Raw genomic sequence first — 56,592 nt, 5'->3', positions numbered from 1 at the left:
GTCGCGTTCGACGTGGCTCTGCGCCAACCCGGCCGCCCACTTGGGCAGGTTGTCGGGATTCGCCGCGAAGTCGTACACCTGCTCCGGCGGACATTCGATGACCTGGCTGACGTGACGGCTGCGGATGGCCGGATCGTTGCTCATGAACGAAAGGTTATTGCGCAGGCCGGCGGTTGTCTTCCAAGAATCGGGTTCGTCGTCGTCGCGACAGTTCCCAGATTCACCGTTGTGGGGAAGGATCGGTGCACCACCGTGCTCGAGAGAGGGGAACTCGTGACCGAAACTGCTGCTCCCGCGACCACCGGCCCCGGCCGTGAGCGTCAGGGTGTCGTCTACCGCGACGGCGCGCTGGGTCGTCGGCCCGCAGTTCCGACTGCGTTCGGCGACCTCGAGCGCGCAGCACGCCGCGCCAGTTCGAAGCGGGCCTGGGCGTACGTCGCCGGTGGTGCGGGCGAGGGCCGCACGATGCAGAACAACCGGCGTGCGTTCGACCGGTGGGCGATCGTGCCCCGTATGGCGCATGGCGTCGTCGAACGCGACCTGAGCACCACTGTCGTGAACACGGCGCTGTCGTCGCCGATGCTGCTTGCGCCCGTGGGCGCCGGCGCGTTGATGGCGCCGGACAGCGACCTGGCGATCGCGCGTGCCGCCGCCGCAACGGATACTCCGTACATCTTCTCGAACCAGGGCTGCACCCCGATGGAAGAATGCGCCGCTGCGATGGGTTCGGCTTCCCGTTGGTTCCAGCTGTATTGGAGTTCCGACGAAGAACTTGTCGACAGCCTGTTGCATCGCGCCGAGACGATCGGTGCCGAAGCTGTCGTCGTCACCCTCGACACGACGATGCTGGGGTGGCGTCCGCAGGACCTGAACCTGGGATCCTTGCCGTTCGCGCGCGGTGAGGGCATCGCCCAGTACACGTCGGATCCGCGTTTCCGCGACATCGTGCGGCAGCGGATCGACTCGGCACGCGAGATGGTCACGGAGAGGCCGGATGTCACGCTCGGTGCGATCCGCACTCTGATATCGATGACGCGCAACCATCCGGGCACGTTCCTCGACAACCTGCGCTCCCCCGTGCCGCGCGCCGCGGCGGAGACGTTCCTCGATATCTACTCCAATCCAGGTCTGAGCTGGGAACATCTGGCCACCCTCCGCGATCGCACCCGGTTACCGATCGTGCTCAAGGGCATCCTGCATCCCGACGATGCGCGTCGCGCCGTCGATCTGGGTGTGGACGCGGTCGTGGTGTCCAATCACGGAGGCCGTCAGATAGACGGTTCGATCGCGTCGCTCGATGCACTCCTCGAAATTCGGGCCTCGATCGGCCGTGAACCGACACTTCTCTTGGACAGTGGAATCCGAAGTGGTGCCGACATGTTCGTTGCTCTCGCACACGGTGCCGACGCGGTGCTGCTGGGCCGTCCGTACATGTACGGGTTGGCGGTCGCGGGACAGCGCGGTGTGGAAGAGGTGATCCGCAACGTGGTCGCCGAGTTTGACCTCACTATGGCTTTGACGGGCGCACGGTCGATCGCTGATATCGACGAGCGGTTCGTCCGGCCCAATCCTTCGTTCTGAGAAGAGAGTTCCGGATGGCCACAATCGTTGTGTACGGGGCCGGCAGCATCGGATGCTACATCGGAGGCCGGTTGGTGGCGGGAGGCGCCGATGTCGTGTTCGTGGGGCGGCAACGGATCGCCGACGAGCTGCGCGTACACGGCCTTCAGTTGACCGATCTCGAGGGCACCGATGTGCGGGCCGGGTCCGTCGACTACCGCACGGAGCCGGACGCGGTCGCCGATGCCGACCTTGTGCTGGTCACGGTGAAATCCTCTGCCACAGCACAAGTCGCTACCGCAATCGCACCGTTGCTGCGGGATGGCGCCGTGGTGCTCAGTCTGCAGAACGGGTTGTCGAACGCGGATGTGCTTCGCGAAAAGATCGACCGTCCGGTGCTGACGGGGATGGTGCCGTTCAATGTCGTGGCGCAGGGCGACGGACGGTTCCATCAGGGGTCCGAGGGCGGGATCGAGGTCGAGGACAGCGGATTGCTCGCGCCGTATCTGTCGCAGTTCGACGCGGCGGGACTTCCGTTGGTATGGAGGTCCGATATGGACGCGGTGCTGTGGGCGAAGTTGATCCTCAACCTCAACAATCCGATCAACGCGCTGTCGGGGCTACCTCTGAAGACGGAACTGTCCCAACGCGCCTATCGTCGGTGCGTCGCGGCTGCCCAACGCGAAGCGCTTGCCGTCGGGCAGCGGGCAGGGCGCACCGCGGCACGCCTCACGCCACTGCCGCCGTCGTGGATTCCGCACTTGCTGACGGTGCCGGACGTCGTGTTCCGCACTCTCGCGTCGTCGATGCTGGCGATCGATCCGCTCGCCCGATCGTCGATGTGGGAGGACTTCGAGGCCGGCCGTACCACTGAGGTCGACTGGCTCAACGGCGAGGTCGTGAGGCTGGGCCGCGAGCACGGCGTCGCGACTCCGGTCAACGAGAAGCTCGTCGAACTGGTCCGCGACGCCGAGTGTGGTGGTCGACGGGGCTGGGCCGGATCCGACCTGTTGGAGGTGCTCCGATCCTGAGGGGCGCGGATCCGGGAATGGAACACCGCTCGCCGCGGTTGAGCTATTCTAGAGTTAGTTGAACAGTCAACTACATGAATAGAGGAGGCCCAATGCCTGCCGTGAGTGTCGACAACATCCTCGCGCTGCCCCGCATCGGCGAGGTGGCTCCGGACGCTACCGAACGGCCCGTCGTGTCGGTGACCACCGCGCCCACCGGCTACGAAGGCGAGGGCTTCCCGGTTCGCCGCGCATTCGCGGGCGTCGGGCTCGAGCAACTCGACCCGTTCATCCACATGGACCAAATGGGGGAGGTCAACTATCCGCCCGGCGAGGCGAAGGGCACTCCCTGGCATCCGCATCGCGGCTTCGAGACCGTGACCTACATGATCGACGGGACGATGGAGCACCAGGATTCCAACGGCGGCGGCGGAATCATCAGTGGCGGCGACACCCAGTGGATGACCGCCGGCGGTGGAATTCTGCACATCGAAGCCCCGCCGGAGCAACTCGTCATGTCAGGTGGGGTCTTCCACGGCGTGCAACTGTGGGTGAACCTGCCGAAGAGTAACAAGCTGGCAGCGCCGCGATACCAGGACATCACCGGTAGCAAGGTTGCTCTGCTGTCCTCCCCAGACGGCGGTGCGCTGGTCCGAGTCATCGCCGGTGAGCTCGACGGTCACCAGGGCCCCGGTTCGACGTACACCCCGATCGCATTGCTGCACGCCACCATTGCGCCCGGGGCAAGTGTGACGTTGCCGTGGAATCGTGAATTCAATGCGCTTGCCTACGTCCTGGCCGGCCACGGACTCGTAGGTAGCGAGCGACGTGCCGTGCGACACGGTCAGTTGACGGTGTTCGGCCGCGGCGACACGATCACGATCGCGGCGGCAGACTCCCACGACTCGCGCTCCGAATCGCTCGAGGTGTTCATCTTGGGTGGCAAGCCGATTCGTGAGCCCATTGCGATGGCCGGACCATTCGTGATGAACACCAAGGCTGAGGTGATGCAGGCGTTCGAGGACTTCCAGGCCGGCCGCCTCGGATCGGTCCCCGCTGCTTACGAAACTCTCGAGTGACAACACCGTCGTCGTCGACGGAACCGACACCGCGTCCGAATCCGGATTACTCGAGGCCTCGGCTCCATCGGCGGTCTGTTGTCGGCGCCAGCGGCCATACTCGGATGATGACGCATTACACGCTGTTCGGCACCTCACTCGGGCGGTGTGTGGTGATATGGCGCGAGAATAGGGTCGTCGGCTTCCAGCTTCCCGAGCGCTCCGACGCAGCAACGATCACCCGCGTCCGCGATCTGTTTCCTGAGGCCGATCAGATCGAGCCCGGACCACTCCCGCGTCGCGTCATCGACGGCGTGACCGCGCTACTGCGGGGAGAGCCCGACCCGCTGACGGACGTCGAGCTCGACCTGACCAGCAGGCCGGAATTCGACCGGCGGATCTATGCCGTGGCCCGTGCGATCCCGCCCGGCCGGACTCTCACTTACGGCGACGTTGCGTCCGCGGTCGGCGTTCCGGGTGGTGCGCAGGCGGTCGGACAAGCACTGGGCCGCAATCCGATTCCGATTCTGGTGCCGTGTCACCGGGTGCTGGCGGCCCACGGTGCAGTGGGTGGCTTCTCGGCTGCAGGCGGCGCGGTCACGAAACGCGCGCTGCTCGCCGCCGAACGTGTTCCGGGTTTCGACGACCCGACGCTGTTCTGACGATACTCGAACAAATATTCGTATATCTCTTGTAGTTCGAATGTTTGTTCTATATGATTCGATCAAGGGTGGGGATACCTGGAAAATCGACAACACACAACTCATGGCCGCGACGCTCGCGGCGACGGACCACCACCGGGTGAAGACTCGTCGCGCAACGAACTGTTCGTCTCCACCACCTGGCACGGCCGGGTGGTGCTCACAGGCGAGTTCGACGCCGTCACCGGCGCGCGCCTGCGGCACCTCCTCTCGCCGCTGGCCGCACCGAAGCCTGAAACAAACGGCATCAAAGACGAGCGCTCCGCGTCGAAGCGCAACGCCGACGCGTTCGATCAACTGTTGCAGTTCGTCGAAGCCGCCGGCCTCGTTCCCGTCGAAGGCGGCGTGAAACCGCACGTGACGGTCACGGCGTCAATCAAGGACCTGACGACGAACGCCGCGGTGAAGGAACTGTTCGCGAACAGTCCCGAGCATGGGTTTGCGACCGAGCCGTGGGCGGGGCCGTTGTCGATCGATGCCGCGCGGATGCTGGCGTGTGATTGTCAGGTCACCCGGATTCTGCTCGACGAACACGGGGTGCCGCTGGCGCACGGGCAGACCCGCCGCACCGCGTCCGCCGCGCAACGTCGAGCACTGACGGTGCGGGACGGTGGATGCGCTTTTCCTGGGTGTTCGACACCACCGGCGTGGGCGGATGCGCACCATCTGCGGCGCTGGGTGGACGGCGGCGACACCGACCTCGACAATCTGGTGTTGCTCTGCGGGCATCATCATCGGTTGATGCACCACACCGAGTGGGAGGTGGAGATGACCGGCGAGCGTCGGCCGCAGTTCATTCCGCCCGCAAGTGTGGATGTGTTCCGGACACCGATACCCGGGAGCCGGCCTGATCTGGTCGCCTAGCTCCACAACAGAACACAAAGACAGCCACCGTTGCCAGGGCACCCGTGTGCCCCGGCAACGGTGGCTGCAGTTGTGGAACTGCTTCGAATCATGCGTCCGAGACTCGGCAATCACACGAGGTCTGGACGCGATCTTGGTTCAGTGAGAAGTCATGGTCGAATAGGGGCCGGCCCGCATCTCGGATAGCATCGCGTGGCGTGAGTGAGGCCAGTACGACCGAAGACCCCGTCCGACCATCGGCAAGCGAGCCGTCGGCGACCCGCCGCGATGTGACGCGGGCCCGGCTCATCGCCCTGGTCGGTGCGCTGGTCGGCATTGTCGCTGCACTGACGATTCCGTTCCTGCCCGTCACGCAGACACAAGCGACGCTCAGCTGGCCGCAGGACGGAACCAGCGCGAGCGTCACCGCGCCGCTGGTGTCGTACGCGCCCGTCGATCTGGACATCACCATTCCGTGTGCTGTCGCAGGGGCCGCCGAGGGCCGGACCATCGTCTCGACGTCCCCGCAGGGTGCGCCCAACGCCGAGCGGTACGGGCTCATCGCCCGTGTCACCTCTGCCTCCGACGACCGCCCGGCAACGCTCGAGGTGATCGCACGAAACACCATGCTGGTCTCGGCGCCCGTCGACGAGCTTGCCCCCGGCTGCTCGGTCACGGTGAATGCGAATCCCACCCGCACCATCGCCTCCATCACCGGCGCGGGCGGTGCCGACACCGAGCAGGTGTTCGAGCGCGATCTCCGTCCCCAGATGGTGGGCGTCTTCACGGGCCTGGAAGGAGACCTGCCCGACGGTCTGTCGGTCGAGGCGACCATCGACACTCGGTTCACGACGTCCCCGACCTGGATCAAGCTGATCGCGATGGCTGTTGCGGCGCTCGCCACGGCGCTGTCGCTGTGGTCGCTGCACCGGCTCGACGCCACCGACGGGCGACGTTCCCGCCGCATCCTGCCCGCATCCTGGTGGTCGTTCGGTCGGGTCGACGGCGTCGTCGTCGGCACCTTGCTGCTCTGGCACATCATCGGTGCGAACACCGCGGACGACGGCTACCAGCTGGGTATGGCCCGCGCGGCGGGCGAAGCCGGATACATGTCCAACTACTTCCGGTGGTTCGGCGTGCCGGAGTCGCCGTTCGGCACACCTTTCTACGACGTGCTCGCGCTCATGACCAACGTGTCCACGGCGAGCATCTGGATGCGGTTGCCTGCCCTGCTCGCCGGCCTGCTCGCCTGGTGGGTGATCAGCCGCGAGGTGGCACCGCGGATCGGTGCAGCAGTCCGCCGCAACTCGATACCGCTGTGGACGGGCGCCTTCGTGTTCCTGGCGTTCTGGCTGCCGTTCAACAACGGTCTGCGACCCGAGCCGATCGTCGCCGCCGGTGTGCTGCTGACCTGGTGCTCGGTTGAGCGCGCGGTCGCCACTCGCCGACTGTTCCCGGCGGCTGTCGCAGTGCTCATCGGCGCCGTCACGGTCACCGCCGGGCCGTCCGGCATCATCTGTTTTGCTGCGCTGATCGCCGGTGCGCGGCCGATCGCCCGCATCGTCCTCGCACGGGGCCGCGAGTTCGGATTCTTCGTCGTGCTCGCACCGATCGTCGCCGCGGGGATGGTGATCCTCGCCGCCGTGTTCGCTGATCAGACCCTGGCTGCGGTGCTGGAGATGCAGGCCACACATGTCGTCGGCCCGAGCGTGCCGTGGTTCCAGGAATACCTGCGCTACCAGTATCTGCTGCAGGTCACCATCGATGGGTCGCTCGCGCGCCGCTTCGCGGTGTTCGCGATGGTGCTGTGCCTGATCACGGTTATCGTGACGCTGCTGCGGCGCGGCGGGAAAATCCCCGGCGCTGCCCCCGGCCCGTCCCGGCGCATCGTGGGCATCACCCTCGGCGCGATGGTGCTGATGATGTTCGCCCCCACGAAGTGGACGCACCACTTCGGCATCTATGCCGGTCTTGCCGCCGCGGTGGCGATCGTCGCCGCGGTGGCCGTAGGGCCCACGGTGCTGCGGTCGCGCCGCAATCGCGCTCTGTTCGCGGCCGCGGTGCTGTTCACCGTCACGATGTCGTTCATCGGCCCCAACGGCTGGTGGTACGTGTCGGCGTGGGGCGTGCCGTGGTGGGACAAGCCGCCGTCCGTTGCGGGGTTCGGGTTCTCCACCGTGTTCTTCGGCCTCACCGTGCTGGCCTTGCTGCTCGCCGCGTGGTGGCACATCCACCCCGTCGCGTCCACACGCACCGATATGCCGTCGCGCCTCTGGTCGATTCCGCCGCTCACGGTGGCGGCCGCCGCGATGGTGCTGTTCGAGGTGCTCTCTCTCGCCAAGGGCGCGGTCTCTCAGTACCCCGGGTACTCGGTGGCGCGGTCCAATATCGATGCTCTCAGCGGTTCGCCGTGCGGTCTCGCGAACGACGTCCTGCTCGAGATGGACCCCAATGCGGGAATGCTCACCCCCGTCAGCGGCGACATCGCGAACGCCCTGGTTGCCGAAGGTGGTGAGGGATTCACTCCGGACGGTGTCGCCGATGATCTGACCGCCGACGACGAGTCCGCCGACGCGGGCACCGCCAACACCGTGGACTCCGACAACGACCAGACCGCCGGTGGCACGGCAGGCACCCAGGGTGGTACCGGACGGACGGGTGCGAACGGCAGCACCGTCGCGCTGCCGTTCGGCCTCGAACCGGCCACCACCCCGGTCCTCGGCAGCTACGGCGGTGGCACCGGCAACGTCACCAGCGACTGGTACCGCCTACCGGAATCGGACGCGGCGGGTTCACGGGGCGACATCGTGTCGATCGCGGCGGCAGGTCGCGTCTTCGCGGTCGACGCCGACGGCACCGAAACCTACGGGCAGCGGATCGAACTCGAATACGGCGTGAGCGAGGGCGATACCGTGCGCGCACTCGGCTCTGCCCTTCCGATCGACATCGGCCCGTCGCCATCGTGGCGAAACCTGCGGGTGCCGCTCGACGCACTTCCCGCGGAAGCCGACACGGTGCGGATCGTCGCGCACGACCACGATCTGGCTCCGGAGCAGTGGCTCGCGTTCACCCCGCCGCGGGTACCGCAGACTCAGACGGCACAGGCAGTTCTCGGCACCGAGTCCCCGGTCCTGCTGGACTGGGCCGTCGGCCTGAACTTCCCGTGCCAGCATCAGATGTTGCACAGCAACGGTGTCGCCGAAATCCCCGAGTTCCGAGTCCTCCCGGACCGGGTCGGTGCGATCTCGACGAATCTGTGGCAGGACCACTACGGTGGCGGTCCACTCGGATGGACCGAGATGTTGCTCGGCGGCCGCACGATCTCGTCGTACCTCGACAACGACTGGGATCGAGACTGGGGTTCGATCGAGCAGTTCCGTCCGCTCGACTCGTCGGCCGAGCCCGCGCGCGTGGACACCGAGGAGGCGAACCGTACAGGGTGGTGGACCCCCGGCCCCATCGAGACTTCGTATTGAGTCGGCGGCGCCGGGGTGGTTCCGTCAGAATGAGGGAATGCTCTCACCGATCCCGGACTATCTGAACCAGGTGCTCGACACATGCGCAGCCGATTCGGGAGAGCTCGCCGAGTACATCCCGGAGTTGGCGGCGGTCGATCCCGATCGGTTCGCGCTGTCGTTGGTGACCGCGGAGGGCGACGCCTACTCCGTCGGTGACCATCAGGACGAATTCACGATCCAGTCGATCTCCAAGCCGTTCGTGTACGGCCTCGCGCTCGAGACCCTCGGGTTCGAAGCCGTACTCGATCGGGTGGGCGTGGAGCCCTCCGGCGAGTCGTTCAGCGAGATCTCGCTCGAGCGGAACACCGGTCGGCCGCTCAACCCGATGATCAATGCCGGTGCACTCGCGGCACATGCCCTCGTGGCGTCCGATGCGTCGGCGGACATCGGTGTCGAGCGGATTCGGAAGTTGCTCTCGGCGATGGCCGGACGCGAACTCGACATCGACGAGAAGGTTGCCAGGTCGGAGCTGGACAATGCATACCGAAACATTGCGCTGTCCAACCTGCTTCGCAGTTACGACGTCTTCACCGGTGATCCGGACGCCGTAGTGGAGGGGTACATACGCCAGTGCGCGGTGCGTGTGACGACCGCCGATCTCGGCATGATGGCGGCAACCCTTGCGAGCGGTGGAATTCAGCCGCACACAGGCGAAGAGATCTTCTCCAGGCCGGTGGTGCGCCAAGTGTTGTCGGTGATGGCGACGTGCGGAATGTACGACGCCGCAGGAGACTGGTTGACAACCATCGGGATTCCCGCGAAGAGCGGTGTGTCCGGTGGAATCATCGGAATCCTCCCGGGGCAGTTGGGGATTGCAGTCTTTTCTCCGCGCCTCGATTCGCACGGTACGAGTGCGCGCGGAGTCCAGGTCTGCGAACATCTTTCGCGCGACATGAATTTGCATCTCATGGATGCTCCGATGGTTGCGCACTCGGTGATGCGTCGCCGCAGGGAATTCGGCGATGGAGACACTGCCGTCACTCTGCTGGTCCTCCAGGGCGACCTTCAGTTCACGAACGCAGAAGCGCTCGTACGCGATCTGATCGACGAACCGATCGTCACCCCGCGGCTCGTGCTGGATCTCGCTCTCGTCCGTTCGGTGTTCCCGGCAGGCAGCAGGGTGCTGCTCGAGGTGGTCCGGCGGCTGCACCTGGACGGAATCGAGGTCATGTTCATCGACCCGGAGGAACATTTCCCCGATCCCGAGGTGGGAAGCGGCTACCGGCCGCTGGTGCTGGAATCGATCGGCGAGTTGCCGATGGATCTGCACTGGCGGCGCGAGATGCCCGGCCGCGTCGAGTCCTGAATCTTCAGCTCCCCCACGCAGCGGCGCGGACCGCGGCGACGACACCACCGTCGACCAGAAGGTCTGTGCCGGTGATGAAGCTGGATTGCGGATCGAGGAGGAAGGCCGCTGCACCGGCGATGTCGTCGGGTGTGCCGAGCCTGCCGGTTGCAGACATGCTCACCATCCCCTGCATCCGCTGCCCGGATTCGCCGGAGAGTTCCTCGCGGCCCATGGGGGTCGAGATGACGCCGGGGCTGATGGAGTTGATCCGCGCCCCGCGCTTTCCCCACGCGGCCGCAGCGCTCTGCACCCGCACGGCATTCCCACGCTTCGCGACCGTGTAGGCGATTCCGGGATGACCCAGCTTCTCCGGAGCGAGGAAGGGAAGGTCGAGCAGGTCGGTGGCCGGGGTGACGGCGAGCGCTTTCTCCTGCTCGGGAGGTAGTGCTCCCATATGGCCGGCCATGCTGGCGATCACGACGCCGGCCCCGCCCGGCGCGATGACCCGGGCAAACTCGTCGAGGACGAGTGCGACGCCCAGCAGGTCGACCTTCAGGACAGCTTCGATGGGGGCCTGCTCCGGCGACACGCCGGCCGTGTGCGCGACGTGGGTGACGCGACCGAGCCCGGCTGCGAGATCGGCCAGTGAGGCAACCGAGTCGTGATCGGATACGTCGACGACCTGTGTTTTCACCTCATGTCCCTCTCCATGGAGGGTCGTCGCAGCGGCGTCGAGGGTTGTTTCGTTGAAGTCTGCCAGCAGGACGGTGCGTCCTGCGCCCAGCCGGCGCGCGAGTGCGAGCCCCATCCCGCCTACTCCGATGACGACGAGTACGTCGCTGTCCATCATGCCCCTTTCGCGAAATCCACTGGTGGTCAAGACCGTACGGTGGTGTGTCAGGAGCCACACCGTGATCGGAACGATACCCGCTGATGGTGCTGATGGGGATGTTGATGCTGGTAGTGCGTTCTTTCCGGCTGCCTGCTGGCGTGAGTGCCGAACAGTGAGCTACGGTGTCCTGCGGTGTGCCGGAAGTCTGGTCGGCGAGAGATGTGTCGTACGTACGAGAGAAGATCCAAACATGCCGTTCACCTGTGAAGACGCCGTTGCAGTCCGGATCGGTGGGTGACTGGGAGTGCTTACCAAGTCCCCGTACCGCTGCCCCGGTGATGACAGCGTCATCCACCACGCGTGTGCAGGAATGCTGTCGCACTGGCCGAAGCCGGTCGGCGAGCAAGTTGCGCGTACCTCCCTCGGTGAGACCCGCGTGCTCAGCGTCGGGCCTGCGACGGGTCATCCGATCGTCGTCCTCGCGGGAGGTGATCTCCCCGCTGCAGGCCTGCGTGATCTGGCCGGCTCGTTCGATCCCTCCCGACGCGTGGTCCTCGTCGATCTGCCCGGGTTGCCGGGAGCGAGCGCGTGCACCCGTCCTGAGGGCAACGTCCACGCCGCATACGGCCGGTGGCTCACGGAGGTCCTCGATGTCCTGGAGATCGGTGTCGTACCGATCCTGGGGCTCGGGTGGGCCGGATCGGCTGCTGCTGCGATCACCGATGTGGAGCGAGTCGAGAAGCTCGTGCTCGCGGCGCCCCTCGGCCTGGTGCCGCGTGCGAGATGGCACCGGGCACTGATTCCGGGCCTCCAGTGGCGCAACGAGCCGAGTTTCGAGAACACCGAGCGGTATCTCCGCGCGCTTGCGGGTTCGGGCTTCGAACCCGACGACGCCACGCTGCGGTGGTCCTGCCGCGTTGGCGCGTACTGCACCTCGCTGGCGGGGATGCCCCGTATCGGTCGGTCGCTGTGGCAGCGGTGGAACGGCCGCGCCGTGGAGGTCGTGGTGGGCGATCAGGATCCGCTCGTGCACGTCGCTCCGCTCAGGAAGGTTGCCGAGGAGATCGGCGCACGTCTCGAGGTCGTGGAGGGCGCGGGGCGCCTGCTCCCGCTCGAAGCGCCGGCGCTTCTTGCCGAGGAGATGTTCGCGCCGATCAGGTGAGTCCGGCCGCGGGGGTCCTCGTGCGCTGGATTTCCGTGTCTGCGGCATGATTTCGCTCACCTCGTCGACTTCGGGGATGCATGGCCCACATGGTGACCTGTCCGGTTCGCGATCACCGAACCGATGTGACCCACTTCGCATTCACATCCAAGTTACTCGGTGGTAGACCCGTAACGGACAACCTGTGTGTTCGGGGAGCCCTGCCCGATCGTTCCTACCCGAGCATGCAGCCGTGGTGTCGGTACCCATCCGGCAGACCCCCGAAAGGCTCAACATGCTCTTCAGCGCGATGTTCCCCTTGGCCGGACGCAGCAAGCGCCGTACCGTGTCGGCAGCGTCGGCCGCGAACCCATCGGCCGAGTCGCTGCGCGTGACAGCGTCGGCGCTGCGCGCGTGGGGTGCCGAGGCAGACGCCGACGAGCTCGAGGTCCGGGCAGCGCGAGTAGCCGCTTCGTAGATTCGGCGGTAGTTTCTTCTTTTCACGGAAGGAACTGCCTGTGGCCGACGACCGAGGCGTCGTCGCGCATCGCCGACCATCCGCGCTTGCTGCGGTCGCTGTCGGCGGCGCGATCGGGACGCTCGGTCGCTATGGCGTAGGGCTCTGGTGTCCTGCATCACCCGATAGTTGGCCGGTTGGCACCTTTGCGGTGAATATCGCCGGAGCCTTCGTCCTCGGCCTGCTGCTCGAGGCTCTGCTCCGGACCGGGGCCGACACGGGTCGGCGATATCTGCTCCGCCTCGCCGCGGGAACAGGCATGCTCGGCGCATTCACGACGTACAGCACGTTCGCCGTCGATGTCGTTTCGCTCGTGCGTGACGGCAGTCCGGTGCTCGCTGCGTCCTACGCGGCCGCCTCGGTGCTTCTCGGCCTGTGCGCGGCGGGGCTGGGTATTGCGGTGGGTGCGCGCATCGCCGGGGGGCGCGGATGTCTGCGATGACACTGTGGGTCGCGCTCGCGGGAAGTCTGGGTGCACTGACGCGTTTCGTGGTGGACGGCGAGATACGCAGTCGACGGAGCCTGCAGTTTCCGTGGGCAACGATGGTCGTGAACGTGTCGGGATCGTTGTTGCTCGGCGTCCTGGTCGGTCTCGTTCTCTGGCACGACGCAGATCAGCGACTCGAAGTCGTTCTCGGTGTCGGGTTCTGCGGCGGATACACCACATTCAGCACGGTGAGCGTCGAAGCTGTTCGACTGATTCACGAGGGTAGGTACCGTGCCGCGCTGTTCGGGGCACTGGGAACCCTCGTTCTCGCGGTCGCTGCGGCGGCCGCGGGGTGGGGGGTGGTCGGGCTTGCCTCATGACGGCGAGCATCGTGAGGGAGATGCGGCGCCGGGCTACCCCCGACGGGTACACACTTTCAGCCCGGCGCCGCTGGTCGATCTTCCCGTTGCGGGATATCAACGACCGTAGGCGAATATAACGGAAAGGTCACGCCCCGATTGCGGGCGAGTCGGGAGTCGAGATGATTCACGCCGCCATCACTGCAGGTAAGAGGGAAATCCGGTAGACGCGGCACCGAACGATTTTCTTTCGAAAATGTGATCTAAAGCACGTTTTTCGGTGAATGATTGCGAGAAGATCACGAAACCACAGTGCTGTTTCGACAAGTACGGCTGACGACAGTGTCGTCAGCCGTACTTGTCAGAAGTCAGTGGCCCGTGTGGTTACTCCGAGCTCACTCTTCGCGCCTGCTCGGCCACCGCTCGTGCAGGCGGCCGCGCTGGACGCTCGGGCTTGTGCCGGGGTTCGGTGGTCGAGGCGCCGGATCCTGCTGCCATCCACCGTCGCCTGCATTGCCCTGGTCGCCCTCGTACTGCTGGCCGTACTGCGAGCCCTGACCGTGCTGGGGTTCGGGCTGGTACTGGGATTCCGGCTGGTACTGGGGCTCCGGCTGGTACTGAGAGTCGTTGCCGTACTGAGGTCCCGAACCGTACTGGGGCTCCGGGTCGTACTGGGGCTCCGATTCGTACTGCAGACTCGGGTCGTACTGCGCCGTGTCGGGGGACGAATTCCTCGACGGCAGCTGCCCTGCAGGTCGCTCGGAAATCTCCTGCGCGAGCGGGTACGGGTTGATGGCGTGCTCGATCTCCGTTGCCGATCGCTGCAGCCGACGCGGACGGTCGATCTGGTACGTATCGGCCGCAGTGTTGCCTACTCCCTTGAGGAGTCGAATGGGCAGGTAGACACTCGCGGTGATACCGGCGTTGGTCGTGGAGTCGAAGGTCGGGCGCAGACGCACGGTGATCCCGTTGCGTGCAGCGAGTCGCGCGACCACGAACAGACCCATGCGTCGGGCGGCGCCCCAGTTGCCTTCGTCGTCGCTCGAGAGCCGTTCGTTGATCTCGGTCAGTTCTTCGGCCGGGATTCCGATACCGCGGTCGGCGATCTCGAGCAGCAGCCCGCCGTCGACCGCGCGGGAGAACGCGAATGCGACGGTGCTGTCCGGCGGGGATGCGCGCAGCGCGTTGTCGAGGAGCTCGGCGACGAGATGCACGATATCGGTGACCGAACTGCCGAGCAGACTGCCGTCGGGTGCGTTACCGAAATCGACACGCTGGTAGTTCTCGACCTGGGAGACCGCGGCGCGGAGCACGTCGCCCAGCGGTGTGTCGGGCACGCGGCCCATGCGCTGACGGGTGCCGGCGAGAACGAGCAGTGAATCACCGGTGCGTCGCATACGCGCGGCGAGGTGGTCGAGCGCGAACAGGTTCTGGAGTCGCGTGGGGTCGCGTTCTTCGTGTTCGAGCGAGTCGATGAGCGAGAGCTGTTGCTCGACGAGGGTCTTGTTTCGTCGTGCGAGGGTTTCGAGCATCTCGTTGACCTGGCGGCGAAGTGCCGCCTGCTCGCCTGCGAGGCGGAGCGCGCCTGCGCTCATGTTGTCGACGGCGCGGGCCACCTCACCGATCTCCTCGCGCGTGGTGACGCGGATCGGTTCGAGGATGACCGTCTCGATGTCGGCCCCGTTCTTGATGTCCGCGATCGCTTCCGGCAGGCCGACATCGGCAGCCCGGAGCGTGTCGTTGCGAAGGCGTCGCAGTGGCCGGATGAGGGAGGCTGCAACGAGCAGGGCGAGACCGAGTGCGAGTGCGAGGACGACCGCCACACCGATCACCGTTCCCGTGGCGTCCCTCCTGGCTGTGGAGGCGAGGTCATCGAGTGTCGAGACGATGCGGGTGCCTGCCGACTCGACCATCTCCTGGTAGATGGTCAGGGTCGCGAAGATGGAGTTGCGCAGTGCCGAGACATCGGTGGACGCGTCGTCGATACCCGCAATGAGGGCTCGCCGTTGCTCCATCTGCCCGTTGAGGGCGCTCGCCAGCTCGGGATCGTTCACATCCTCGAGGAACAGCGCGAGCTTGCCGGCTTCCGAGGCCTGCGCGTTGAGGAACATGACGCTCGTCGCTTCGGATCCGTCCATGAGTGCGGCGAACGCGACGATCTGGTCGATCACTTCCCACTGGGTGTCCCAGGTGGCAAGCAGCAGGCCCGAATCTGCGAGCACATCCGGGTCGCCGGTCGCGTCGACGATGCTCCGGAACACCAGGGTGATCCGGGAGACGAATCCTTGGAGGCGTTCGTGGGTCGCCTCGCGCGACATCCCACCCCGCGTGGCGCTCTCGTAGAGGGCCTCGCCTTCCTGGACGGCGCGGGACACCGAGCCCATGATCTTGGGATCGAGTTCCTTGTCGGCGAGGAATTCATCGAGCGCGGGCTCGTTCTCGGCGATGATCGCCGCGGCGTTGTCGGTGGGCAGGCCGATCATCGTTGCCATGGCGGCGCCTGCGACGCCGGTGCTCCACTGTGCGAGCGCGGGGATGATCGCTACCTGTTCGGCTTGTTGGCTGTAGTGATTCGCCTCTTGGACGGTGTCGTAGGCGCGCAGCCCGCCGTAGAGCGATGCTGCAATGAGGGGCACGGCGACAACCGCCGTGACCTTCTGCCACAGGCGCCAATTGTCCGGTGTTGGCACCCGCAGGTTGCGGAGGAGGCTCATGGGGGGTGGGCCTGGCCTTTCTCGTACGTGTCTCAACCGGCCGGGCCGAAATCGGGATAGGTCCTGGGAAAGGATCGGCAATCTAACACTCAACCAGCAAGATCTGGGCCAGATTAGGGCCGTGTCGTGCATTTATACAAATTGCATGTCCGATTTGGATAGCAGGTATGCAGAGTAACAGATACCGGACGTTAAGTATGTATCGGACTCCTGAGTTAGGATCCCCGAGGCCGGGCGATCCCATGAAGAGGAGAAATGCGGTGGAACTGCGACGAGTCGATCTGAATCTGCTCGTCGTCCTCGATGTCCTCCTCACCGAATGCAATGTGACGAAGGCCGCTCGCCGTCTGAACATGTCGCAGCCCGCCACCAGCACCGCACTTGCCCGTCTGCGTAAGCAATTCGACGACCCGCTTCTCGTCAAGAGTGGACGGACACTGCGCCCGACACCGCGTGCACTTGCCCTCGCCGAACCGCTACGACGTGTGCTGGTCACCGTGGAGCGGTCGATTCTCACCGTTCCGGATTTCGATCCGGCGACGGCCGAGCGTGCCTTCACGCTGCTGACCGGGGACTATTCGGAGGTGACGCTGCTGCGGAACCTCCTGAGACGAAACCGCTACCGATCGCACGGCATCAGATTCGACATGCAGCCGCTGTCGGCGGCGGGTTTCGAGGCCTTCCACAGGCATGAGATCGACCTTGCCGTGGTGCCCGAGCAACTTCTCTCCACATCCGAATTCGAACAGTGCCGCCGCCGAGTGGTCCTCCACGACCGATACGTCGGGGTCGTGTGGAGCGGCCACCCTTATGCAGGTATCGAACTCACCGCGGATGTGCTCGCGGGCTACCCCCTGCTGTCCTATCTGCAGTACGGCGGCGACATGAGTTTGGGCCGGACCCTGGCCCGGGCCGGGATCGCCACGAGGTCGTCGGCGACGACCACGAACATCGCGGTGTTGCCGTACGTACTCGAAATGACCGACCTCGTGACGATCGTCCCGGAACGGATGGCTCGGCGGATTGCGGGTGTGGCGCAGTTGCGGATCCTCGAACCGAACTTCTCGCTTCCTGCTGTGCGTGAGTGGGCGGTATGGCACGAGGAATTCGACGACGACCCCGGACATCGTTGGTTGCGTACCGAATTATCGGTGATCGCCACACCGGATCTGGCTGCCGGACTTCACGCCACACGCCTGGCCGCGGCGACCTGAGGAGTTCCCAGGCACCGCGCCCAGGCGCGCGGTCGTGATCAGTGCGAGCGCTTCCGGCGGATGACCGCCAGGATCAAGACGAGAACTGCGAGGACTCCCACGACCGGCGCGATGCGCTGGATCGCAGATCCGCCCGCGTATTCCATGAGGTCGAGCGGCTCTGCCTCGGGCTGAGCCTTCTTCGGTGCGCTCGAGGGCTGGGGCGCGGTGGCGGCCGGAGCGGCCGCGGTTGCAGTACCCGTGCTGCCTGCGGGTGCGGCCGGGGCTTCCTCGGGTTCGGCCGTTGCCGGGCCGAGCTTCTCGGACAAGCACGCCGCGAACTGCTCGAGGATCTTGCCGCCGACGTCGGAGATCATGCCGCGGCCGAACTGCGCGGGCTTGCCCGTGATCGTCATGTCGGTGGTCACGGTGCCGTCGGTGTGGTCGCCTTCGCCGGTGAGCACGATGGTGATGGTCGCGCTCACGGTGCCGTTGCCTCGTGCGTCCTTCGCGTTCGCTTCGATGACTGCCCGCCTGGCCGACTCGTCCTTCTCGACGTAGACGCCGGTGCCCTTGTAGGTGAGCGCGACCGGGCCCAGCTTGACCTTGACGGTGCCGGTGAAGGTATCGCCGTCCACACCGGTCAGAGTTGCCCCGGGCATACAGGGTGCGACCTTCTCCGGGTCGAGCAGTGCGGCCCAGACCTCGTCGACGGGTGCCGGCACGGACAGCTGGTGTTCGAGTTGCATCGGGTCTCTCCTGCGTCGTTTCTGCGGGACTCAGAGCCCCACAGCGGTCGTCACGGCGCGCCGCGTGAGGACTTCCGCCAGGTGGCTTCGATACTCGGCGTCGGCGTTGCCGTCGGTCATCGGGTCGGTTCCGTCGGCCGCGTGTGCGGCGGCCGACGCGACCGTACCGGCGGTGGCCGCTTGTCCGACGAGTGCTTCCTCGACTGCGCGGGCCCTCACAGGCACCGCCGCCATGTTCGTCAGGGCGACCTTCGCTTGTCGGATCGTGCCATTGTCGGTCTCGATTGTCGCTGCGACACCCACGATCGACCATTGTTGCGCTGCGCGATGGAACTTCTCGTAGCGTGCCGACCACCCGGTGTGCTTGGGAATGCGGATCTCCGCGAGGATTTCGCCCGGCTCCACCGCGGTCGTGAAATAGTCCTGGAAGAAGTCCGGCGCCGCGATGGTGCGCCGGCCGGAAGGGCCGACGACGACGAATTCCGCATCGAGCGCCAGGGCCGGAGCCGACAGATCTCCCGCAGGGTCGGCGTGCACAAGTGCTCCGCCGAGCGTTCCACGGTGGCGTATCTGCGGATCGGCAACGGTGCCAGTGGCTTCGGCCAGCAACTTCGCGTGTTGTGCGACGAGTGGATCGTGCAGCACCTCGTAGTGTGTGGTGGTCGCGCCGATCACCAGGGTGTCGCCGTCCTCGCGGATCCCCCGCAGATCGGAGACGCGGCCGAGGTCGACGACGGTGGACGGCGCCGCCATCCGGAGCCGCAGCACAGGCATCAGACTCTGGCCCCCGGCCATCACCTTGGCGTCCTCACCGGCGTTGTTCAGCGCGGCGACCGCTTCGTCGAGAGTGGTCGGGGCGGTGTACTCGAATTCGGCGGGGATCATCGGTTTCCCTCCTGAGCGGAACGGATCGCGTGCCAGACCCGCATGGGCGTGCACGGCATGTCGATGGAGCGAACCCCGAGCGGCCGGAGCGCGTCGAGCACGGAGTTCACCACGGCGGGTGTCGACGCGATCGTGCCCGCCTCGCCGACGCCCTTGACCCCGAGCGGGTTTCCGGGAGCAGGTGTGTTCGTGCGGTCGGTGATGAAATGCGGCAGGTCCACCGCCGTCGGCAGCAGGTATTCGGCGAACGACCCGCTGAGCAGGGTCCCCGTCTCGTCGTGCACGGCCTCCTCGTACAGGGCCTGAGCGATGCCCTGTGCCAGCCCTCCGTGCACCTGGCCCTCCACGATCAAGGGGTTCACCACGTGGCCGATATCGTCGACGCACACGTACTTGCGGATGCGTGCATGTCCGGTCTCGGTGTCGACTTCGATGGCGCACAGGTGGGTGCCGTGCGGGAACGAGAAGTTGTCCGGGTCGTAGGTAGCCTCGGAATCGAGATTCGGTTCGACCCCGTCGGGCAGATCGTGTGCGGCGAACACCGCGAGTGCGACGTCGGTCAGCGCAACGGCCTTCTCGGTGCCCTTCACCTTGAATCGACCTTCGGTGAACTCGAGATCGTCCTCGGCACATTCCATCAGGTGCGCCGCGATCGGCCGGGCCTTCGCCACCACCTTCTCGGCGGCCTTGACCACCGCGATACCGCCGACGGCAAGCGAGCGCGACCCGTACGTATCGAGGCCGCGGGGCGACGACTGGGTGTCGCCGTGCAGAATTTCGATGTCGTCGAACGGGATTCCCAGTTGGTCGGCGACGATCTGGCTCCACGCGGTCTCGTGCCCCTGGCCGTGCGACGACGATCCCGTGACCACTTCGACCTTGCCGGTCGGCAGCATGCGGACGGCAGCATGTTCCCATCCGCCTGCGCCGTACGACAGTGATCCCAGTACCCGCGACGGCGCGAGACCGCACATCTCGGTGAATGTCGACACTCCGATGCCGAGTTGCACAGGATCATTCGACTCGCGGCGCTGCGCCTGCTCGCGGCGCAGGCCGTCGTAATCGAACAGTTCGAGGGCCTTCGCGGTGGCCGCCTCGTAGTTGCCCGAATCGTAGGTCAGCCCCGCCACCGAATCGAACGGGAACTCTTCATGCCTGATCCAGTTCTTCTCGCGTATCTCGATCGGATCCATCGACAGTTCGGCAGCGAGTTCGTCCATCATCCGTTCGATCGCGAACGTCGCCTCCGGGCGTCCCGCGCCGCGGTACGCGTCGGTGGGCACCTTGTTGGTGAACACGTTGGTGCAGGTGAAGTGGTAGGAATCGAATTTGTAGATGCCGGTGAACATGAATGCGCCGAGGATCGGCACACCGGGAGTGACGAGACGCAGGTAGGCGCCCATGTCCGCGAGCAATTCGACCTTCATGCCGGTGACGGTGCCATCGCGTCGCGCTGCGAGCGTGAGCTTCTGGATCTGGTCGCGGCCGTGGTGCGCGGCGACCATCGATTCACTGCGGGACTCGGTGTATTTGACGGGCTTGTGGAGTCGGCGCGCGATGAGCAGAGTGAGGACTTCTTCCGGAGTCACCTGCAGCTTGCCGCCGAACCCTCCCCCGACGTCGGGTGCGATCACGCGCAGCTTGTGTTCGGGGATGCCGAGCGACATCGCCAGCATCAGTTTCAGAATGTGCGGCACCTGGGTGGCCGACCACATGGTGATCTGTGTGGCGGTCGGGTCGACGACCACCGAGCGGGGTTCCATGAACGCGGGAATCAGCCGTTGCTGACGGAAGGTGCGTTCGACGAGGACTTCGGCGTCGCGGATCGCGTCCTCGATGTTGCCTCCGCTGCCGGCTTCGGCGGAGTCGAATGTCCATGTGGCGCTGCGGTTGGTTCCGAGATCGGGATGCACTATCTCGGTGTCGGCGGCCGCGTCGGCGAGGTCGAGCACCACCGGAAGGTCCTCGTAGTCGACGTCGATGACGTCGAGCGCATCGTGGGCCTCGTAGGTGGTGCGGGCCACCACGACGGCGACCGCTTCACCGGCGAAGTTGACGGTGTCGACGGCCAGGGATGGCGCGGGTGGAGCTTTTTGGTCTTCAGTGATCGGCCACGCACACGGCAGGCTGCCCTGCTCTTCGGCGAGGTCGGCGCCCGTGTACACGGCGATGACGCCGGGTTGCTTCTTCGCCTCTTCCACATCGATGGCGGTGATACGGGCGTGCGAGAACGGGCTGCGCAGGATCGCGGCGTGCAGCATTCCGGGGAGGACGATGTTGTCGGTCCAGCGGGTCCGGCCGGTGATGAGGTGTTCGTCCTCCTTGCGGCGACGGGACTGCCCGATCTCGGGCTCGGCTCCGCTGGTCCGTGACTCGGTGGTGGTCATCGTGCGTCCTCCGCCGGGGTTGCGTGCATGCGCCGGGCCGCATCCTGCGCGGCTGCGACGATGTTCTGATATCCCGTGCACCGACAGAGATTTCCTTCGAGGCCGTGGCGGACCTGCTCTTCGTCGGGGTCGGGGTTCTCGTTCAGCAGGTCGACGGTCGCCATGATCATGCCGGGCGTGCAGTACCCGCACTGCAACGCGTGGTTCTCGCGGAAGGCCTCCTGGACCGGGTGGAGGGTGCCGTCCTTCGTGAGTCCTTCGACCGTCGTAACCGCTCTGTCGTCGGCCTGCACGGCGAGCACCGAGCAGGATTTGACGCTCTTGCCGTCCAGCAGGACGGTGCATGCGCCGCAGTTGCTTGTGTCGCACCCGACCACTGTGCCCACCTTGCCGAGTCGTTCTCTCAGGTAGTGGACGAGAAGGAGTCGGGGTTCGACGTCGTCGGTGTAGACCGCTCCGTCGACCGTGACAACGATGCGCATCGGACCTCCCAGTACTTCGTGCAGTCCCGTGATCTGGACCCAGTGATATGGATCACTGCCAGCTTCCTGCATCGCGCGCGTAGAAAGGAGAGGAATGACGGAAATCCTTCGGCGGCACCGACATGGACGACGTGTTTTCGACGACGGAAGGAACCTGCATGGGCCGGCTCGACAACAAGATCGCGTTCATCACCGGAGTCGCCCGAGGTCAGGGCCGTGCGCACGCCGTGCGGCTCGCGAGTGAAGGCGCACAGATCGTCGGTGTCGACCTTGCCGGTCCGCTGCCCGGCGTCCCTTACGATTCCGCGACCCCAGGCGACCTCGATGAGACGAAGCGGCTCGTCGAGGCGGAAGGCGCGAAAGCGCACCTGGTGCAATGCGACGTCCGCGACCTCGACGGTCTGAAAGCGGCGGTCGAGGAAGGGGTCGCGCACTTCGGTGGTCTCGACGTGGTGGTCGCCAACGCAGGCATCTGCATCCCGGAGACCTGGGACGAGGTCACTCCCACGAGCTTCCGCGACACCCTCGACATCAACGTCACCGGTGTGTGGAACACGATCACGGCGACCGCACAGCACCTCATCACCCGCGGTGGCGGATCTATCGTCATCACCAGCTCACTCGCCGGTGTCAAGCTGCAGCCGTTCATGGTGCCCTACACGACAAGCAAGCATGCGCTCGTCGGCATGGCCCGCGCATGTGCGGCGGAACTCGGGCAGCACGACATCCGCGTCAACAGTATTCATCCCGGTGCTGTGAACACCCCGATGGGTTCGGGAAGCATGCGCGAACGTATCGCGCAGACGGCGGAGTCCAATCCGCGACTGGGCGGCATGACCATGCCGTTCCTCAACCAGTACATGGCGGAGGCCGACGAGATCTCGAGCATGGTCGCGTTCCTCGCCTCCGACGAATCGGCGTTCGTCACCGCCCAGAGTCTCGCGATCGACGGCGGAGCCCAATACTTCTAGGAATCTCGCCGTCGCGGGTGTGCCTACCCGAACAGCCGCTCCAACCGCTCGTTCGGCCCGTCGGTGTCGAACGCCTTCGGATCGATCCGCTCCCCGGGATTCAACCCGAGCCACTCGCGCATCTGTTCATGGTCGTCTGCGGCCGGGTCGTCGATGGCTGCGACGATCTGCGCCCAACCCCACGGCCCGCCGCTGTCCTCGGCCGGCGCCATTCCACGCCCTCCGGTGCACACTGCGCGCGGCGCCTCGGGGTCCACGTCGCCGATCGCCTCGACCACGATCTCGTGTGTCCAGCTGTCTCCGAAGTCGTACTCGTACGTCAGCTTCGCCCCCACCTTCGGGAGTGCGGTGGCCACGGCGACGGTCTCCTCCGCGACGACGTCACGGAACATATCGGCGAAATCGGAATCCATCTGGTGGTCGGGGAGATATGCCCGACCGGCTCCCCGCTTCGTACCGTCCGTGTACATGTGCAGATGACTGTCGTCCCAATCGAAGCACGCCTGGATGATGTCGTGCAGACAGCACAGTGGCAGTCCACTATCGACGACGACACGTCTCCACACCGGTGGCTTCATACCGCTGAGTGACACTTTCACGGTGTAGGAAGGTCCCGGTTCGGGCTCGATGTCGTCGACGTCGATGTCGCCGAGGAGGGCAGTAAGCGCTTGGTGCACAGCGGGCTTCAATGGTTCGGGAACGCGATAGGTGCCGTCGGTGATGTCGAAGAATCCATCCGCCACCATGGACTCGGCACGCGTGTCGGCCACCAGGTCGAGAAGGGAGAGCAGTTCCTCCGGTGCCGTTTCGAAGACCGCGCGGCGTTCGTCCGCATCACACGGTACGGGTTGGTCGCCGGATCCCGCCGCAAAGAGAATCGTGATCGCCTGGTCGATCATCTGAAAGTACGCGCCCAGCCGGCTCTCGTTGCGCGTGGACAGGCTCGCGACGATCCATCCGGACACCACGTTTCGGCAGGAGTCGAGGAAGGCGTTGCCGTTCACCGGACGGTGCCAGAGCGTCGCGGTCGGCCCCGGCGTGACAACGGTGGAGTTGCTCGTGAGAAGGCCGGTGTCGTGCGCGACCGTCCAGGCCTCCGACAATCCCGCGACGTCCCACATGGACCGCACCGACCGGGTGTCGCCCGCGCCGGCCGGGTCGTCGAACAGCCCGGGAGCGTTCGAGCGCTGAACCGAGGTGGTCACGGAATGACCGAACAGGGCGGCGGCTTCCGGCACCGCGGCGAGCTTGAGAGCGCCTGTGGACGTGATAGGCCGCGAGGTGCCGACCCAGTCCACCAACGCCTCCATCCTCTTCACGAGTGGCATCTCGGTCAGGGCGGCGAGCTCGACGGCAGGTTCCACCTCGGGAACGGGAATGTCGAGGATCGACGGGCCCGTGCCGTCTCTGTCCACATACTCACCGATCCGTTCGATGCACGACGTGTAGTCGTCGTCCGAACCCGTCCAGAATCCGGATTCGCTGAGGAACAGCAGATATGCGGCGACTTCGCTCACGATCAGCAGGCGGGCCTCGTCACTGGCGACGACACGGTCACTCAGTAGAACCACGTCGAGCAGATGGTCGACGTCCGATCCCCGCCAGGCAGTCGCCGAGAATCCCGGGGTCTCCTCCGCGAGCGTGTCCACGGCCTGGGCGACACTGGCGATCAACTCCCCGGCTCTCTGATCGTCGAGGACTGTCTCGGTGTCGAGTAACCAGGTATGGAATTCAGCAGTGATCCGGGTGTACTCGTCCAGAGCGGTCCGCCTGAAACGTTCGGTCAGCGAAATGACCGCAGCCCGATCCCGCTGCCGCCTCTTGGTCTTCTCCGCGCGCTTCCGGCCGCGCGAACCGCCGTTCTTGTTGGACATGTCTGGCAAGTGGTCCCTTCGTCTTCCATGTCGGCCGGCGTGACTTCAGGCCGGATCGGGCTCGGTCGATCCATGACCGGACGACTGGCCGGCCGGATACTGCGCCAACTCCTCGTGCGTGTGGATCGGTCCACCGCGGTCCGCGAGGCGTTGCCCACCCCCACCCCATCGCAGGGCGATGATCTCGGCGCCGATCGACACCGCGGTCTCCTCGGGAGTGCGGGCACCGAGGTCGAGGCCGATCGGCGAACTCAGCTTGGCGATCTCGTCGTCGGTGATACCGATTTCGCGCAGGCGGGCCAGTCTGTCGTCGTGCGTGCGGCGCGACCCCATGGCTCCCACATAGGCGACGTCGATCCGCAAGGCCACCTCGAGGAGCGGCACGTCGAACTTGGGATCGTGGGTGAGCACCGCGATCACGGTGCGTTTGTCCACGCGGCCGGCCTCGTGTTCGGCGGCGAGATAACGGTGCGGCCAATCGACGACGACCTCGTCGGCCGCGGGAAAACGTGCGGGGGTGGCGAATACGCCGCGCGCGTCGCACACCGTCACCCGGTAGCCGAGGAACGAACCGAGCGTGGCCATCGCGGCGGCGAAATCGATCGCGCCGAACACGAGCAGCCGGGGCCGCGGTTGGAAGGCATTGACGAACACGGACATTCCTTCGCCGCGTCGCTGTCCGTCCGGTCCGTAGTGCAGGGTTCCGGAGCGGCCCACGTCGAGCAGGCCGCGTGCGTCATCCGTGATGGCGTCGGTCATGCGGGCCGACGCGAGTTCGCCGTCCGTCCGTTCCGGCCACACCGTCATGCGTCGTCCGACCACGGCGGGATCGGGATGCTCGGTGACGGTGGCGATCGCGACGGGCTCGCCCGTGTGGATCGAGTCGATGACCCCGCCGAGCGCGGTGAATTCCGCGGGGTCGATGCGTTCGACGAAGACGTCGATGATGCCGCCGCAGGTGAGGCCGACCGCGAATGCGTCGTCGTCGGAGACTCCGTACCGCTGCAGGACCGCGTTGCCGTCGCCGATGACGTCCTGTGCGAGTTCGTAGACGGCGCCCTCCACACATCCTCCCGACACGCTGCCCGTGACGGTGCCGTCGCCGGCGACGAGCATCGAGGCGCCGGCGTCGCGTGGGGCGGACCGGAACGTCGAGACCACTGTGCCCAGGGCGACGGTTTCTCCTGCGCGGTAGCGGCGCTCGAGTTCGTCGAGAACATCACGCACGGTGGACCTCCTTCAACAGTTTCTCCAACGTCGCAAGGCTGTGCCCGGCGAGCAGTCGGTCGAGGTGCGGGAGTGCGGCGGAGATCCCGGACTGGATGGGTTCGTAGCCGTCGGCGCCCGCATGGGGGTTGACCCACAGTACGGCGTGGGCGAGTCGGCGCAAGTGTGCCATCTGCTCGGCGAGCAGTGAGGTGTCGCCGCGTTCCCAGCCGTCCGAGAAGATGACGACGACAGCGCCGCGCGCCGCGCCACGTCGACCCCAGCGGTCGAGGAACGCACGCAACGTGTCGCCGAGACGTGTGCCGCCCGCCCAGTCGGGGACGGTGCTCGATGCCGCGGCCAGCGCACGTTCGGGGTCGCGGGCGCGCAGTGCGCGCGTCAGGCGGGTCATGCGGGTGCCGAGGGAGAACACTTCGGTGGCCGACGGGTTGCTGCGGGTGACGACATGCGCGAATCGCAGCAGCGCGTCGGCGTACGGGCTCATGGATCCGGATACGTCGATCAGCAGCACCACCCGGCGGGGACGGGTCGCGCGGTGGTGTCGGGCGGGCCGGACGGTTTCGCCGCCCGCGGCGAGCATGGCTCGCAGGGTGCGTCGTGGGTCGACGGGGCCGCGTCGTGACGGTCGTAGTCGTGCTGCCGGTCGCCGCGGGGGGCGGGGTTTCAGCAGTGTGAGCATTTCGTCGAGGTGTGCGCGTTCGGCGGGGGTGAGTTCGGCGATGTCGCGGTGCCGCAGGATCTCGGTGTCGTCGGCCGCGACCTGGAGTCGCGGTGAGTCGTCGCCTCCGGTGTCTGATCCGGCCGGTGAGGTGAGTGCGGCGACCGTCGCGGTTCGTTGTTGTTGTCCGGTGGTGCGGGAGAGGACGGGAAGTTCGCCGCCGAACCAGGCTTCGAAGGCGAGGTCGTAGCGGGGAAGGTCGTCGGGGTCGCGGCAGAGGGTCGCGCGGCCTGCCCAGTACACCTGGGTCGGGTCGCTCGCGTCCACTTCTCGGAGGGCACGGACGTAGGTGTGGGTGGAGTCGAGCGCGACCGGGAGTCCGGCCTCTTCGAGGGCTCGCGCGAACCCTGCGACGCCGACGAGCGCTCCGCCGCCCATGTTCAGCCTGCCAGGAGGCGGTCGAGACCGGCGCGCGCGACCCGTTCGAGGTCTTCGCGATATTTCAGGACTGCGCCGAGGGTTGCGGCGGCGGTCGCGGTGTCGAGGACGTCGCGGTCGAGTTCGATCAGAGCTCGTGCCCAGTCGAGGGATTCGGCGACACCCGGCGGTTTGAGCAGGTCTGCGTCGCGGAGGGCGTGGACGGCACGGGCGATCTGTTCGGCCAGCGCGGCGTCGATGCCGGGTAGGCGGTGGCGCAGGATCGCGATCTCGCGTTCGAGGCCGGGGTGTTCGACCCAGTGGTACAGGCAGCGACGTTTGAGGGCGTCGTGTACCTCGCGCGTGCGGTTGGAGGTGAGCACGACGAGGGGCGGGACACTGGCCTTGATCTCGCCGAGCTCTGGGATGGTCACGGAGTTCTCGTCGAGGACCTGCAGCAGGAACGCTTCGAATTCGTCGTCTGCGCGGTCGATCTCGTCGATGAGCAGGACGCACGGGGCGTCGGTGAGGGCTTGCAGCAGTGGGCGGGTGAGCAGGAATCGTTCGGTGTAGAGGGAACGTTCGGCGGCGTCGGCGTCGAACGTTCCCTCGCTCGCGGCCTCGAGGGTGCGCAGGTGCAACAGTTGGCGGGGGAAATCCCAGTCGTACAACGCCTGCGACGCATCGATGCCCTCGTGACACTGCAGCCGGATCAGCGGCAGGTCCAATGCCTCGGCGAGCGCCACGGCGAGCGAGGTCTTTCCTGTGCCGGGCTCCCCTTCGCAGAACAGGGGCCTGCCCATGCGCAGCGCGAGGAACGCTGCCATCGCGACGCCGTCGTCGGCTAGGTAGCCGGTCGATTCGAGGGATCGGGCCAGGTCCTGCGGGGATCGCACGTGTACTGCCGCTGCCATGCGCCGAGCTTAGGCCGTGCGCTGTTGTGCGCGCGACTGCACCTGACAACCGCGAACACGGCAGACAGATGCACGCGGTCGACCCGGTGAATTTGTCCGCGGAGCGCGCGTACGCCGTCGTCAGGTGCTGGGACGCACCGTGAGGATCTGCGACATCGTGCCGATCGGGCCGTAGATGTCGTGCAGAACGCTGCTGGTCAGGCCGATGCCGCCTGCCCCGAACGACACGGTGGTGTCGAAGCCGACCCACTCTCCTTGCGGTTGCGCGAATAGATGCGCGGTGAGATCGAGGTTGGGAAACGCGACGCTCTTCGGATCGGCACGCACGGTCATGCCGTTGGAGATGTCGAAGAGCCGGACGGCATGGGCGAGGTCGCTGACCTTCTCGTCGGCGAGCAGCGGAATCGGGGAGCGCGCCCAGAACGACGCCCGACCCGGCTCGACCTGAGCGCGTCGAACTTCTACGGATTCGATGAACCCACCCGGCCACACCTCCGACGCGTCCCACGGTTCGTGTTCGTCGGGCGGGGCGATGCGCGGCAGGGTGGTCGCTTCGAGTGTGTCGGTGGCGCCCGGAGCCATGAGCCACGCCCGCAGCCGCACGGCGGCGCGACCGCTGTGGGTGAGCACCGCCTCGACGAGTTCGATGGTGCGTCCGGGGCGCAGGACGGTCACCTCGACGTCCATGTCGCCGATCGGCAGTACCCCGAGGATGTCGTAGGACAGGCGGCCGATCACCAGACCGTCGTCGCGCCGCGCGTCACGGTCGCATTCGACGACGTGCGCGAGCAGCCCGAATGCGGGTGCGATGTGTTGTTCCTCGATGTTCCATGCGCCACCCACATGCTCGGTTGCGCGGAAGGAATTCGATCCGGTGCGTTCGAAGTACGTCATGTTCCCTGTCCTACTGGGGTTCTGCTTGGGCCTTACTGGGTGCTACTGGGTCCTGATGTGTGGAATCGAGTGCTGCGAGCGCCATCCGTCGCAGGACGGTGCGGGTGCTGTGCGGTGAGCGTGGATCGGCACTGTGCGGGGTGGAGTTGATGAGCCCGAAGGTCGCATGCGCCATGGTGCGGGCGTCGGTTTCGGCGAGTGCCGGATCGATGCGGCACAACACACCCACCCAGATCTCGACGTAGCGGCGCTGCAGGGTGCGCACTTGGCGCCGCCCGTCCTCGGTGAGTGAGTGCAGTTCGCGATCCTGGACGCGGATGAGGTCCTGCTCGCCCAAGGCGAAGTCGAGATGGAAGTCGACGAGGCCTTCGAGTGTGTCGTGAGGGTCGGAGGTGCTTGCTGCGACGGCGGTGCCGCCCGCGAAGAGTCGTCGGCTGATGTCGACGAGGATCTCGACCAGCAACGCGTCTTTGTTGGGGAAATGCCGGTAGACGGCGGGCCCGCTGATGCCGACGGCGGCGCCGAGGTCTTCGAGGCGTACACCGGTGAAGCCGCGTTCGGCGATCAGGCGCGCTGCCGCGACGAGCAGTTGTCGTCGGCGCTCGGCCTTGGCCTGCGACCGCGGCGTCAGCATGGGGGACTCCACTTCGACTGCCTCGTTCATGCGGGACTCCACTGGTCTGGACAACATCGGGGTATGGACAACTCGGTTAATGATAACTAACCTAGTTTTTCAGTTAATGGTGATTAGGTCAATCAACCGAGGATGGTAACCGTGACAACCGCTCACGCGCTCTCGAAAACCAGCCGTGACCAGCATGAACAATTGGTCGGAGACCTCCGGGAGAAGCTTGCCGCGGCAGCCCTCGGCGGAAACGAAAAGTCCCGTGAACGCCATGTCGCGCGAGGGAAGCTGCTCCCCCGCGACCGTGTCGACGAACTTCTCGACACCGGGAGCCCGTTCCTCGAACTGTCCCCGCTCGCCGCGAACGGCATGTACGACGACGAGTGCCCCGGCGCCGGCGTCATCACCGGAATCGGCCGAGTGTCGGGTCGCGAGTGCGTGATCGTCGCGAACGACGCCACCGTCAAGGGCGGCACCTACTACCCGGTCACCGTGAAGAAGCACCTGCGCGCGCAGGAAGTGGCGCTGCAGAACAACCTGCCGTGCATCTACCTCGTCGACTCCGGCGGAGCCTTTCTGCCCCGGCAGGACGAGGTCTTCCCCGACCGCGAACACTTCGGACGAATCTTCTACAACCAGGCCACCATGAGCGCCCAGGGGATCCCGCAGATCGCCGCGGTTCTCGGCTCGTGCACCGCAGGCGGCGCCTACGTACCCGCGATGAGCGACGAGGCCGTGATCGTCCGCAACCAGGGCACCATCTTCCTCGGCGGCCCGCCGCTGGTGAAGGCCGCGACCGGTGAAGTGGTCACCGCAGAAGAACTCGGCGGCGGCGACCTGCATTCGAAGGTTTCCGGCGTCACCGATCACCTCGCCGAGGACGACCGCGACGCACTGCGCATCGTGCGCAACATCATCTCTACTCTCGGACCGCGCACCCCGCGCCCGTGGGACGTCGCACCGACCGTCGAACCAGACACCGACCCGGCCGAACTCTACGACGTGGTCCCCACCGATTCACGCACCCCCTACGACGTGCGCGAGGTCATTTCCCGGGTGGTAGACGGTGCTAGTTTCCACGAGTTCAAGGCCGAATACGGCAAGACCCTGGTCACCGGATTCGCGCGCATCCACGGTCACCCCGTCGGCATCGTTGCCAACAACGGCGTCCTCTTCGGTGAATCTGCCCTCAAGGGAGCACATTTCATCGAGCTGTGCGACAAGCGTTCCGTCCCGCTGCTGTTCCTGCAGAATATCTCCGGATTCATGGTCGGCCGCGACTACGAGGCCGCCGGCATCGCCAAGCACGGTGCGAAGATGGTCACCGCCGTCGCCTGCGCCCGGGTTCCCAAGCTCACCGTCGTCGTCGGCGGCTCTTACGGCGCAGGCAACTACTCGATGTGCGGGCGCGCGTATTCGCCTCGCTTCCTGTGGATGTGGCCCAATGCCCGCATCTCGGTGATGGGTGGCGAGCAGGCAGCATCCGTTCTCGCGACCGTGCGCTCCGATCAGCTCGACGCGTCGGGCAAGCCGTGGTCGGCCGAAGACGAGGAAGCGTTCAAGGCTCCGATCCGCGAGCAGTACGAAGACCAGGGCAACCCCTACTACTCCACCGCTCGGTTGTGGGACGACGGCATCATCGACCCCGCCGACACCAGAAAAGTTCTCGGACTGGCACTCTCGACGTGCGCGAATGCGCCGCTCGAGCCGGTCTCCTACGGCGTCTTCCGGATGTGAGCGACATGAGTGATACGAAACGCATCGATACAGTACTGGTAGCCAACCGCGGGGAAATCGCAGTCCGCGTGATCCGCACACTGCGATCGATGGGCATCCGCTCGGTCGCAGTGTTCAGCGAGGCCGACCGCGACGCCCGGCACGTGCGTGAAGCCGACACCGCAGTTCTCCTCGGCCCCGCCGCAGCACGCGAGAGCTACCTGGTGATCGACAAGGTCATCGCCGCGGCCGTGGAAACCGGTGCGCAGGCCATCCACCCGGGTTACGGATTCTTGTCGGAGAACTCGGCTTTCGCGGCCGCGTGCGCCACGGCAGGTATCGCATTTCTCGGTCCGTCCGCGCACGCGATCGAGACGATGGGCGACAAGATCACCGCGAAGGCTGCGGTGTCGGAGTTCGGAGTCCCTGTCGTCCCGGGTGTTTCGCGGCCGGGCCTGACCGACGACGAGCTGATCGCCGGCGCCGCCGAGGTCGGTTATCCGGTACTGGTCAAGCCGTCGGCAGGCGGTGGCGGCAAGGGCATGCGGCTGGTGCACGATCCCGCCGACCTTCCCGATGCCCTGGTTTCTGCACGCCGTGAGGCCGCGTCGTCCTTCGGTGACGACACGCTCTTCCTCGAACGATTCGTCCTGCGCCCGCGCCACATCGAGGTGCAGATCCTCGCCGACTCGCACGGCAACGTCGTCCACCTCGGCGAACGCGAATGCAGCCTGCAGCGTCGCCACCAGAAGGTCATCGAGGAAGCGCCGTCGCCGCTGCTCGACGAGGCCACCCGCGCCCGCATCGGTGAAGCCGCCTGCAACACCGCGCGCAGCGTCGACTACACCGGCGCAGGCACCGTGGAGTTCATCGTCTCGGCCGAGAAACCCGACGAGTTCTTCTTCATGGAGATGAACACCCGCCTGCAGGTCGAGCACCCCGTCACCGAGATGGTCACGGGCCTCGACCTCGTCGAATGGCAGGTGCGCATCGCCGCGGGCGAACCCCTCGGCTTCACGCAGCACGACGTCACCCTCACCGGCCACGCCATCGAAGCCCGCGTCTACGCGGAGGATCCCGGTCGCGGGTTCCTGCCCACCGGCGGCACCGTCGCCGACGTGATCGAAGCGAGCGGCACCGGGATCCGCGTCGACTCCGGCCTGCAGCCGGGCACCGTCGTCGGCAGCGACTACGACCCGATGCTCGCCAAGGTCATCGCACACGCCGACGATCGTGCCGGGGCACTTCGCCGCCTCGACCGCGCGCTCGCCGATACCGCGGTGCTCGGTGTGGTCACCAACATCGACTTCGCGCGGTTCCTGCTCGCCGATCCCGAGGTGGTGGCCGGTGCGCTCGACACCGGCCTGCTCGACCGCCGTCTCGGCGACTACACGGCGCCGGAGATCTCCGATGCCGCGCTCGTCGCCGCGGCGGTGCTCCGCTGGCTGCAGCACTGGCCCGACGACACCTCCGACCCGTGGGACGTTCCCGACGGATGGCGCGTGGGCTCGCACCTGCCCACCAGCTACCGGCTCGCGTCCGGCGACCGCACCGCGCATGTGCGACTCACCGGAACCCCGTCTTCGGGCACCGCGAATGTCGAAGACGGCAGCGAATACTCGCTGTCCGCATTGCTTGACGGTTCGGTTCTTGCTGTCGTTCTCAACGGTCGAAGGCACGTGTTCCGGGTCGCGGAGGTCGACGGCGCGATCTGGCTCGCCGACGGGCACGGGAGCGTCGCGGTCCGTGAGGTCCGCGAGGCCAGCGTGCGCGGCGACGACGCCCACACCGGCGACGCAGACATCACCAGTCCGATGCCGGGCGCCGTCATCGCCGTCTCCGTCGAAGGCGGTGCCGAGGTCGCCGCGGGCCAGACGATCGCCATCGTCGAAGCCATGAAGATGGAGCATGCGCTCACCGCCCCGATCGATGGCGTCGTCGAACTGTTCGCTTCCGCAGGTGAACAGGTCAAGGTCGATCAGCTTCTCGCACGCATCACCCCGCACACAGACACGAAGGAAGAGGCATGAGCGAGTCACCGACGTACCTGGCCACCGGCCAGCTCCCCGACGAATACGAACAGCTGAGGAAGTCGGTCGCCGATTTCGCGCGCACCGTCGTCGCGCCCGTCGCGGCCAAGCACGACGCCGAGCATTCGTTCCCGTACGAAGTGGTGCAGGGAATGGCGGACATGGGTCTGTTCGGCCTGCCGTTCCCCGAGGAGTACGGCGGAATGGGCGGTGACTATTTCGCACTGTGCCTGGCCCTCGAAGAGCTCGGCAAGGTCGACCAGTCCGTCGCCATCACCCTCGAAGCGGGCGTGTCGCTCGGTGCGATGCCGATCTACCGCTTCGGCACCGACGAGCAGAAGCAGGAATGGCTCCCGCAGCTCACCAGTGGCCGCAATCTCGCCGCGTTCGGCCTGACCGAGCCCGGTGCCGGTAGCGACGCCGGCGGCACCAAGACCACCGCGAAGCTCGAGGACGGGCAGTGGGTGATCAACGGCAACAAGCAGTTCATCACCAACTCGGGCACCGACATCACCTCGCTCGTCACCGTCACCGCCGTCACCGGGGTCGACGCGAACGGCAAGAAGGAGATCTCCACGATCCTCGTGCCTGCCGGCACCCCCGGCTTCACCGCCGAGCCGGCCTACAACAAGGTCGGCTGGAATGCCTCCGACACCCACCCGCTGACCTTCGCGAATGTGCGTGTTCCCGAAGTGAATCTCCTCGGCCGACGTGGCCGCGGGTACGCGAACTTCCTGCGGATTCTCGACGAAGGACGCATCGCGATCGCGGCACTGTCGGTCGGTGCTGCGCAGGGTTGTGTCGACGAATCGGTCAAGTACGCCAAGGAACGCGAGGCATTCGGTACTGCGATCGGCAACAACCAGGCGATCGCATTCAAGATCGCCCGGATGGAAGCGCGCGCGCATACCGCTCGCACCGCCTACTACGACGCCGCGGCCGCCATGCTCGCAGGCAAGCCGTTCAAGAAGCAGGCGTCGATCGCGAAGCTCGTTGCCTCGGAAGCGGCGATGGACAATGCGCGCGACGCAACGCAGATTCATGGCGGCTACGGATTCATGAACGAATATCCTGTCGCGCGGCACTATCGCGACAGCAAGATCCTCGAGATCGGTGAGGGCACCACCGAGGTGCAGCTCATGCTCGTCGCACGGGGGTTGGGACTGTGAGCGAAGCCGAGAAGCGAATTACTCAGCGTGGTCTGTGGTTCGAGGAGTACGAGCTCGACGCGATCTACGAGCACCGCCCCGGGCGCACCATCACCGAGGCCGACAACACGCTGTTCACGACGCAGACGATGAACACGCAGGCCCTGCACCTGGATGCCGCATACGCAGCCGGGACGACCTTCGGTGAGCGACTGGTGAACTCGATGTTCACGCTGTCCACGATGATCGGTCTGTCCGTCGCGCAGCTTACTCAGGGCACGATCGTCGCGAACCTCGGATTCTCCGAAGTGTCGTTCCCGAAGCCGCTGTTCCACGGTGACACCCTCTACGTCGAGACTAAGATCCTCGACAAGCGTGAGTCGAAGAGCCGCCCCGGTGAAGGCATCGTCACGCTCGAACACACGGGTCGCAATCAGCACGGCGACGTCGTCGGCATCGCGGTCCGCAAGACACTCGTACAGAAGAGGCCGACATCATGACATGGGAATTGCCGGGTCCTGCATGGCTGTTCGTACCTGCGGATCGGCCCGAACGTTACGGTAAGGCCGCCGACCGATCCGACGTCGTCATCATCGACCTCGAGGACGCGGTCTCGGCCGGCGACAAGCAGGCGGCGCGCGACGCACTCGTCGCGACTCCGCTCGATCCCGAACGCACGGTGGTGCGCGTCAACCCGGTGGGCACCGCAGATCACGAGCTCGACATGGACGCGCTGCGTCGCACGTCCTACACCCGCGTGATGCTCCCGAAGTGCGAAAGCCGCGACGAGGTGCTCGCGCTCGCTCCACTCGAGGTGGTCGCGCTGATCGAGTCCCCGCTCGGTGTGCTCGCGGTCGAGGAGATCGCCAAGGCGGACAACACGATCGGCGTCATGTGGGGTGCCGAAGACCTGGTCGCGGGTCTCGGCGGCAACTCGAGCCGGCGCGCCGACGGCACCTACCGGGCCGTGGCGCAGCATGCGCGGTCGGTGTCGCTGCTCGCCGCGAAGGGGCATGCCCGCTGGGCCCTGGATTCGGTGTACCTCGACATCAAGGACACCGATGGCCTGCACGAGGAGTCTCTCGACACCGTTGCTGTCGGGTTCGACATCAAAGTCGCGATCCATCCCGCGCAGATCGAGGTGATCCGCCGTGCGTTCGCGCCCACCGAAGAGGAAGCGGAGTGGGCGCGGCGCGTTCTCGCCGCTGCGGAAACCCAGCGCGGTGTCTTCGATTTCGAAGGGAAGATGGTCGACGGGCCCATTCTCAAGCACGCCGAGCGGCTGCTCCAGCGGGCTTCGGCGCGCACCACCTGACCGCCCGCACCGCAACCCCGCCCCCCGGCGCGAGCGAATGTATCCCTCGATCTATTGATCGAGACGAAGGATACATTCGCTCCGGTTGGGGGAGCGGTCCGGCGGGGCGGGCGATCACGTTCCGGGTCGGGGGCGTCGCCGGAGGAGCTGGGTGAGCCGGTGGGCGTGCTCGAGCAGCGCACTCCCCAGCTCGGACCGGCGATCGTCGCGGAAGCGGCTCTCCACACCGGTGATGCTGAGCGCCCACGTCGGGGTGTTGCGTTGATCGAACACGGCCGCGCCCATGCCCCAGCTGCCCTCGACGATGAGTGCGGGATTGACCGAGTATCCGGCCAGGCGGGTAGCGGCGATGCGCTTCTCGATGTCGTCTCTCGCGTGGTCGGGACCCCATTCGGTCGAGAGGTCGGTTCTCGACAGATACGCGCCGATGTCGCGATCGGGCAGATGCGACAGGATCGCCAGCCCGGCCGACGCAACGCCCAGGGGGAACCTGATTCCGACGTGCAGCACATGCGAGCGCAGCGGAAAGCTGCCTTCTTCGACGGCCAGGCATACGGTCTCATCGCCGCGTCGTGCGGAAAGGTAGGCGCTCTCCCCGGTTTCCCGGGCGAGATCGCGGAGGACGTTCCCGGCGAGTTCCGCGATGTCGTAGCGGGTGGCCGCGAGTGAACCGAGCAGGTACAGCTCCGGGCCCAACGTCCACTTCCCGTTGTCGCGGTGCCGGTCGACGAGCCCTTCATCTGCGAGTGTGGTCAGCAGACGATGGACCGTCGGTCTGGCGAGGTCGGTTTCGCGCGCGAGGTCGGAGGTCGGCACTCCGGCCGGTTCATGGGCGGAGACGGCTCGGAGGAGTACCGCCACCCTCCGGACCAGCTGTCCCTGAGCGCCCGACGTCATATCCACAGCATACGTCCACTCAGTGGACACTCTTCGGTGACGTGTTCGTTCAGCGATCAATACGCATGCGCCGTGTTCGAACCCCTTGCAATGTGACTGCCCGCACTATTTATTGGTACAGAGCAAGATGATGTGTTCATCCAGCGGACGCATCTGCCTCGGTGGCGATGCGACCCTCGGACCGGAGAGGTATTGGACTTGGCTTCCAAGGTATTCGACACGCCCCGGGCGGCCGTTGCGGACATTCCGTCGGGCGCGCTGCTCGCCGTCGGCGGTTTCGGGCTGTGCGGTATCCCCGACGAGCTGATCGCAGCGATTGCTGCCGGCGACGCCACCGACTTCGAGGTGTTCTCCAACAACTGCGGCGTCGACGGGCACGGGCTCGGAATTCTTCTCGGCGAGAAGCGGATCAGTCGGGTCACCGCGTCGTACGTCGGTGAGAACAAGGAGTTCGCGCGGCAGTACCTCTCCGGCGAGCTCGAGGTGGAGTTGACGCCGCAGGGCACCCTCGCGGAGAAACTCCGTGCCGGTGGTGCCGGTATTCCGGCGTTCTTCACCCCGGCGGGTGTGGGTACGCCGATTTCCGAGGGTGGTCTGCCGTGGCGGTACGCCGCCGACGGGTCCGTGGAGATCGCGTCGCCGGCGAAGGAGGTCCGTGAGTTCCGCGGCAAGCGGTATGTGCTCGAGGAGTCGATCAACGCGGATTACTCGTTGGTACACGCGCTCAAGGGCGACACCGAGGGCAATCTGGTATTCAACAAGGCGGCGATGAACTTCAACCCGCTCGCGGCGATGGCGGGCAAGGTGTGCATCGTGCAGGTCGAGGAACTCGTCGAACCGGGCGAGATCGATCCGGCGCAGGTGCATCTGCCGGGCGTGTTCGTCGACCGGATCGTGCACACGGGTGTGCAGGACAAGCAGATCGAGAAGCGCACCGTCAGCGCTGCGAAGGGAGCCTGAGTATGAGCACCAGCGTGGATACCACCGGAGCGGTCGGCTGGTCGCGTACCGAGATGGCGGCGCGTGCCGCGCGGGAACTGTCGCCGGGTGAGTATGTCAATCTCGGTATCGGCCTGCCGACCTTGATCCCGAACTATCTGTCCGAAGGTGTGCGGGTGACCCTGCACAGCGAGAACGGGATCCTGGGTACCGGGCGGTATCCGACCGAGGACGAGATCGATCCGGATCTGATCAACGCGGGTAAGGAGACCGTCACGGTCAATCCGGGTTCGGCGTTCTTCGATTCGTCGTTGAGTTTCGGGATGATCCGCGGCGGCCACATCGATACCGCCGTGCTCGGCGGCATGGAGGTTTCCCAGACGGGTGATCTGGCGAACTGGATGGTGCCCGGCAAGATGGTCAAGGGCATGGGCGGTGCGATGGATCTGGTGCACGGTGCCCGCAAGGTGATCGTCTTGATGGAGCACACCGACAAGCAGGGCAACCCGAAGATCGTCGAGAAGTGCTCGCTTCCGCTGACCGGTGAGGGCGTGGTGCAGCGGATCATCACGAATCTTGCCGTCGTCGATGTCACCGCCGGCGGCTTGAAGCTGGTCGAGACCGCACCGGGCGTGTCCGAGGAGCAGGTGCGGGCTGCAACCGGAGCCTCCCTGACGTAGCGCAGCCGACGCTGCCCGTGCGCGCTTGTGGTAGCTACCGCCGCCAGAACCACGCACGGGCAGCTTTGCTGCCCTTCTGGGTGGGTGGCTGCGACGGTGGCGTGGCCAGAGCTTCCTTCGCCTGCGTGCGCCGTCGTTGTCGCTCGATCCGCCAGGTTTCGAGCACGTCGTCGACGTCGACCTTGTGCAGCGGCACGGGTAGGCGCTGCGGCGAGAGCATGCACGCGGCGACCCGGCGGTTCAGATCGGCGACGATCTGTCGTACGTCCCGTTCGGTGGGCACCGTCCGCACGGACTCCGGCAGGCGTTCGATTTCCTTGCGCAACTGTAGTTCCGGTGGCAGCAGCGCCTCCCCCGGCAATCCCTCACGCTTGAGATAGTTCTTGATCCACCACATCTCGTCGTTCCCGTGATCCGGGATGGGTTTGCCTGCGCCGGGAAGATTGTCGAAGTCGCCGCGTTCCTGCGCGACGCGGATCTGTCGTTCGATCCACGTCTCGAAACTCACATCCGGACGCTTCCGCTCGGTCACGTTCACCAGGGTGCCATCACCCACAGTCCGATGCGAGCGCCTCAGGTCATGGCCGCTTTGGCTTCGTCGCTCAGATCGACGAGTTGTACGTAGTTGCCGTCGGGGTCGATCGCTGTAGCGAACAGGCTGCCGTCGCGATCCTCGAGCGGAGAATGCCATTTCGTGCCGAGTTCGTCGAGTCGGGCAACGATGTCTCGCGCACCGGAGACTTCGAGGTTGATGATCAGGCGTCCGGGCTCGGGATTGTGTGCGCCGATATCGGCGCGACGGTCGAGCATGACGTAGAAGCCGTCGAAATCGAGTACGTCGTAGGCGGGTTCGCCGGGTGTGCGCTCCGACTTCACCGAGAATGCGCTCACGTACCAGTCGCGCAGGCGCTCAGGGTTCGTGCTCGACAGAAGCATGCTGCCGAGGGAGGGTGCGGCCATGAGGTGTCCTTCCGGTGGGGGCCCGACGGGGTGCCGTGCCATCCAACGGATACCGACTGCCGAACCGGCCGGAACTCATCGCAGACGCATGTGAGGGCGACCCCGATGGGGCCGCCCTCACATGGTGTTGCTTTTATTCTTCCGGCGTCACATGCTTGGCCAGGTAGAGCGGCTCGCCGAGCTGCTCCAGCAGGTCGAGCTGGGTTTCCAGGTAGTCGATGTGCTCTTCTTCGTCGGCGAGAATCGACTCGAAGATGTTCGCCGACGTGATGTCGCTGACCGAACGCATGTACTCGGATCCCTTGCGGAGCCGATCACGCGCTTCGACCTCGACGATGAGATCCGATTCGAGCATCTCCTTGACGGTCTGACCCAGTCGCAGCGAACCGAGCCGCTGATAGTTGGGGAGTCCGTCGAGATACAGGATCCTGTCGGTGAGCGTCTCGGCGTGCCGCATCTCGTCGAACGACTCGGCGCGCGTGTGCGAGGCGAGTTTCGTCCATCCACGGTCTTCCTGCATCTTCGAGTGAAGAAAATACTGGTTGATCGCGGTGAGCTCGGCGGTGAGCTGCTCGTTGAGTAGTTCTATTACCTTCTTGTCGCCCTTCATGGCACCTCCCGGGGTGAACCATCGGGTTTCACCGCCGGATAGGGGCTGGCTACACGGCGGTCTCGAGTTCGATGATCTCACTCTGAGCGCGGGCTTGCCGGATGATCGCCGAGATGTTGCGGACGCAGTTGCCGCAGTCGGTGCCTGCTCGGCAGGCCGCACTCACTTCGCGGGTGCAGCGTGCGCCGGCTGCGACCTCGGCCTCGATGTGATGATGTGTGAGTGCGTGGCAACTGCAGACGATCATGAGCCACCATTCCTGTAACCGACGACAACTTCTTAGGTTGCCCAAACCTTACCTCCGGTTAGGCTACCCTAGTGTGTGATCGTAGTCACAAAAGTAAAGTGGTTGATCTGTGCTGTACCCAGTGTTGGCCAAGGGTGTGTTACTGCTGTTGCTGCTGTATCTGCTGCGACACCACCTGATTGATCCGCTGTAGTCCGCTCGACGACAAGCCGGGCAGATGACCCTCGATGGTGCGCACGATCGACGAATCGTGGATGACCTTCTCGCTCGACTGGATCAGCACCGTGCCCGCGCCGGTGAAATCGAACTGGCGTTCCTCCCCCGACTGCACACCGAATCGTCGCGCGCCCGCTGCCAGATGGCTGGTGATCCACGATTCGTCGTAGTGGTGGCTGGGCGAAGGGCAGTCGGCCCAGCCGACGAGGGCCTCAGGATCCACGCGTAGCGGCGGCTCGGCGAACATCACCGGCCCGTTCGACGACGCCAGGAACTTGCCGGTGCCGATCAGCGTGAGGAATCCGGGAACGATCGACTGGTTCAGCGACAGTCCCGGTTCGAACGCGAGCAGGCTGGCCTGCCGGATCGTGAGGTTGCCGGCGTCGAGATCGTACGAGTTGATGTCGTATCCGCGGTCGCCGAGGATCAGCTTGCCGTGACCGCTGGCCACGACGTAGTCCCCGAGGTACATCGGCGCCGAGAACTGCCGCGCCACCATCTGCAGGATCTGCCCGCTCAGGTCATGAGTGAGGGCGTTGAACTGCATCTGCCCGTAATAGGCGATCATCGCGCCTTTCGACAGGAACCAGGGCGACTGCAGATCGATGCTGAACGCATAACTGTTGCCGGGAACGTTGTCGCTGCCCACCAGGTGCGACGGATTCAGAATGGTGCTCACAGCTTCTCCTCCGATGCCTGCACATAGACGATGCCCTGGCCGGTGCATTCGAGCTGCATCGACTCACCTCCGGTGCGCCCCACATTGCGCCAGCTCATCGACGACTTCAGTTCGGTCCGTACCGCACCGTACGAGGCGACGTATGCCTGCGGATCGACGACAACCGGCGACGGTCCACCGACCTGCAGTTCGAATACGCCGCCGTGGGCGAGCAGCACGGCCGCGCCGTACCCGGACAGTGCAGTGGTGAACATGCCCTGACCGGTGACCGCACCGGCCGCGGCGCCGCGGAGCGCCCCGAACAGCCCGCCACCTCCACCGCCGCCCGAGGGTGTCGCGTTGGCCGACACCACAGAACTCTGCAGGCCTGCGGTGTGGGCAAGCAGTCGCGACGCCTCCACCCGGAGTTCCCCTCCGGCAGACATGTCGACGATGTGGGTCTCGAGGCCCTTGAAGCCGTAGTGCACGGTGCCCTTGCCCTGCGCGATCATCGTCGCTTCGTGCTCGCCCTGCAGCATCCGGCCTGCCATCCCCGCCATGCCGCCGAGCCCGGGGGTGCCGCCGACGCCGCCCGGAGTGCCGTGCGGAGCGAACTGCACGTCGCCGGTATAGAAGAGCATCGCGCCGCGTCGCGCGATGATGGGCCCCGACTGCATCAGCTCGACCCGCACGACCTTGCTGTTGATCTTCGTGAACGCCATGTTCCCGCCCTTACCGTTCCGCCGGTTGAATGGACACGACGCCGGTGCCCTCCCACCTGAGGGAGAACGCTTCACCGCTGCCCTGACCTATCGCCGACCGCCACGACACATCGGTCACGAACGATTGCGTCAGCATCCCTTTCGCGCACACGAATGCGTCGGGGTCGACGACGAGCGGGTACTGCGGCGACACCTCGAGATGGATGAGCGGGCCACCCGACGAGAGCAGCGCCACCTGACCGGATCCCGACACCGTGGTCGTGAACAGACCCTGCCCGCTCATTCCGCCGCGTACCCCGGCGAACGTGACGTTGGTATTGAGGTTCCCGTTGAGCGCGAGCAGCTGCTCGGATTCGACCTGCAACGTCTCGTTGTTCAACTCGAGCACTGTGGTGTCCTGCGCTCGGCGCGCGAGGTACACCACGCCGGTGCCCGCGCATTCCATGAGGGACAGACCTTCGCCGGTCGCGCGTTGGCGCAGGCCCGCCAGCACGCCGTCACCGCCGCCGAACCCCGCCGATTTGAACGTGATCTGCCCTTCGTACGCCACCATCGAACCCGACAGAGCACGGATGGTGGAGTTGTTCAGTTGGGCCTCGATCACGCGTTTCGATTTCTCGAGCAGTCGCATGGCGCGAAGAGTAGCGGCTCATGGTGACTGTGTCGTTTCGGGTCTACCGCGGCGTCGTTTCGGGCCTACAGAGGCAGGGGTCGATTCTCCACAACGCGTTTCATGACCAGCGTCGAACTCAGGCGCTGGACGCCGGGCAGTGCGGAAAGTTGTTCGTCGTAGAGCTCCTGGAAGGCCGAAAGATCGCGGGTGAGGACGCGCAGCAGATAATCCGGATCGCCGAACAGTCTTTGTGCCTGAATGACATTGGGGATCGTTGCCACGTCCGTCTCGAATGCGTCGAGGGTGATGCGTTCCGCCGTGTGCATCGTGACGAACACCAGGGCCTCGAAGGTGAGGCCGAGCGCGTTCGCGTCGAGCTGCGCGTGGTATCCGCTGATCGCTCCGTCGCGCTCCAATGCGCGTAGGCGCCGGTGGCAGGGCGAGATGCTCAGACGGACGCGATCGGCGAGCTCCGTGATGGTGAGACGACCGTCCTTCTGCAGCTCGGCAAGAATCTTCCTGTCAATTGCGTCCATGTGGAAGATCTTTCCTCAGAACGCCCATGCGAGGCGAGTACTTGCAAACAGATTCCAGGCGAAAATTCCTAATCTTTGTCCTGGGACTTGTCGTCCCGTCCACTGCACGGAAATGAGGTGACCATGGCTGCCGGTGTCGTTGTTGCGTTCTGGATGGTGTCCATACTGTTCGTGCTGATGCCCGGCGCGGACTGGGCCTACGCGATCACCGCGGGACTGCGGTATCGGAGTGTCGTGCCTGCGGTGAGCGGAATGCTGCTCGGGCACCTCGCGATGACCGCGGCCGTCGCGGCAGGAGTCGCGGCTGTGGTGGCGCAGTCGCCGGTGGTGCTCGCGGTGCTGTCTACCGTCGGTGCTGCGTATCTGATGTGGCTCGGGGTCGGGATGCTCACGGGTCCGTCGGTCATACAGGAAGGCGAACCGGGCGGAGCCGACTCGTGGACGCGGCAGACCGTCAAGGGTGTGGGAGTCAGCGGTCTCAACCCGAAGGTGTTCCTGTTGCTCCTGGCGTTACTGCCGCAGTTCACCGACCCGGCCGGGCCGTGGCCACTCGCGGCGCAGATCGTGATGCTCGGTGTGGTGCACGTGATCACATGCGCCGTGGTCTATCTGGGGGTCGGCGCGGGCGCGAAGCGCGTGCTGCGCGCCCGGCCGGCAGCGGCCACGATCGTGAGCAGGGTGTCGGGTGTGGTGATGCTCGCGCTCGGAACGGTGCTGGTGATCGACCAGGTTCTCCACTAGGACGCACGCGAAAGCGCGGACCGCGTTGCCTGTGAGACAACGCGACCCGCGCTTTCTGCGTGTGGCCGGCCTACAGCCCGATCACCTCACAAACCGAGGTCCTTCGCGATGATCGTCTTCATGACCTCGCTCGTACCGCCGTAGATGCGGGTGACGCGGGTGTCGGCGTACAGGCGCGCGATGGGGTACTCGGTGATGTATCCGTAGCCGCCGTGCAACTGCAGGCACTTGTCGATGATGCGTCCGGCGGTCTCCGTCGCGAACAGCTTCGCGCGTGCGGCGTCCGGCACGGTCAGTTCGTCACGATCATTGAGTTCGATCGCGTTGTCGACCATGATCTGCAGCGCCTGAAGCTCCGCAGAGCATTCCGCGAGCACGAACTTGGAGTTCTGGAACGAGGCAACGGGCTTACCGAATACTTTGCGGTCCTTGGTGTATGCAATGGCGTGGGCGATCGCTGCCGACGCAGTGGCGGCTGCACCGAACGCGATCGTCAGACGCTCCTGGGCGAGGTTCTGCGTGAGGTACGAGAAGGCCTTGCCCTCTTCGCCGAGCAGATCCGCGACCGGAACCTTGACGTCGTCGAACGACAGCTCGGCGGTGTCGGACGTCTTGAGGCCGATCTTCTTCAGCTTGCGGCCGACGGAGTAGCCCTCGCTCGAGGCATCCACCACGAGAATGGAGAGGCCGCCGCGACGGTCGTCCGGGTTGTACGGGGTCGTACGCGCGACGACGAGCAAGCGGTCGGCGAGTGCACCACCGGTGATGAACGTCTTCGATCCGTTGAGCACGTAGTGGCTGCCGTCTTCCGACAACTTTGCGCTGGTGGCAATGTTCGCAAGGTCGGAACCGGTGCCGGGTTCGGTCATCGCGATCGCGAACATCAGGTCGCCCGAAGCGAACCCGGGGAGCCAGCGCTGCTTCTGCTCCTCGGTCGCGTTCTGCATGATGTACGGCAGGATCAGGTTCGAGTGCACCGACGACGAGCCGAAGGACGCGCCCGCAGCCGACGCCTCCTCCGCGAGGATCACGTTGAACTTCAGCGACTGCTCGCCGCCGCCACCGTATTCTTCGGGAACCTGGATGCCGAGGAATCCGAGTTCGCCCATGCGGCGGTAGAAGTCACGCGGGGGATGTCCCTCCTCTTCCCACTGCTCGTAGACCGGCGTGACCTCCTTCGCGATGAAGGTGCGAACCGTATCGCGGAATGCTTCGTGATCCTCGTTGAACACCGTACGCTGCACGGATTTTCCTTCCGGGTGTATGTGTGACAGGGCAGCTGAACTACAGCGCGTATTCGCGGAGGATGCCCTTGCTGATGATCGTCTTCTGGATCTCGCTGGTGCCCTCACCGATGAGCAGGAACGGGGCCTCACGCATGAGCCGCTCGATCTCGTACTCCTTGGAATAGCCGTAGCCGCCGTGGATGCGGAAACTCGCCTGCGTCACCTCGGAGCAGTATTCGCTCGTCAGGTACTTGGCCATGCCTGCCGCAACGTCGTTGCGCTCGCCCGAATCTTTCAGGCGTGCAGCGTTGACCATCATCAGGTGCGCGGCCTCGACCTTGGTGGCCATCTCGGCGAGGGAGAACCCGATCGCCTGATGCTGCGCGATCGGCTTACCGAACGTGGTGCGCTGCTGTGCATATCGCACCGCTAGCTCGAACGCGCGGATTGCGACACCGCATGCGCGAGCGGAGACGTTGACGCGCCCGACCTCGACACCGTCCATCATCTGGAAGAAGCCGCGACCCGGCTCGCCGCCGAGGATCGTGTCGGCCGACGCCTTGTAGTTGTCGAAGACGAGCTCGGTGGTGTCGATGCCCTTGTAGCCCATCTTGTCGATCTTGCCGGGGATCGTCAGACCCGGAGCGACCTCGCCGAACCCGGCGGGCTTCTCGACCAGGAACGCCGTGAGGTTCTTGTGGGCTTTGTCGGAGCCCTCCTCGGTCTTGACGAGCGCGGCGACGAGGGTGGAGCTACCGCCGTTGGTGAGCCACATCTTCTGGCCGTTGATGACGTAGTTGCCGTCGGCGTCGCGCTTGGCCTTGGTGCGGATCGCAGCGACGTCGGAGCCGAGTTCCGGTTCGGACATCGAGAATGCGCCCCGCACCTCGCCGGTCGCCATACGCGGCAAGAAGTGCTGCTTCTGCGCCTCGGTGCCGTGCTGGCGGATCATGTACGCGACGATGAAGTGCGTGTTGATGACCCCGGAGACACTCATCCAGCCGCGCGCGAGCTCCTCGACGCACAGCGCGTAGGTCAGCAGTGATTCGCCGAGCCCGCCGTACTCCTCGGGGATCATCAGACCGAACAGACCCATCTCGCGCATCTGATCGACGATTGCCTGTGGGTAGGTGTCGGAATGCTCGAGTTCCTGTGCGTTCGGGATGATCTCGCGGTCGACGAACCGTCGGACATTGTCGAGGATCTCGGACTGGAACTCGGTCAGTCCGATGGTCTGGGCGAGGCGGGTCATACGTTGTCCTTCTGCTTGGTACGGACGGCGCCGGCAGCGGCGAGGGCATCGATCTCGTCGTCGGTCAGACCGAGGTGGTCGGACAGGACAGCGGCAGTGTCGTCGCCGTTCGCGGGGGCGGGGCGGACGGCCGGGTGGACGCCGTCGAACGACATGGGTGTGCTGGCTGCAGAGTAGGTGCCGATGCGCGGCTGGTCGAGTTGCTGGAACATCGGATTCTTCGTCACCAGTGGGTCGGCGGCGAGCTCGGCGAATGTGCGGTAACGCTCGTGCAGGATCGAGGTTCCGTCGAGCGCGGCTTCGACCTCGGTTGCCGTCCGTGCAGCGAACCACGGCGAGAACAGGCCGTTCAGCACTGCCCGGTGCTTGTAGCGCTCGCCTTCGTCGCGGAAATCGGCGCCCAGCGCGGCTTCCACAGCGGTGACGGCCGCGGTCGTGCCGGTCAGTTCGGTGAGGTCGCGGAAGTGTCGCGGGGTCAGTGCAACGGTCATGAACCGGGCGCCGTCCGAGGTCGCGAAGTCGCAGCCGTAGGTGCCGTAGACCGCATTGCCGACGCGGCCTCGGCCCGTCAGGCCGAGCTGGGCCTCGGCAATGTAGCCGAGATTGCCGACCGTTGCGAATGCGACATCCTCCAGGGGGAGAACGATTTTGGTTCCGGCGCCGGTGATCTCGCGGCGGTACACCGCGGACGCGATGGACAGCGCGGCGTAGAGGCCGCACGAGACATCCCACGCAGGCAACACGTGGTTGACGGGGTCGTCGAGATTCTCGGGTCCGGTGACCTGGGGGAACCCGGCGGCGGCGTTGACGGTGTAGTCGACGGCGCCGGTGCCGTCGGCGCGTCCGAGGACCTGCACGTGGATCAGGTCGGGGCGGATCGCGGCGAGCTCGTCGTAGTCGAGCCAGTCGCGTCCGGCCTGGTTGGTGACGACGATGCCCGCGTCGATGATGAGGTCGCGAATAACTTTGTGGGCCTGGGGGTCACGAAAGTTCGCGGCGAACGAGCGCTTGCCCTTGTTCAGATTCGCCCAGTAGATCGACTCCCCGTCCTCGGTCAGCGGCCAGCGCTTGTAGTCGGCGGCTCCGCCGATCGGGTCGATACGGATGACATCGGCGCCGAGTGCGGCGAGGGTCATGCCGCACAGCGGGGCAGCCACGAAGCTCGATACTTCGACCACCCGTACTCCCGCAAGGGGTGCGGTGGACGAGGGGAGCTCGTCGGTGGAGGCGGTGGAGTTCATGGCGTCCTGTCCTCGTCGGTCACGGTGCGTTCGGGCATGCGTGACCCGAATTGGTATCCCAGTCAGCATGCAACAGCTTTCGGGGGTGGACCAGCACCGATCGGCTATCGATCGGTTAGCGCAGACCAATATCTCCGTCGATTGTGATGGGTCATAGGTTCTGGTGATCGATCTGTTCGCGTAAGGCTCTTTGCGCTCGGTGAGTTCGGTCACGTTGAATGAATTCCAACGCCAGGCGTGACGTTCCACGCCGATTGCGAGGCAGAGTGCGGCCCGCGTCGGTTTTCCTCCGAGTCTTTGAAGGGACTCCCACGTGACCACAGGTGAAGTCGTGAACGGTACCGCGAGTACCCACGATGGCCCCGGGCCATCCGAATCCAAGACACCGTTCAAGGTGACACCCGGCAAAGCATGGGGCATGACCGGGCTGGTCATCTTCCTCTACGTCGTGAACTACGCCGACAAGGCAGTGCTCGGCATCATCGCCCAGCCGCTCGCCCGTGAATTCGGGCTGACGTCGTCGCAGATCGGCCTGGTCGGTTCGCTGTTCTTCGTGACGTTCACGATCGGCGGCTTCCTCGCCGGACCGCTCGAGAAGAAGCTGACTCTCAAGTGGGCCCTGCTCGCGCTCGGCCTGACCTGGTCGGTGGTGATGCTGCCGCTCGTCGTCACCGGCGGTTTCGTGGTGCTCGTCGTGTGCCGCATGCTGCTCGGTCTGGGCGAAGGCCCCAGCTCGGCGCTCATGCACACCGCCACGTACTCGTGGCATCCGCCTGCCAAGCGCGGTCTGCCCGGTGCGTTCCTCGCCGGTTCCGCCTCGGTCGCCAAGATCGCGCTCGCTCCGGTCCTGACCTTCATCACCGTGGAATACGGCTGGCGGATGGCCATCGTCGCGCTGTCGGTTCTCGGCCTGGTGTGGATAGCGTGCTGGATTCCCGGCTTCAAGGAAGGCCCCTTCACGTCCAAGGCCGTCAAGGGTGCCGATGCCGCTGTGGGGTCCGCGCCGACCGAGCCGTCCGTGCCGTGGCGCAAGATCTTCCTCACCCGCACCTTCGTGACCTGCGCAGTTCTGATCATGGTCGTCTATGCACTCACCACCGTGGTGCTCACGTGGCTGCCGTCCTACTTCGAGGTCGGCCTCGGCTACAGCGCCCTGCAGGCCGGCTCGATGTTCGCGCTGCCGTCCATCGTCGGACTGTTCCTGATGATCTCGTCGGGCACCATCACCGACCGTCTGCGTGGACGCGGACACACCTCACGCGTGGTCCGCATCATCGTTCCCAGCGTCGGCGTGCTCATCTGCGGTTCGATTCTGATCTTCCTCCCGTCGATCGGAACCCCCGGCATCGCGGTTGCGGTCGTCTCCATCGGCTACGGTTTCGGCGCCATCGCCTTCCCGCTGATCAACGCCGCGATCTCCGAGCTGTGCCCGCCGCAGCAGACCGCAGGCACGATGGGCGTGTTCCTTGCGCTCATGGCAGTCGGTGGCCTGGTTGCCCCTTACGGCACCGGCGTGATCGTCGACAACGCCGCGACCGCAGCCGAGGGCTATGCCACCTCGTTCCAGATCATCGGCGTCCTCGGTGCGATCGCCGCGGTGCTCGTGCTCGTGTTCGCCAACCCGGAACGTGACCGCAAGATCATCCGCAGCGTTGCCGGACCTTCCGGCATAGCTTCCGCCTAACGGAAGCTTCCGCCGAAAGACTTTCCCTCACCGGCCGGGTGCGTGGTCTCCTCGACGTGAGGGCCACCACCCGGCCGGCTGCTTTTCCCGGTGCTCGCTCCACCGGTTGCCCACCAGACCGATTTGTTCGATTTAACAAAGGACCGATCCACATGCGCGATGCCGTGATCGTCGATGCCGTCCGTTCCCCCATCGGACGCCGCAACGGTGCCCTGTCCGAAATTCACCCCGTCGACCTCTCGGCTCATGTGCTCCGCGCACTCGCCGAACGCACCGGACTCGACCCGGCGTCTGTCGACGACGTCCAGTGGGGTTGTGTGAGCCAGGTGGGGGCGCAGGCCGGAATCGTGTCGCGTAGCGCAGTGTTCGCAGCGGGCTGGCCGGTGTCGGTGCCCGCCACCACCATCAACCGCGCATGCGGGTCGAGCCAGCAGACCGTGTCGTTCGCCGCCGCATCCGTGATCGCCGACCAGGCCGACGTCGTCGTTGCCGGTGGTGTCGAGTCGATGTCACTCGTTCCGATGGGGAGCGCGGTGAAGAACCCCGGCGAGAACTACCCGCCGGCGGTGCTCGAACGGTTCGGTATCGACGGATTCAGCCAGGGTATCGGCGCCGAGATGATTGCTGACAAGTGGGGCTTCACCCGCACCCAACTCGACGAATTCTCGCTCCGCTCCCACGAACTCTCCGCGGCCGCGACCGATGCCGGTGCGTTCGAGAAGCAGATCGCGCCGATCGCGGGTCTGAACACCGATGAGGGCATCCGCCGCGGAGGCACCCTCGAATCGCTCGGCAAGCTCAAGACCGTGTTCAAGGAGGACGGCGTCATCCACGCCGGCAACTCCTCGCAGATCTCCGACGGTGCCGGTGCCCTCCTGATCACCACCAGCGAATACGCCGCGCAGCAGGGATGGACCCCGCTCGCGCGCATCCACACCGCAGTTGTGGCTGCCGACGACCCGGTCGTGATGCTCACAGGCCCGATTGCTGCAACCGAGAAGGCCCTTGCGAAGTCGGGACTGTCCATCGACGACATCGGCGCATTCGAGATCAACGAGGCCTTCGCGCCCGTACCGCTCGCATGGCTCGCCGAGACCGGCGCGAAGCTCGATCGGCTCAACCCGCTCGGCGGCGCGATCGGTGTCGGCCATCCGCTCGGTGGCTCGGGTGCGATCCTCATGACCCGCCTCGTACACCACATGCGCGACAACGGAATCCGCTACGGCCTGCAGTCGATGTGCGAGGCCGGCGGCATGGCCAACGCCACCATTCTCGAACTGCTCTGATATCCGCTTACTCACTTAGAGGATCGAAAAACCATGGAACTCAAAGGTCTTTCCGTCGCAGTGACCGGTGGTGCTTCCGGTCTCGGACTCGCCACCGCTCATCGTGTGCTCGCCGCGGGTGGCAACGTCACCCTCATCGATCTGCCGTCGTCGAACGGTGCCGATGTCGCCAAGGATCTCGGTGACGGCGCGACGTTCGCCGGTGCGGATGTCACCGATGCGGAGCAGTTCGCTGCCGCACTCGATGTCGCCCACGAGCGCGGTGGTCTGCGCGGAGTTGTGCATTGCGCAGGCGCAGGCCGCAAGATGCGGATTCTCGACAAGGAGGGCAAGGCCGGGTCGCTCGAGGACTTCGAGTTCGTCATCCGCCTCAACCTGATCGGTTCGTTCAACGCGCTGCGCCTCGGCGCCGAGCGCATGGCGCAGCTCGAGCCGATCGACGGTGAGCGCGGTGTGGTCGTGATGACCGCGTCGGCAGCGGCGTACGAAGGCCAGATCGGCCAGATCAACTACTCGGCATCCAAGGCAGGAATCGTCGGCATGACGATCGTCGCTGCCCGCGATCTTGCGAGCAAGAACATTCGTGTCAACACGATCGCCCCCGGCATCATGGACACGCCGCTGCTCGCACGTCTTCGCGACGATGTCCGTGCATCGCTCGAGGCCACCGTGCCGAACCCGTCGCGGATGGGCCGCCCGGACGAGTTCGGGCGTATGGCCACGTCGATCCTCGAGAACGGCTACCTCAACGGCGAGACCATCCGACTCGACGGTGCCATTCGCATGGCACCGCGCTGATCCGGGAATCGACGATGACTTCCGCTCGATCAGAATGGTTGGACACCGCGTTGTCCTACCCGCAGACATCGATGACGGTGTGGGCGCCGAGTATGTCGGCCATGTACGGGGACCGTGCCGCGGTCGTCGACGGTGACCGCGTTCTGTCGTATCGCGAGCTCGACGAGAAGTCGGCGCAGTTCGCAGGTGCGTTGAGTGCGGCAGGCGTCGTCGAACACGACGTCGTGCTCATGCACCTCGGCAACTGCGCCGACTTCCACGTCGCGTACTACGGTGCGTTGCGGGTCGGTGCCGCGGTGACTCTCGTGAATCCGCTTCAGCCCCAGCCCGGTCTGCGTCGTCAGATCGAAGAGACCGGAGCCGTCGCGGCCGTCACGCAATCGCAGCAGTTCGATACGCTGCTGGGCGCGTCGGCGGACACGACGATCCGTCTCATCGCGGTCGTGTCGGACGACTCGGTCGAGGCCGGGGCAGTCGACACGATACAGTTCGACACGGTGCAGTTCGACGAGTTGCTGGCTCGTCACTCCACCGAATTCGTGCCCGCGCAGGTGAGCGGCGATGACGTCGCACATATCGCGTACACCGGTGGCACCACAGGCATTTCGAAGGGTGTTCGGGTTCTTCACCGCAACGTCGTCGGCAACGTGACGCAGATGTGCGGGTGGCGTGCCGGGTACCAGACAGTCGTGAACGACGGGCTGGTGTCGCTCGAGAAGATCGACGGCCTCGACATCGCGGGCGTCGTTCCCGGCGAGGGGGCGACGATCGTCGTGTCGCCGCTGTTCCACGCACATGCGCTGATCAATACGTCGTTCCTGCTGGCGTGCGGTCTCACTCAGGTGCTCGCGGGCCGCTTCGATCCGGCCCGCATGCTCGAGCTGATCGAGATCCATCGCGCCAGTTACATCACGGGCAGCCCCGCGATGTGGCACGCGCTGGCCACGCACCCGGATGTCGCGACCCGCGACCTGTCCACGGTGCGGGTGGTGTCGTCCGGTGCGGCCCCGATCGATCACGTCACGCTCGAAGCGCTCGGCGTTGCGTTCCCCAACGCGACGATCGCCGAGGGTTACGGCCTGACCGAAGGCACGTGCGTCGTCACGGCGATGCCGCTCGTCCGGGGCCTCGGCTACCGGATCGGTAGCGTCGGCCTTCCCGTGTTCGACACGCAGATCGAGATCCGCCCGCAAGGCGATACGACCGCGACGGTCGGGCCGAACGAACGCGGCGAACTGTGGATCCGTGGCCCTCAGGTCACCGACGGCTATCTCGGACACCCCGAGATCACGGCCGAGCAGTACGTGGACGGCTGGCTCGCGACCGGCGACATCGCCTACCGCGACGACGACGGCTACCTGTTCATCGCAGACCGCGCGAAGGACATGCTGATCTACAAGGGCTACAACGTGTATCCGCGTGAGCTCGAGGAGATCCTCGTGACGCACCCGTCCGTGTCGACGGCCGCGGTGGTCGGTCGCGATGTGGGTGCGACGGGTCAGGAGCCCGTGGCGTTCGTCGTGCCGCTCGCCGGTGCCGACGTCGACGAGGACGAGCTCATGGCCTACGTGGCCGAGCGGGTCCTGCCGTACAAGAAGATTCGCGACGTCGTGGTGCTCGATTCCCTCCCCACGTCGGCGGCAGGGAAGATCCTCAAGACCGACCTACGCGCCCAGTTGGCGTAGCGCGTTTCAGAGCCGGTCGATCCGCACACGGAAAAGGCAGCCACACCCCGTCGACGGGATGTGGCTGCCTTTGCGCGAAGCGGTTACGACGAGCGCTGTGCCTGTTTGACGAGTCCGCCGCCGATGATCAGGCGCTGGATCTCGCTGGTGCCCTCGTACAGACGCAGCAGACGCACGTCGCGGTAGATGCGCTCGACCGGGACCTCGCGCATGTAGCCGGTGCCGCCGTGGATCTGCACCGCGAGATCGGCGACCTTACCGACCATTTCGGTGCAGTACAGCTTCGCGACCGACGGGGCGATACGACGGTCGGTCTCCTCGACCCATGCGCGCGCGGCGTCGCGCACCAGGGCGCGCCCGGCCATGACACCGGTCTGCTGGTCGGCGATCATCGCCTGCACGAGCTGGAAGTTGCCGATCGGGTTTCCGCCCTGCGTGGCGGTGGCGGCGTACTCGACCGACTCATCGAGGGCACGCTGCGCCTGGCCGACCGACAGCGCGGCGATGTGCACGCGGCCGCGGGCGAGCGAGACCATCGCGGCCTTGTATCCGACGTCCTCGCTGCCGCCGACGAGCGCCGCATTCGACACGCGCACCTCGTTGAAGTGCACGTCCGCGGTCCAGGCGCCTTCCTGGCCCATCTTGGCGTCCTTGCCTGCCACCTGCACGCCGTCGGTATCGGCGGGGACGAGGAACACCGCGATGCCGGTGCCGTTCTCGTCGGCCGGGCGGGTGCGGGCGAACACGACGAACAGGTTCGCGAGTGGGGCGTTGGTGATGAAACGCTTCTCGCCGGTGATCACCCAGTCGTCGCCGTCGCGGACGGCCTTGGTGCGCAGGCCCGACGGGTTGGAGCCGGCGCCGGGCTCGGTGAGCGCGAACGACGCGACGACGTCGCCGGAGGCGATGCCCTCGAGCCACTGCTGCTTCTGCTCGTCGGTGCCGAAGTTGACGAGGACCTGACCTGCGATGCCGTTGTTGGTGCCGAACATCGACCGCAGCGACAGGGTCGTGTAGCCGAGTTCCATCGCGAGTTCGGCGTCCTGCTGGAGATTCAGGCCGAGACCGCCCCACGCCTGCGGGATGGCGTACCCGAACAGGCCCATGTCCTTGGCTGCCTGGCGGATGTCGTCGGGAATCGCGTTGGTGTCGGCGATCTCCTGCTCGCGGGGGACCACGACGTTGCGCACGAATGCGCGGGTCTGGGCGAGGATCTCGCGGAAGTCGTCTTCGTCGACCTCGGGGGTCGGAGTCGCAAGTGTCATGACTACCACTTTCGAGGCCGCATCGGACTGTGTCCAATACGAATGGCGCCATCCCCGTATAGGCAGTCTCGATGGATTCAGAAGGGTAATCTGCCCGGTCTCCTGGATATATTCGAAGGCATCGACCCATTTCGGGGACAGCTCAGGTCCCCTCGAAAGGATTCCAGATGTCGCTGTTGGAGAACCGTACTGCCGTGATCACGGGTGGCGCCCAGGGTATCGGCTTCGCGATCGCCCAGAACTTCGTTGCTGCCGGCGCCCGCGTCGTCATCGGCGACCTCGATCTCGACGCCGCCACCGCGGCGGCGGAGAAGCTCGGCGGACACGACGTCGCTCGCGCGGTCAAGGCCAACGTGGTCGAAGCCGGCGACTGGGACACCCTCCTGGCCGAGGCGGTCGACGGCTTCGGTTCCCTCGATGTCGTGGTCAACAACGCGGGCATCACGCGCGACGCGACGATGCGCACCATGACCGAAGAGGACTTCGACCTCGTCATCGACGTGCACCTCAAGGGCACCTGGCACGGCACCCGCAAGGCCGCAGCGATCATGCGTGAGGCCAAGCGCGGCTCGATCGTCAACATCTCGTCGCTGTCCGGCAAGGTCGGCATGGTCGGCCAGACCAACTACTCCGCCGCGAAGGCAGGCATCATCGGCCTGAGCAAGGCCGCCGCGAAGGAGATGGCGCACCACGGCGTGCGTGTCAACGCGATCCAGCCCGGCCTGATCCGTTCGGCGATGACCGAGGCCATGCCCCAGAAGGCGTGGGACCAGAAGATGGCCGAGATCCCGATGGGACGCCCCGGCGAGGTAGACGAAATCGCTTCCGTGGCATTGTTCCTCGCATCCGACATGTCGTCGTACATGACCGGAACCGTCCTCGAGGTCACCGGCGGCCGCTTCATGTGACGGTTTCTGCCGTCACGTTCTCTTCTCGAAAGGTCATCATGCGCGAAGTTGTCATCTGCGAGCCGGTCCGTACCCCCATCGGCCGCTACGGCGGAATGTTCAAGTCCCTCACCGCCGTCGATCTCGGTGTTGCGGCACTGAAGGGTCTGCTCGAGCGCACGGGTGTGTCGCCCGACGAGGTCGGCGACGTCATCCTCGGTCACTGCAACGGCAACAGCGAGGCCCCGGCCATCGGTCGTGTCGTCGCGCTCGACGCCGGTCTTCCGGTCACCGTGCCGGGCATGCACATCGACCGTCGCTGCGGCTCCGGTCTGCAGGCCGTCATCCAGGCCGCGCTGCAGGTCGGCAACGGCGACAACGAACTCGTCGTCGCCGGTGGTGCCGAGTCGATGAGCAACGCCGCGTTCTACTCGACCGACATCCGCTGGGGCGGCGCCCGAACCGGTGTCCAGATGCACGACGGTCTCGCCCGTGCCCGCTCGACCGCCGGCGGCAAGCATTACCCGGTGCCCGGCGGCATGATCGAGACCGCCGAGAACCTGCGCGCCGAGTACGGCATCAGCCGTCAGGAACAGGACGAGCTCGCCGCCGAATCGCACCGTCGCGCGGTGGCCGCTCAGCAGGCAGGCATCCTCGCCGAGGAGATCATCCCCGTCACGGTCAGCTCGCGTAAGGGCGACACGGTCATCGACACCGACGAGCACCCGCGTGCCGACACCACGGTGGAGTCCCTCGCAGCGTTGCGCCCGATCATGGGCAAGCAGGATCCCGATGCCACCGTCACCGCAGGTAACGCCAGCGGCCAGAACGACGCAGCGTCGATGGCGATCGTCACGACCCCGGAGAAGGCTGCCGAGCTGGGCCTGACCCCGCTCGTGCGCGTCGTGTCGTGGGGTGTGGCCGGTGTTGCGCCGAAGATCATGGGTATCGGTCCGGTGCCCGCGACCGAGATCGCCCTCGCCAAGGCCGGTATCGTCCTCGCGGATGTCGACGTGATCGAGCTCAACGAGGCATTCGCCGCGCAGGCGCTTGCCGTGACCCGCGAGTGGAAGTTCGGTGCCGCAGACTTCGAGCGCACCAACATCCACGGTTCCGGTATCTCGCTCGGCCACCCCGTCGGCGCGACCGGTGGCCGCATGCTTGCCACTCTCGCGCGTGAACTGCACCGTCGCGAGGGCCGCTACGCCCTCGAGACCATGTGCATCGGCGGCGGGCAAGGTCTCGCAGCAATCTTCGAACGCGTGTCCTGACGCGGCGTCTTCACCCAGCTCCACCGACAACGGTCGGCCGGCATCTGCCGGCCGACCGTTGTTTTGTTTCCGCTGGTCGGAAGCCTCTGTTGTAGGCCAAACTGATATGTGTTCTACTTTTCTCCAGAGTGGCGTAAAGCACATTTCGGGCAGGGGTGTGATGGGCGTCGTCGCGGGACCGATCGGAAGGAACAGCACCATGTCTCTGAATCTGGCCGACCTCACCGAAGCGGTGGTCGACGCAATTCCCGATCGCACGGCCCTCGTCTGCGGCGACCGATCGCACACCTACGCGCAATACGATGCCGCCGCCTACCGGATCGGGCACCACCTCGCCGCAGCGGGGGTCGAACCCGGCGACCGCGTCGGACTACACATGCGCAACAGCCTCGAATACCTCGACACGATGCTCGGCGCCATGAAGATCCGAGCCGTCCCCATCAACATCAATTTCCGATACGTGGGCGCCGAACTCGAGTATCTCTACAACAACGCCGAACTCGTCGCGCTCATCGTTGACGCAGACCTCACCGACCTCGTCGCCGAGGTCCTGCCCGAGTGCCCGCATCTGCAACACATCGTGGTCGTCGGCGATGCCCCCACGCCGGCGCTCGACGATGCAGCCGCGCTCGCCGAGGTCACCGTCGTGCGGTACGGCGACGCCGTCGCGAACGCCTCCGACGAGCGCGACTTCGCCCCCCGCAGCGACGACGACCTCTACATCC

At 65.8% G+C, this 56,592-nt stretch carries 54 protein-coding genes (2 of these 54 running past the window's edge); 28 read left to right on the top strand and 26 right to left on the bottom strand.

Translation table 11 applies throughout. The features are described 5' to 3' along the window. Nucleotides 1–144: the 5' portion of an SRPBCC family protein gene (locus tag ACFWCF_RS03720; RefSeq protein WP_378557304.1), read on the bottom strand. The gene continues 264 nt to the left of window position 1, outside the view; the window shows 144 of its 408 coding nt (coding positions 1–144); it begins with the start codon at nt 142–144; the stop codon falls past the left edge of the window. Between the two features lie 129 nt (nt 145–273). On the opposite strand from ACFWCF_RS03720, the gene ACFWCF_RS03715 reads away from it, so the two are divergent. From ACFWCF_RS03715 to ACFWCF_RS03685, 7 genes are all read left to right on the top strand, one after another. Next, nucleotides 274–1,581, top strand: a complete 1,308-nt coding sequence (locus tag ACFWCF_RS03715; protein ID WP_378490711.1) for an alpha-hydroxy-acid oxidizing protein — start codon at nt 274–276, stop codon at nt 1,579–1,581. 14 nt (nt 1,582–1,595) lie between these two features. Continuing rightward, nucleotides 1,596–2,591: a 2-dehydropantoate 2-reductase gene (locus ACFWCF_RS03710; protein WP_378490712.1), complete on the top strand. Its 996-nt coding sequence runs from the start codon at nt 1,596–1,598 to the stop codon at nt 2,589–2,591. Between the two features lie 92 nt (nt 2,592–2,683). Continuing rightward, nucleotides 2,684–3,649, top strand: coding sequence for a pirin family protein (locus ACFWCF_RS03705; RefSeq protein ID WP_378557301.1), 966 nt, complete (start codon nt 2,684–2,686; stop codon nt 3,647–3,649). A gap of 104 nt (nt 3,650–3,753) precedes the next feature. Further along, on the top strand, nt 3,754–4,290 hold the full coding sequence (locus ACFWCF_RS03700; protein ID WP_378557298.1) for a methylated-DNA--[protein]-cysteine S-methyltransferase: 537 nt from the start codon (nt 3,754–3,756) through the stop codon (nt 4,288–4,290). Nucleotides 4,291–4,485: 195 nt separating this feature from the next. After that, nucleotides 4,486–5,193: a DUF222 domain-containing protein gene (locus tag ACFWCF_RS03695; RefSeq protein WP_378557295.1), complete on the top strand. Its 708-nt coding sequence runs from the start codon at nt 4,486–4,488 to the stop codon at nt 5,191–5,193. A gap of 197 nt (nt 5,194–5,390) precedes the next feature. Then, on the top strand, nt 5,391–8,648 hold the full coding sequence (locus ACFWCF_RS03690) for an arabinosyltransferase domain-containing protein (protein ID WP_378557292.1): 3,258 nt from the start codon (nt 5,391–5,393) through the stop codon (nt 8,646–8,648). A gap of 37 nt (nt 8,649–8,685) precedes the next feature. Beyond that, nucleotides 8,686–9,996 (top strand): glutaminase, encoded by a 1,311-nt coding sequence (locus ACFWCF_RS03685; RefSeq protein ID WP_378557289.1) that lies wholly within the window; start codon nt 8,686–8,688, stop codon nt 9,994–9,996. Nucleotides 9,997–10,000: 4 nt separating this feature from the next. Here the strand turns inward: ACFWCF_RS03685 and ACFWCF_RS03680 are convergent, their stop codons facing one another. Next, nucleotides 10,001–10,825, bottom strand: coding sequence for an SDR family oxidoreductase (locus ACFWCF_RS03680; RefSeq protein WP_378557721.1), 825 nt, complete (start codon nt 10,823–10,825; stop codon nt 10,001–10,003). 289 nt (nt 10,826–11,114) lie between these two features. On the opposite strand from ACFWCF_RS03680, the gene ACFWCF_RS03675 reads away from it, so the two are divergent. The 4 genes from ACFWCF_RS03675 to crcB all read left to right on the top strand — a co-directional run bounded on the left by ACFWCF_RS03675 (nt 11,115) and on the right by crcB (nt 13,275). Further along, nucleotides 11,115–11,972 carry an alpha/beta fold hydrolase gene (locus ACFWCF_RS03675; RefSeq protein WP_378557286.1) on the top strand — a complete coding sequence of 286 codons (858 nt, stop codon included), beginning with the start codon at nt 11,115–11,117 and terminating at the stop codon, nt 11,970–11,972. Between the two features lie 232 nt (nt 11,973–12,204). Then, on the top strand, nt 12,205–12,429 hold the full coding sequence (locus ACFWCF_RS03670) for a hypothetical protein (protein ID WP_378557283.1): 225 nt from the start codon (nt 12,205–12,207) through the stop codon (nt 12,427–12,429). A gap of 40 nt (nt 12,430–12,469) precedes the next feature. Continuing rightward, nucleotides 12,470–12,910: a fluoride efflux transporter FluC gene (locus tag ACFWCF_RS03665; RefSeq protein WP_378557280.1), complete on the top strand. Its 441-nt coding sequence runs from the start codon at nt 12,470–12,472 to the stop codon at nt 12,908–12,910. Next, nucleotides 12,907–13,275, top strand: a complete 369-nt coding sequence (crcB, locus tag ACFWCF_RS03660; RefSeq protein ID WP_378490720.1) for a fluoride efflux transporter CrcB — start codon at nt 12,907–12,909, stop codon at nt 13,273–13,275. Before ACFWCF_RS03665 ends, crcB begins: the two co-directional genes overlap by 4 nt. A gap of 374 nt (nt 13,276–13,649) precedes the next feature. Here crcB and ACFWCF_RS03655 read toward each other — a convergent pair whose 3' ends face one another. Beyond that, nucleotides 13,650–15,968 carry an ATP-binding protein gene (locus tag ACFWCF_RS03655; protein WP_378557278.1) on the bottom strand — a complete coding sequence of 773 codons (2,319 nt, stop codon included), beginning with the start codon at nt 15,966–15,968 and terminating at the stop codon, nt 13,650–13,652. 260 nt (nt 15,969–16,228) lie between these two features. Here ACFWCF_RS03655 and ACFWCF_RS03650 point away from each other — a divergent pair, with 260 nt between their 5' ends. After that, entirely contained in the window at nt 16,229–17,182 is a 954-nt protein-coding gene (locus ACFWCF_RS03650) for a LysR family transcriptional regulator (protein WP_378557276.1), read from the top strand. 38 nt (nt 17,183–17,220) lie between these two features. On the opposite strand, the gene ACFWCF_RS03645 is transcribed toward ACFWCF_RS03650, so the two are convergent. The 4 genes from ACFWCF_RS03645 to ACFWCF_RS03630 are packed head-to-tail and all read right to left on the bottom strand — an operon-like array spanning nt 17,221 to nt 21,664. Continuing rightward, the gene (locus tag ACFWCF_RS03645) at nt 17,221–17,910 is read right to left on the bottom strand and encodes an SRPBCC family protein (protein WP_378557274.1); all 690 of its coding nucleotides are present in this window, start codon (nt 17,908–17,910) and stop codon (nt 17,221–17,223) included. Nucleotides 17,911–17,940: 30 nt separating this feature from the next. Beyond that, on the bottom strand, nt 17,941–18,795 hold the full coding sequence (locus tag ACFWCF_RS03640) for an FAD binding domain-containing protein (RefSeq protein ID WP_378557272.1): 855 nt from the start codon (nt 18,793–18,795) through the stop codon (nt 17,941–17,943). Continuing rightward, nucleotides 18,792–21,182 (bottom strand): xanthine dehydrogenase family protein molybdopterin-binding subunit, encoded by a 2,391-nt coding sequence (locus tag ACFWCF_RS03635; RefSeq protein WP_378557269.1) that lies wholly within the window; start codon nt 21,180–21,182, stop codon nt 18,792–18,794. Before ACFWCF_RS03635 ends, ACFWCF_RS03640 begins: the two co-directional genes overlap by 4 nt. After that, complete coding sequence (locus ACFWCF_RS03630) at nt 21,179–21,664, bottom strand: (2Fe-2S)-binding protein (RefSeq protein ID WP_378557266.1); 486 nt, start codon at nt 21,662–21,664, stop codon at nt 21,179–21,181. The genes ACFWCF_RS03635 and ACFWCF_RS03630 overlap by 4 nt, the downstream gene beginning before the upstream one ends. A gap of 158 nt (nt 21,665–21,822) precedes the next feature. Between ACFWCF_RS03630 and ACFWCF_RS03625 the strand changes: the two genes are divergently transcribed. Beyond that, complete coding sequence (locus ACFWCF_RS03625; protein WP_378557263.1) at nt 21,823–22,635, top strand: mycofactocin-coupled SDR family oxidoreductase; 813 nt, start codon at nt 21,823–21,825, stop codon at nt 22,633–22,635. Between the two features lie 23 nt (nt 22,636–22,658). On the opposite strand, the gene ACFWCF_RS03620 is transcribed toward ACFWCF_RS03625, so the two are convergent. From ACFWCF_RS03620 to ACFWCF_RS03595, 6 genes are all read right to left on the bottom strand, one after another. Further along, on the bottom strand, nt 22,659–24,509 hold the full coding sequence (locus ACFWCF_RS03620; protein ID WP_378557261.1) for a plasmid pRiA4b ORF-3 family protein: 1,851 nt from the start codon (nt 24,507–24,509) through the stop codon (nt 22,659–22,661). Between the two features lie 45 nt (nt 24,510–24,554). Next, a complete protein-coding gene (locus ACFWCF_RS03615) occupies nt 24,555–25,736 on the bottom strand; it encodes an XdhC family protein (protein ID WP_378557258.1) in 1,182 nt (393 codons plus the stop codon). Continuing rightward, a complete protein-coding gene (locus ACFWCF_RS03610; protein WP_378557255.1) occupies nt 25,729–26,832 on the bottom strand; it encodes a VWA domain-containing protein in 1,104 nt (367 codons plus the stop codon). Before ACFWCF_RS03610 ends, ACFWCF_RS03615 begins: the two co-directional genes overlap by 8 nt. A gap of 2 nt (nt 26,833–26,834) precedes the next feature. Then, a complete protein-coding gene (locus ACFWCF_RS03605) occupies nt 26,835–27,725 on the bottom strand; it encodes an AAA family ATPase (RefSeq protein WP_378557252.1) in 891 nt (296 codons plus the stop codon). A gap of 120 nt (nt 27,726–27,845) precedes the next feature. Then, nucleotides 27,846–28,619, bottom strand: coding sequence for a thioesterase family protein (locus ACFWCF_RS03600; RefSeq protein ID WP_378557249.1), 774 nt, complete (start codon nt 28,617–28,619; stop codon nt 27,846–27,848). Nucleotides 28,620–28,629: 10 nt separating this feature from the next. Next, a complete protein-coding gene (locus ACFWCF_RS03595; protein WP_378557246.1) occupies nt 28,630–29,283 on the bottom strand; it encodes a TetR/AcrR family transcriptional regulator in 654 nt (217 codons plus the stop codon). Nucleotides 29,284–29,385: 102 nt separating this feature from the next. On the opposite strand from ACFWCF_RS03595, the gene ACFWCF_RS03590 reads away from it, so the two are divergent. From ACFWCF_RS03590 to ACFWCF_RS03570, 5 genes are read left to right on the top strand one after another with little or no spacing between them, the layout of a single operon-like run. Further along, nucleotides 29,386–30,981 (top strand): carboxyl transferase domain-containing protein, encoded by a 1,596-nt coding sequence (locus tag ACFWCF_RS03590; RefSeq protein ID WP_378557243.1) that lies wholly within the window; start codon nt 29,386–29,388, stop codon nt 30,979–30,981. Nucleotides 30,982–30,986: 5 nt separating this feature from the next. Continuing rightward, the gene (locus ACFWCF_RS03585; protein WP_378557240.1) at nt 30,987–32,990 is read left to right on the top strand and encodes an acetyl/propionyl/methylcrotonyl-CoA carboxylase subunit alpha; all 2,004 of its coding nucleotides are present in this window, start codon (nt 30,987–30,989) and stop codon (nt 32,988–32,990) included. After that, complete coding sequence (locus ACFWCF_RS03580) at nt 32,987–34,159, top strand: acyl-CoA dehydrogenase family protein (protein WP_378557237.1); 1,173 nt, start codon at nt 32,987–32,989, stop codon at nt 34,157–34,159. Before ACFWCF_RS03585 ends, ACFWCF_RS03580 begins: the two co-directional genes overlap by 4 nt. Beyond that, nucleotides 34,156–34,638, top strand: a complete 483-nt coding sequence (locus ACFWCF_RS03575) for a MaoC family dehydratase (protein ID WP_378490740.1) — start codon at nt 34,156–34,158, stop codon at nt 34,636–34,638. The genes ACFWCF_RS03580 and ACFWCF_RS03575 overlap by 4 nt, the downstream gene beginning before the upstream one ends. After that, nucleotides 34,635–35,453, top strand: coding sequence for an HpcH/HpaI aldolase/citrate lyase family protein (locus tag ACFWCF_RS03570; RefSeq protein ID WP_378557234.1), 819 nt, complete (start codon nt 34,635–34,637; stop codon nt 35,451–35,453). The genes ACFWCF_RS03575 and ACFWCF_RS03570 overlap by 4 nt, the downstream gene beginning before the upstream one ends. Before the next feature lie 114 nt (nt 35,454–35,567). On the opposite strand, the gene ACFWCF_RS03565 is transcribed toward ACFWCF_RS03570, so the two are convergent. Next, nucleotides 35,568–36,350, bottom strand: coding sequence for an IclR family transcriptional regulator (locus ACFWCF_RS03565; protein WP_378557231.1), 783 nt, complete (start codon nt 36,348–36,350; stop codon nt 35,568–35,570). 198 nt (nt 36,351–36,548) lie between these two features. On the opposite strand from ACFWCF_RS03565, the gene ACFWCF_RS03560 reads away from it, so the two are divergent. Both ACFWCF_RS03560 and ACFWCF_RS03555 read left to right on the top strand, forming a co-directional pair. Next, nucleotides 36,549–37,310, top strand: a complete 762-nt coding sequence (locus ACFWCF_RS03560) for a CoA transferase subunit A (RefSeq protein WP_378557228.1) — start codon at nt 36,549–36,551, stop codon at nt 37,308–37,310. 2 nt (nt 37,311–37,312) lie between these two features. Continuing rightward, nucleotides 37,313–37,969, top strand: coding sequence for a CoA transferase subunit B (locus tag ACFWCF_RS03555; protein WP_378557225.1), 657 nt, complete (start codon nt 37,313–37,315; stop codon nt 37,967–37,969). A gap of 34 nt (nt 37,970–38,003) precedes the next feature. Here the strand turns inward: ACFWCF_RS03555 and ACFWCF_RS03550 are convergent, their stop codons facing one another. The 8 genes from ACFWCF_RS03550 to ACFWCF_RS03515 all read right to left on the bottom strand — a co-directional run bounded on the left by ACFWCF_RS03550 (nt 38,004) and on the right by ACFWCF_RS03515 (nt 42,531). Next, nucleotides 38,004–38,501: a DUF1992 domain-containing protein gene (locus ACFWCF_RS03550; RefSeq protein ID WP_378557222.1), complete on the bottom strand. Its 498-nt coding sequence runs from the start codon at nt 38,499–38,501 to the stop codon at nt 38,004–38,006. 41 nt (nt 38,502–38,542) lie between these two features. Next, complete coding sequence (locus ACFWCF_RS03545; RefSeq protein ID WP_378490746.1) at nt 38,543–38,929, bottom strand: VOC family protein; 387 nt, start codon at nt 38,927–38,929, stop codon at nt 38,543–38,545. A gap of 133 nt (nt 38,930–39,062) precedes the next feature. Next, entirely contained in the window at nt 39,063–39,539 is a 477-nt protein-coding gene (gene bfr, locus ACFWCF_RS03540; protein WP_378490747.1) for a bacterioferritin, read from the bottom strand. A gap of 49 nt (nt 39,540–39,588) precedes the next feature. Continuing rightward, entirely contained in the window at nt 39,589–39,786 is a 198-nt protein-coding gene (locus ACFWCF_RS03535) for a bacterioferritin-associated ferredoxin (RefSeq protein WP_378490748.1), read from the bottom strand. A 139-nt stretch (nt 39,787–39,925) separates the two neighbouring features. Beyond that, on the bottom strand, nt 39,926–40,681 hold the full coding sequence (locus tag ACFWCF_RS03530; RefSeq protein ID WP_378557219.1) for an AIM24 family protein: 756 nt from the start codon (nt 40,679–40,681) through the stop codon (nt 39,926–39,928). After that, the gene (locus tag ACFWCF_RS03525) at nt 40,678–41,382 is read right to left on the bottom strand and encodes an AIM24 family protein (RefSeq protein WP_378557216.1); all 705 of its coding nucleotides are present in this window, start codon (nt 41,380–41,382) and stop codon (nt 40,678–40,680) included. The genes ACFWCF_RS03530 and ACFWCF_RS03525 overlap by 4 nt, the downstream gene beginning before the upstream one ends. A gap of 10 nt (nt 41,383–41,392) precedes the next feature. Continuing rightward, entirely contained in the window at nt 41,393–42,013 is a 621-nt protein-coding gene (locus ACFWCF_RS03520; protein ID WP_378557213.1) for an AIM24 family protein, read from the bottom strand. A gap of 65 nt (nt 42,014–42,078) precedes the next feature. Beyond that, complete coding sequence (locus tag ACFWCF_RS03515; RefSeq protein WP_378490752.1) at nt 42,079–42,531, bottom strand: Lrp/AsnC family transcriptional regulator; 453 nt, start codon at nt 42,529–42,531, stop codon at nt 42,079–42,081. Between the two features lie 123 nt (nt 42,532–42,654). Between ACFWCF_RS03515 and ACFWCF_RS03510 the strand changes: the two genes are divergently transcribed. After that, nucleotides 42,655–43,272, top strand: coding sequence for a LysE family translocator (locus ACFWCF_RS03510; RefSeq protein WP_378557718.1), 618 nt, complete (start codon nt 42,655–42,657; stop codon nt 43,270–43,272). An 86-nt stretch (nt 43,273–43,358) separates the two neighbouring features. On the opposite strand, the gene ACFWCF_RS03505 is transcribed toward ACFWCF_RS03510, so the two are convergent. Genes ACFWCF_RS03505 through ACFWCF_RS03495 form a run of 3 tightly spaced genes read right to left on the bottom strand, consistent with a single transcriptional unit; the run spans nt 43,359 to nt 46,991 of the window. Continuing rightward, complete coding sequence (locus tag ACFWCF_RS03505; RefSeq protein WP_378557210.1) at nt 43,359–44,516, bottom strand: acyl-CoA dehydrogenase family protein; 1,158 nt, start codon at nt 44,514–44,516, stop codon at nt 43,359–43,361. Nucleotides 44,517–44,556: 40 nt separating this feature from the next. After that, complete coding sequence (locus ACFWCF_RS03500) at nt 44,557–45,750, bottom strand: acyl-CoA dehydrogenase family protein (protein ID WP_378557207.1); 1,194 nt, start codon at nt 45,748–45,750, stop codon at nt 44,557–44,559. After that, on the bottom strand, nt 45,747–46,991 hold the full coding sequence (locus tag ACFWCF_RS03495; RefSeq protein ID WP_378557204.1) for a CoA transferase: 1,245 nt from the start codon (nt 46,989–46,991) through the stop codon (nt 45,747–45,749). The genes ACFWCF_RS03500 and ACFWCF_RS03495 overlap by 4 nt, the downstream gene beginning before the upstream one ends. Before the next feature lie 313 nt (nt 46,992–47,304). On the opposite strand from ACFWCF_RS03495, the gene ACFWCF_RS03490 reads away from it, so the two are divergent. From ACFWCF_RS03490 to ACFWCF_RS03475, 4 genes are all read left to right on the top strand, one after another. Then, nucleotides 47,305–48,675 carry an MFS transporter gene (locus ACFWCF_RS03490; protein WP_378557201.1) on the top strand — a complete coding sequence of 457 codons (1,371 nt, stop codon included), beginning with the start codon at nt 47,305–47,307 and terminating at the stop codon, nt 48,673–48,675. A gap of 152 nt (nt 48,676–48,827) precedes the next feature. Further along, on the top strand, nt 48,828–49,961 hold the full coding sequence (locus ACFWCF_RS03485; RefSeq protein ID WP_378557198.1) for a thiolase family protein: 1,134 nt from the start codon (nt 48,828–48,830) through the stop codon (nt 49,959–49,961). A 33-nt stretch (nt 49,962–49,994) separates the two neighbouring features. Continuing rightward, a complete protein-coding gene (locus tag ACFWCF_RS03480) occupies nt 49,995–50,759 on the top strand; it encodes an SDR family NAD(P)-dependent oxidoreductase (protein WP_378557195.1) in 765 nt (254 codons plus the stop codon). Nucleotides 50,760–50,773: 14 nt separating this feature from the next. Next, entirely contained in the window at nt 50,774–52,444 is a 1,671-nt protein-coding gene (locus ACFWCF_RS03475) for a class I adenylate-forming enzyme family protein (protein WP_378557192.1), read from the top strand. 83 nt (nt 52,445–52,527) lie between these two features. Here the strand turns inward: ACFWCF_RS03475 and ACFWCF_RS03470 are convergent, their stop codons facing one another. Continuing rightward, a complete protein-coding gene (locus ACFWCF_RS03470) occupies nt 52,528–53,709 on the bottom strand; it encodes an acyl-CoA dehydrogenase family protein (RefSeq protein ID WP_378490761.1) in 1,182 nt (393 codons plus the stop codon). Between the two features lie 167 nt (nt 53,710–53,876). Here ACFWCF_RS03470 and fabG point away from each other — a divergent pair, with 167 nt between their 5' ends. The 3 genes from fabG to ACFWCF_RS03455 form a co-directional block, all read left to right on the top strand. Beyond that, a complete protein-coding gene (gene fabG, locus ACFWCF_RS03465) occupies nt 53,877–54,617 on the top strand; it encodes a 3-oxoacyl-ACP reductase FabG (protein WP_378490762.1) in 741 nt (246 codons plus the stop codon). Nucleotides 54,618–54,655: 38 nt separating this feature from the next. After that, nucleotides 54,656–55,867, top strand: coding sequence for an acetyl-CoA C-acetyltransferase (locus tag ACFWCF_RS03460; RefSeq protein WP_378557188.1), 1,212 nt, complete (start codon nt 54,656–54,658; stop codon nt 55,865–55,867). A gap of 199 nt (nt 55,868–56,066) precedes the next feature. After that, nucleotides 56,067–56,592 carry the 5' end (the start) of an acyl-CoA synthetase gene (locus ACFWCF_RS03455; protein WP_378557185.1) on the top strand. It continues 1,100 nt past the right edge of the window, so the window shows 526 of its 1,626 coding nt (coding positions 1–526); it begins with the start codon at nt 56,067–56,069; the stop codon falls past the right edge of the window.

Source organism: Rhodococcus sp. NPDC060090, assembly GCF_042729855.1.
Taxonomy (GTDB): Bacteria; Actinomycetota; Actinomycetes; order Mycobacteriales; family Mycobacteriaceae; genus Rhodococcus.
Note: the sequence above shows the minus strand (reverse complement) of the source record. Positions and strands in the feature narration are given on the sequence as shown.

What these genes read in the sequence shown, in the direction of transcription:
- ACFWCF_RS03710 (WP_378490712.1), top strand. Translation starts at nt 1,596, where the DNA reads ATGGCCACAATCGTTGTGTACGGGGCCGGCAGCATCGGATGCTACATC.
- ACFWCF_RS03705 (WP_378557301.1), top strand. Translation starts at nt 2,684, where the DNA reads ATGCCTGCCGTGAGTGTCGACAACATCCTCGCGCTGCCCCGCATCGGC.
- ACFWCF_RS03700 (WP_378557298.1), top strand. Translation starts at nt 3,754, where the DNA reads ATGATGACGCATTACACGCTGTTCGGCACCTCACTCGGGCGGTGTGTG.
- ACFWCF_RS03685 (WP_378557289.1), top strand. Translation starts at nt 8,686, where the DNA reads ATGCTCTCACCGATCCCGGACTATCTGAACCAGGTGCTCGACACATGC.
- ACFWCF_RS03680 (WP_378557721.1), bottom strand. Translation starts at nt 10,825, where the DNA reads ATGGACAGCGACGTACTCGTCGTCATCGGAGTAGGCGGGATGGGGCTC.
- crcB (WP_378490720.1), top strand. Translation starts at nt 12,907, where the DNA reads ATGACACTGTGGGTCGCGCTCGCGGGAAGTCTGGGTGCACTGACGCGT.
- ACFWCF_RS03655 (WP_378557278.1), bottom strand. Translation starts at nt 15,968, where the DNA reads ATGAGCCTCCTCCGCAACCTGCGGGTGCCAACACCGGACAATTGGCGC.
- ACFWCF_RS03645 (WP_378557274.1), bottom strand. Translation starts at nt 17,910, where the DNA reads ATGCAACTCGAACACCAGCTGTCCGTGCCGGCACCCGTCGACGAGGTC.
- ACFWCF_RS03640 (WP_378557272.1), bottom strand. Translation starts at nt 18,795, where the DNA reads ATGATCCCCGCCGAATTCGAGTACACCGCCCCGACCACTCTCGACGAA.
- ACFWCF_RS03635 (WP_378557269.1), bottom strand. Translation starts at nt 21,182, where the DNA reads ATGACCACCACCGAGTCACGGACCAGCGGAGCCGAGCCCGAGATCGGG.
- ACFWCF_RS03630 (WP_378557266.1), bottom strand. Translation starts at nt 21,664, where the DNA reads ATGCGCATCGTTGTCACGGTCGACGGAGCGGTCTACACCGACGACGTC.
- ACFWCF_RS03625 (WP_378557263.1), top strand. Translation starts at nt 21,823, where the DNA reads ATGGGCCGGCTCGACAACAAGATCGCGTTCATCACCGGAGTCGCCCGA.
- ACFWCF_RS03620 (WP_378557261.1), bottom strand. Translation starts at nt 24,509, where the DNA reads ATGTCCAACAAGAACGGCGGTTCGCGCGGCCGGAAGCGCGCGGAGAAG.
- ACFWCF_RS03610 (WP_378557255.1), bottom strand. Translation starts at nt 26,832, where the DNA reads ATGGGCGGCGGAGCGCTCGTCGGCGTCGCAGGGTTCGCGCGAGCCCTC.
- ACFWCF_RS03605 (WP_378557252.1), bottom strand. Translation starts at nt 27,725, where the DNA reads ATGGCAGCGGCAGTACACGTGCGATCCCCGCAGGACCTGGCCCGATCC.
- ACFWCF_RS03600 (WP_378557249.1), bottom strand. Translation starts at nt 28,619, where the DNA reads ATGACGTACTTCGAACGCACCGGATCGAATTCCTTCCGCGCAACCGAG.
- ACFWCF_RS03595 (WP_378557246.1), bottom strand. Translation starts at nt 29,283, where the DNA reads ATGAACGAGGCAGTCGAAGTGGAGTCCCCCATGCTGACGCCGCGGTCG.
- ACFWCF_RS03590 (WP_378557243.1), top strand. Translation starts at nt 29,386, where the DNA reads ATGGTAACCGTGACAACCGCTCACGCGCTCTCGAAAACCAGCCGTGAC.
- ACFWCF_RS03585 (WP_378557240.1), top strand. Translation starts at nt 30,987, where the DNA reads ATGAGTGATACGAAACGCATCGATACAGTACTGGTAGCCAACCGCGGG.
- ACFWCF_RS03580 (WP_378557237.1), top strand. Translation starts at nt 32,987, where the DNA reads ATGAGCGAGTCACCGACGTACCTGGCCACCGGCCAGCTCCCCGACGAA.
- ACFWCF_RS03570 (WP_378557234.1), top strand. Translation starts at nt 34,635, where the DNA reads ATGACATGGGAATTGCCGGGTCCTGCATGGCTGTTCGTACCTGCGGAT.
- ACFWCF_RS03565 (WP_378557231.1), bottom strand. Translation starts at nt 36,350, where the DNA reads ATGACGTCGGGCGCTCAGGGACAGCTGGTCCGGAGGGTGGCGGTACTC.
- ACFWCF_RS03555 (WP_378557225.1), top strand. Translation starts at nt 37,313, where the DNA reads ATGAGCACCAGCGTGGATACCACCGGAGCGGTCGGCTGGTCGCGTACC.
- ACFWCF_RS03545 (WP_378490746.1), bottom strand. Translation starts at nt 38,929, where the DNA reads ATGGCCGCACCCTCCCTCGGCAGCATGCTTCTGTCGAGCACGAACCCT.
- bfr (WP_378490747.1), bottom strand. Translation starts at nt 39,539, where the DNA reads ATGAAGGGCGACAAGAAGGTAATAGAACTACTCAACGAGCAGCTCACC.
- ACFWCF_RS03535 (WP_378490748.1), bottom strand. Translation starts at nt 39,786, where the DNA reads ATGATCGTCTGCAGTTGCCACGCACTCACACATCATCACATCGAGGCC.
- ACFWCF_RS03525 (WP_378557216.1), bottom strand. Translation starts at nt 41,382, where the DNA reads ATGGCGTTCACGAAGATCAACAGCAAGGTCGTGCGGGTCGAGCTGATG.
- ACFWCF_RS03520 (WP_378557213.1), bottom strand. Translation starts at nt 42,013, where the DNA reads ATGCGACTGCTCGAGAAATCGAAACGCGTGATCGAGGCCCAACTGAAC.
- ACFWCF_RS03515 (WP_378490752.1), bottom strand. Translation starts at nt 42,531, where the DNA reads ATGGACGCAATTGACAGGAAGATTCTTGCCGAGCTGCAGAAGGACGGT.
- ACFWCF_RS03510 (WP_378557718.1), top strand. Translation starts at nt 42,655, where the DNA reads ATGGCTGCCGGTGTCGTTGTTGCGTTCTGGATGGTGTCCATACTGTTC.
- ACFWCF_RS03500 (WP_378557207.1), bottom strand. Translation starts at nt 45,750, where the DNA reads ATGACCCGCCTCGCCCAGACCATCGGACTGACCGAGTTCCAGTCCGAG.
- ACFWCF_RS03495 (WP_378557204.1), bottom strand. Translation starts at nt 46,991, where the DNA reads ATGAACTCCACCGCCTCCACCGACGAGCTCCCCTCGTCCACCGCACCC.
- ACFWCF_RS03485 (WP_378557198.1), top strand. Translation starts at nt 48,828, where the DNA reads ATGCGCGATGCCGTGATCGTCGATGCCGTCCGTTCCCCCATCGGACGC.
- ACFWCF_RS03480 (WP_378557195.1), top strand. Translation starts at nt 49,995, where the DNA reads ATGGAACTCAAAGGTCTTTCCGTCGCAGTGACCGGTGGTGCTTCCGGT.
- ACFWCF_RS03475 (WP_378557192.1), top strand. Translation starts at nt 50,774, where the DNA reads ATGACTTCCGCTCGATCAGAATGGTTGGACACCGCGTTGTCCTACCCG.
- ACFWCF_RS03470 (WP_378490761.1), bottom strand. Translation starts at nt 53,709, where the DNA reads ATGACACTTGCGACTCCGACCCCCGAGGTCGACGAAGACGACTTCCGC.
- fabG (WP_378490762.1), top strand. Translation starts at nt 53,877, where the DNA reads ATGTCGCTGTTGGAGAACCGTACTGCCGTGATCACGGGTGGCGCCCAG.
- ACFWCF_RS03460 (WP_378557188.1), top strand. Translation starts at nt 54,656, where the DNA reads ATGCGCGAAGTTGTCATCTGCGAGCCGGTCCGTACCCCCATCGGCCGC.